This window comes from Mastigocladopsis repens PCC 10914, from assembly GCF_000315565.1.
In the GTDB taxonomy this organism is placed as follows: Bacteria; Cyanobacteriota; Cyanobacteriia; order Cyanobacteriales; family Nostocaceae; genus Mastigocladopsis; species Mastigocladopsis repens.
In genome coordinates this window covers 2,063,211-2,120,881 of sequence record NZ_JH992901.1, presented here as the reverse complement: position 1 = coordinate 2,120,881, position 57,671 = coordinate 2,063,211, and the positions used below count along the sequence as shown (strand labels likewise).

The 57,671-nt window shown below is 43.9% G+C and carries 49 protein-coding genes and 1 other RNA gene (1 of these 50 only partly in view); 18 read left to right on the top strand and 32 right to left on the bottom strand.

What is annotated here, in order from left to right; all coding sequences use genetic code 11:
- Both MAS10914_RS0111550 and ccsB read left to right on the top strand, forming a co-directional pair.
- A protein-coding gene (locus tag MAS10914_RS0111550) for a DUF3352 domain-containing protein (RefSeq protein ID WP_017316092.1) crosses the window boundary here: on the top strand, window positions 1–407 show its end. Its footprint begins 1,399 nt before the window's first position; 407 of the gene's 1,806 nt are visible here — the last part of the coding sequence; its start codon lies beyond the left edge, outside the window; the stop codon is at window positions 405–407.
- Between the two features lie 122 nt (window positions 408–529).
- Window positions 530–1,579 carry a c-type cytochrome biogenesis protein CcsB gene (gene ccsB / locus MAS10914_RS0111545; protein ID WP_017316091.1) on the top strand — a complete coding sequence of 350 codons (1,050 nt, stop codon included), beginning with the start codon at window positions 530–532 and terminating at the stop codon, window positions 1,577–1,579.
- A gap of 89 nt (window positions 1,580–1,668) precedes the next feature.
- Here the strand turns inward: ccsB and MAS10914_RS0111540 are convergent, their stop codons facing one another.
- The 3 genes from MAS10914_RS0111540 to pyrH all read right to left on the bottom strand — a co-directional run bounded on the left by MAS10914_RS0111540 (window position 1,669) and on the right by pyrH (window position 4,813).
- Window positions 1,669–2,793 (bottom strand): geranylgeranyl reductase family protein, encoded by a 1,125-nt coding sequence (locus MAS10914_RS0111540; RefSeq protein ID WP_017316090.1) that lies wholly within the window; start codon window positions 2,791–2,793, stop codon window positions 1,669–1,671.
- Between the two features lie 756 nt (window positions 2,794–3,549).
- Entirely contained in the window at window positions 3,550–4,098 is a 549-nt protein-coding gene (gene frr / locus MAS10914_RS0111535; RefSeq protein ID WP_017316089.1) for a ribosome recycling factor, read from the bottom strand.
- Window positions 4,085–4,813, bottom strand: a complete 729-nt coding sequence (pyrH, locus tag MAS10914_RS0111530; protein ID WP_017316088.1) for a UMP kinase — start codon at window positions 4,811–4,813, stop codon at window positions 4,085–4,087. Before pyrH ends, frr begins: the two co-directional genes overlap by 14 nt.
- Before the next feature lie 438 nt (window positions 4,814–5,251).
- Here pyrH and MAS10914_RS0111525 point away from each other — a divergent pair, with 438 nt between their 5' ends.
- On the top strand, window positions 5,252–6,151 hold the full coding sequence (locus MAS10914_RS0111525) for an alpha/beta fold hydrolase (protein WP_017316087.1): 900 nt from the start codon (window positions 5,252–5,254) through the stop codon (window positions 6,149–6,151).
- Between the two features lie 124 nt (window positions 6,152–6,275).
- On the opposite strand, the gene MAS10914_RS0111520 is transcribed toward MAS10914_RS0111525, so the two are convergent.
- Both MAS10914_RS0111520 and MAS10914_RS0111515 read right to left on the bottom strand, forming a co-directional pair.
- Window positions 6,276–7,694 (bottom strand): LCP family protein, encoded by a 1,419-nt coding sequence (locus MAS10914_RS0111520; protein WP_017316086.1) that lies wholly within the window; start codon window positions 7,692–7,694, stop codon window positions 6,276–6,278.
- 287 nt (window positions 7,695–7,981) lie between these two features.
- The gene (locus tag MAS10914_RS0111515) at window positions 7,982–8,374 is read right to left on the bottom strand and encodes a hypothetical protein (protein ID WP_017316085.1); all 393 of its coding nucleotides are present in this window, start codon (window positions 8,372–8,374) and stop codon (window positions 7,982–7,984) included.
- 100 nt (window positions 8,375–8,474) lie between these two features.
- Here MAS10914_RS0111515 and MAS10914_RS0111510 point away from each other — a divergent pair, with 100 nt between their 5' ends.
- Window positions 8,475–9,725 (top strand): AI-2E family transporter, encoded by a 1,251-nt coding sequence (locus MAS10914_RS0111510; protein ID WP_017316084.1) that lies wholly within the window; start codon window positions 8,475–8,477, stop codon window positions 9,723–9,725.
- Here MAS10914_RS0111510 and MAS10914_RS0111505 read toward each other — a convergent pair.
- Window positions 9,694–11,022 carry a serpin family protein gene (locus MAS10914_RS0111505; RefSeq protein ID WP_017316083.1) on the bottom strand — a complete coding sequence of 443 codons (1,329 nt, stop codon included), beginning with the start codon at window positions 11,020–11,022 and terminating at the stop codon, window positions 9,694–9,696. The two genes, MAS10914_RS0111510 and MAS10914_RS0111505, sit on opposite strands and share 32 nt — an antisense overlap.
- Window positions 11,023–11,247: 225 nt before the next feature.
- A complete protein-coding gene (locus MAS10914_RS0111500) occupies window positions 11,248–12,840 on the bottom strand; it encodes a S8 family serine peptidase (RefSeq protein WP_017316082.1) in 1,593 nt (530 codons plus the stop codon).
- 220 nt (window positions 12,841–13,060) lie between these two features.
- On the opposite strand from MAS10914_RS0111500, the gene rpe reads away from it, so the two are divergent.
- Window positions 13,061–13,768 carry a ribulose-phosphate 3-epimerase gene (rpe, locus tag MAS10914_RS0111495; protein WP_017316081.1) on the top strand — a complete coding sequence of 236 codons (708 nt, stop codon included), beginning with the start codon at window positions 13,061–13,063 and terminating at the stop codon, window positions 13,766–13,768.
- Between the two features lie 180 nt (window positions 13,769–13,948).
- Here the strand turns inward: rpe and hpsJ-A are convergent, their stop codons facing one another.
- The 8 genes from hpsJ-A to MAS10914_RS0111455 form a co-directional block, all read right to left on the bottom strand.
- Window positions 13,949–14,665 (bottom strand): HpsJ-like protein, cyanoexosortase A-associated, encoded by a 717-nt coding sequence (gene hpsJ-A, locus MAS10914_RS0111490; RefSeq protein WP_017316080.1) that lies wholly within the window; start codon window positions 14,663–14,665, stop codon window positions 13,949–13,951.
- Window positions 14,666–14,703: 38 nt separating this feature from the next.
- Window positions 14,704–15,357, bottom strand: a complete 654-nt coding sequence (locus tag MAS10914_RS0111485) for a cyanoexosortase A system-associated protein (protein WP_017316079.1) — start codon at window positions 15,355–15,357, stop codon at window positions 14,704–14,706.
- Entirely contained in the window at window positions 15,354–16,217 is an 864-nt protein-coding gene (crtA, locus tag MAS10914_RS0111480) for a cyanoexosortase A (protein ID WP_017316078.1), read from the bottom strand. Before crtA ends, MAS10914_RS0111485 begins: the two co-directional genes overlap by 4 nt.
- Window positions 16,218–16,305: 88 nt before the next feature.
- Window positions 16,306–17,052, bottom strand: a complete 747-nt coding sequence (locus tag MAS10914_RS0111475) for a PEP-CTERM sorting domain-containing protein (RefSeq protein ID WP_017316077.1) — start codon at window positions 17,050–17,052, stop codon at window positions 16,306–16,308.
- A 524-nt stretch (window positions 17,053–17,576) separates the two neighbouring features.
- Window positions 17,577–18,101, bottom strand: coding sequence for a hypothetical protein (locus MAS10914_RS0111470; RefSeq protein ID WP_026082498.1), 525 nt, complete (start codon window positions 18,099–18,101; stop codon window positions 17,577–17,579).
- 76 nt (window positions 18,102–18,177) lie between these two features.
- Complete coding sequence (locus MAS10914_RS0111465; protein WP_017316075.1) at window positions 18,178–18,615, bottom strand: hypothetical protein; 438 nt, start codon at window positions 18,613–18,615, stop codon at window positions 18,178–18,180.
- Window positions 18,616–18,920: 305 nt separating this feature from the next.
- Window positions 18,921–19,103, bottom strand: coding sequence for a CsbD family protein (locus tag MAS10914_RS0111460; RefSeq protein WP_017316074.1), 183 nt, complete (start codon window positions 19,101–19,103; stop codon window positions 18,921–18,923).
- A gap of 318 nt (window positions 19,104–19,421) precedes the next feature.
- Window positions 19,422–19,847 (bottom strand): hypothetical protein, encoded by a 426-nt coding sequence (locus MAS10914_RS0111455; RefSeq protein WP_017316073.1) that lies wholly within the window; start codon window positions 19,845–19,847, stop codon window positions 19,422–19,424.
- A gap of 276 nt (window positions 19,848–20,123) precedes the next feature.
- On the opposite strand from MAS10914_RS0111455, the gene uvrB reads away from it, so the two are divergent.
- The 4 genes from uvrB to MAS10914_RS0111435 all read left to right on the top strand — a co-directional run bounded on the left by uvrB (window position 20,124) and on the right by MAS10914_RS0111435 (window position 23,548).
- Entirely contained in the window at window positions 20,124–22,127 is a 2,004-nt protein-coding gene (gene uvrB / locus MAS10914_RS0111450) for an excinuclease ABC subunit UvrB (protein WP_017316072.1), read from the top strand.
- Window positions 22,128–22,330: 203 nt separating this feature from the next.
- A complete protein-coding gene (locus MAS10914_RS0111445; protein WP_017316071.1) occupies window positions 22,331–22,516 on the top strand; it encodes a hypothetical protein in 186 nt (61 codons plus the stop codon).
- A gap of 247 nt (window positions 22,517–22,763) precedes the next feature.
- Window positions 22,764–23,102, top strand: coding sequence for a hypothetical protein (locus MAS10914_RS0111440; protein ID WP_017316070.1), 339 nt, complete (start codon window positions 22,764–22,766; stop codon window positions 23,100–23,102).
- Entirely contained in the window at window positions 23,102–23,548 is a 447-nt protein-coding gene (locus MAS10914_RS0111435) for a type II toxin-antitoxin system VapC family toxin (protein WP_017316069.1), read from the top strand. The genes MAS10914_RS0111440 and MAS10914_RS0111435 overlap by 1 nt, the downstream gene beginning before the upstream one ends.
- 676 nt (window positions 23,549–24,224) lie before the next feature.
- On the opposite strand, the gene MAS10914_RS0111425 is transcribed toward MAS10914_RS0111435, so the two are convergent.
- Both MAS10914_RS0111425 and hslO read right to left on the bottom strand, forming a co-directional pair.
- Window positions 24,225–26,321 (bottom strand): hypothetical protein, encoded by a 2,097-nt coding sequence (locus MAS10914_RS0111425; RefSeq protein WP_017316067.1) that lies wholly within the window; start codon window positions 26,319–26,321, stop codon window positions 24,225–24,227.
- Window positions 26,322–26,478: 157 nt separating this feature from the next.
- Window positions 26,479–27,384, bottom strand: coding sequence for an Hsp33 family molecular chaperone HslO (hslO, locus tag MAS10914_RS0111420; protein WP_017316066.1), 906 nt, complete (start codon window positions 27,382–27,384; stop codon window positions 26,479–26,481).
- Window positions 27,385–27,507: 123 nt separating this feature from the next.
- Between hslO and MAS10914_RS0111415 the strand changes: the two genes are divergently transcribed.
- Window positions 27,508–28,731 carry an RNA-guided endonuclease TnpB family protein gene (locus MAS10914_RS0111415; RefSeq protein ID WP_017316065.1) on the top strand — a complete coding sequence of 408 codons (1,224 nt, stop codon included), beginning with the start codon at window positions 27,508–27,510 and terminating at the stop codon, window positions 28,729–28,731.
- 302 nt (window positions 28,732–29,033) lie between these two features.
- Entirely contained in the window at window positions 29,034–29,420 is a 387-nt protein-coding gene (locus tag MAS10914_RS0111410) for a hypothetical protein (protein WP_017316064.1), read from the top strand.
- Window positions 29,421–29,486: 66 nt separating this feature from the next.
- Here the strand turns inward: MAS10914_RS0111410 and MAS10914_RS0111405 are convergent, their stop codons facing one another.
- Window positions 29,487–30,698: an HhoA/HhoB/HtrA family serine endopeptidase gene (locus MAS10914_RS0111405; RefSeq protein WP_017316063.1), complete on the bottom strand. Its 1,212-nt coding sequence runs from the start codon at window positions 30,696–30,698 to the stop codon at window positions 29,487–29,489.
- A 286-nt stretch (window positions 30,699–30,984) separates the two neighbouring features.
- Here MAS10914_RS0111405 and MAS10914_RS0111400 point away from each other — a divergent pair, with 286 nt between their 5' ends.
- Together MAS10914_RS0111400 and menH are read left to right on the top strand one after the other, a co-directional pair.
- Window positions 30,985–31,386 (top strand): metal-sensing transcriptional repressor, encoded by a 402-nt coding sequence (locus MAS10914_RS0111400; protein ID WP_017316062.1) that lies wholly within the window; start codon window positions 30,985–30,987, stop codon window positions 31,384–31,386.
- 114 nt (window positions 31,387–31,500) lie between these two features.
- Window positions 31,501–32,310, top strand: coding sequence for a 2-succinyl-6-hydroxy-2,4-cyclohexadiene-1-carboxylate synthase (menH, locus tag MAS10914_RS0111395; protein ID WP_017316061.1), 810 nt, complete (start codon window positions 31,501–31,503; stop codon window positions 32,308–32,310).
- Between the two features lie 8 nt (window positions 32,311–32,318).
- Here menH and MAS10914_RS0111390 read toward each other — a convergent pair whose 3' ends face one another.
- Both MAS10914_RS0111390 and MAS10914_RS0111385 read right to left on the bottom strand, forming a co-directional pair.
- Complete coding sequence (locus MAS10914_RS0111390; protein ID WP_198015036.1) at window positions 32,319–32,948, bottom strand: glycoside hydrolase family 24 protein; 630 nt, start codon at window positions 32,946–32,948, stop codon at window positions 32,319–32,321.
- A gap of 186 nt (window positions 32,949–33,134) precedes the next feature.
- The gene (locus tag MAS10914_RS0111385; protein WP_017316059.1) at window positions 33,135–33,794 is read right to left on the bottom strand and encodes an NAD(P)H-binding protein; all 660 of its coding nucleotides are present in this window, start codon (window positions 33,792–33,794) and stop codon (window positions 33,135–33,137) included.
- Between the two features lie 189 nt (window positions 33,795–33,983).
- Between MAS10914_RS0111385 and MAS10914_RS0111380 the strand changes: the two genes are divergently transcribed.
- Entirely contained in the window at window positions 33,984–34,667 is a 684-nt protein-coding gene (locus tag MAS10914_RS0111380) for a DUF1997 domain-containing protein (RefSeq protein ID WP_017316058.1), read from the top strand.
- 43 nt (window positions 34,668–34,710) lie between these two features.
- Here the strand turns inward: MAS10914_RS0111380 and MAS10914_RS0111375 are convergent, their stop codons facing one another.
- On the bottom strand, window positions 34,711–35,181 hold the full coding sequence (locus tag MAS10914_RS0111375) for a DUF4079 domain-containing protein (RefSeq protein ID WP_017316057.1): 471 nt from the start codon (window positions 35,179–35,181) through the stop codon (window positions 34,711–34,713).
- Window positions 35,182–35,322: 141 nt separating this feature from the next.
- On the opposite strand from MAS10914_RS0111375, the gene MAS10914_RS0111370 reads away from it, so the two are divergent.
- The gene (locus MAS10914_RS0111370) at window positions 35,323–36,606 is read left to right on the top strand and encodes an ankyrin repeat domain-containing protein (protein WP_017316056.1); all 1,284 of its coding nucleotides are present in this window, start codon (window positions 35,323–35,325) and stop codon (window positions 36,604–36,606) included.
- A 188-nt stretch (window positions 36,607–36,794) separates the two neighbouring features.
- On the top strand, window positions 36,795–37,277 hold the full coding sequence (locus tag MAS10914_RS0111365; protein ID WP_017316055.1) for a cobalamin biosynthesis protein: 483 nt from the start codon (window positions 36,795–36,797) through the stop codon (window positions 37,275–37,277).
- Window positions 37,278–37,569: 292 nt separating this feature from the next.
- Here the strand turns inward: MAS10914_RS0111365 and MAS10914_RS0111360 are convergent, their stop codons facing one another.
- The 9 genes from MAS10914_RS0111360 to MAS10914_RS34135 form a co-directional block, all read right to left on the bottom strand.
- A complete protein-coding gene (locus MAS10914_RS0111360) occupies window positions 37,570–37,923 on the bottom strand; it encodes a phage holin family protein (RefSeq protein ID WP_017316054.1) in 354 nt (117 codons plus the stop codon).
- 300 nt (window positions 37,924–38,223) lie between these two features.
- Window positions 38,224–39,315, bottom strand: coding sequence for a peptidoglycan-binding domain-containing protein (locus MAS10914_RS0111355; RefSeq protein ID WP_071599819.1), 1,092 nt, complete (start codon window positions 39,313–39,315; stop codon window positions 38,224–38,226).
- Between the two features lie 100 nt (window positions 39,316–39,415).
- Entirely contained in the window at window positions 39,416–40,702 is a 1,287-nt protein-coding gene (locus tag MAS10914_RS0111350; RefSeq protein ID WP_026082493.1) for a M16 family metallopeptidase, read from the bottom strand.
- Between the two features lie 381 nt (window positions 40,703–41,083).
- Window positions 41,084–42,328, bottom strand: a complete 1,245-nt coding sequence (locus MAS10914_RS0111345; RefSeq protein WP_026082492.1) for a M16 family metallopeptidase — start codon at window positions 42,326–42,328, stop codon at window positions 41,084–41,086.
- A 310-nt stretch (window positions 42,329–42,638) separates the two neighbouring features.
- Window positions 42,639–42,823, bottom strand: a non-coding RNA gene (gene ssrS, locus MAS10914_RS32750) — 6S RNA.
- Window positions 42,824–42,883: 60 nt separating this feature from the next.
- Complete coding sequence (locus tag MAS10914_RS30025; protein WP_017316050.1) at window positions 42,884–44,167, bottom strand: 5-(carboxyamino)imidazole ribonucleotide synthase; 1,284 nt, start codon at window positions 44,165–44,167, stop codon at window positions 42,884–42,886.
- Window positions 44,164–44,652 carry a pentapeptide repeat-containing protein gene (locus tag MAS10914_RS0111335; RefSeq protein ID WP_026082491.1) on the bottom strand — a complete coding sequence of 163 codons (489 nt, stop codon included), beginning with the start codon at window positions 44,650–44,652 and terminating at the stop codon, window positions 44,164–44,166. The genes MAS10914_RS30025 and MAS10914_RS0111335 overlap by 4 nt, the downstream gene beginning before the upstream one ends.
- 63 nt (window positions 44,653–44,715) lie before the next feature.
- Window positions 44,716–45,705 (bottom strand): response regulator, encoded by a 990-nt coding sequence (locus tag MAS10914_RS0111330; protein WP_017316048.1) that lies wholly within the window; start codon window positions 45,703–45,705, stop codon window positions 44,716–44,718.
- Complete coding sequence (locus tag MAS10914_RS34135) at window positions 45,698–45,859, bottom strand: hypothetical protein (RefSeq protein ID WP_156818136.1); 162 nt, start codon at window positions 45,857–45,859, stop codon at window positions 45,698–45,700. The genes MAS10914_RS0111330 and MAS10914_RS34135 overlap by 8 nt, the downstream gene beginning before the upstream one ends.
- 617 nt (window positions 45,860–46,476) lie before the next feature.
- On the opposite strand from MAS10914_RS34135, the gene MAS10914_RS0111325 reads away from it, so the two are divergent.
- Complete coding sequence (locus MAS10914_RS0111325; RefSeq protein WP_026082490.1) at window positions 46,477–46,791, top strand: slr1957 family protein; 315 nt, start codon at window positions 46,477–46,479, stop codon at window positions 46,789–46,791.
- A 399-nt stretch (window positions 46,792–47,190) separates the two neighbouring features.
- On the opposite strand, the gene MAS10914_RS0111320 is transcribed toward MAS10914_RS0111325, so the two are convergent.
- Entirely contained in the window at window positions 47,191–53,835 is a 6,645-nt protein-coding gene (locus MAS10914_RS0111320; RefSeq protein ID WP_017316046.1) for a HAMP domain-containing protein, read from the bottom strand.
- Between the two features lie 438 nt (window positions 53,836–54,273).
- A complete protein-coding gene (locus MAS10914_RS34130) occupies window positions 54,274–56,394 on the bottom strand; it encodes a tetratricopeptide repeat protein (RefSeq protein ID WP_017316044.1) in 2,121 nt (706 codons plus the stop codon).
- A gap of 820 nt (window positions 56,395–57,214) precedes the next feature.
- On the opposite strand from MAS10914_RS34130, the gene MAS10914_RS30015 reads away from it, so the two are divergent.
- Window positions 57,215–57,469, top strand: a complete 255-nt coding sequence (locus MAS10914_RS30015) for a DUF4351 domain-containing protein (RefSeq protein ID WP_017316043.1) — start codon at window positions 57,215–57,217, stop codon at window positions 57,467–57,469.
- Window positions 57,470–57,671: the final 202 nt, after the last annotated feature.

Sequence of the window (57,671 nt, the reverse complement as noted above, 5' to 3'; positions counted from 1 at the left end):
CTTTCTTAGCGGTAGGAGCGCCTGTCACCGATAGAATAGTTCCTAGACCAAATCAGAATCTAGCTGGCGTTTCCGTATTCCAAACAACAGTCCCAAGGGAACCCAATCCTACAAATGGTCAGTTTTTCTTGAATGTGGAACGTACGGTTAAAAATTTTCCGTTGCCGACATTTGTGCCCAATCAACAAACCTTGTTACAAGCAACACGCTCAATTGGGGTGAGTGCTGCTGTCAGCGATAGCCGCAGTACTCGCTACGACATTTTTTTAGGACTTAAAAAAGCTGGAAAACCAGCGCCTTTGCCCAGTCCAGCAAGCAGCCCCGCATTCAGCGCTACTCCTGTCTCTCCTGCACCTGGTGTCTCTCCCACGCCAACGACGACGGCAACTTCATCTCCATTACCCTAACAATTAGGAGTTAGGGAATGAAAGCTTATAACTCCTCACTTTCCTATCACCCATCACCTCCTAAACAGATAGGATCAGAAAAATCAGAATCTATAAATAATTGATTGGAGAAAACATTAACTATGAATCTGGTTGTACTCCAGAACTGGTTGGACAATGCCTCGTTTGCAGCCCTATTCTTGACAATGCTGGTCTATTGGGGCGGGGCGGCTTTTCCGAATCTACCCGCAACGACAGCTATGGGGACGGCTGGAATGGCAATTGCTAATTTGTGCATTGCTACCTTATTAGGGGCAAGATGGCTGGAAGCTGGATATTTTCCTCTAAGTAATTTGTATGAATCTCTATTCTTCTTAACTTGGGGAATAACTACTATTCATCTCATTGCCGAAAATACTAGCCGTAGCCGCTTGGTAGGAGTAGTTACCGCACCTGTAGCTATGGGTATCACCGCTTTTGCTACCCTTACATTGCCATCACAAATGCAAGTTGCAGAACCCTTAGTTCCTGCACTTAAATCCAATTGGCTGATGATGCATGTCAGTGTGATGATGTTGAGTTATGCGGCGTTGATGGTGGGTTCACTACTGGCGATCGCCTTTCTCATTGTCACTCGTGCTCAAGAGATCCAATTACAAGGGAGTTCTGTCGGGACTGGTGGATATCGTAGCAACGGCTACCGCTTGCACAAAGCGGGCGAACCAGTTTCCCAACTTCCCGCAATCGGTGCTGAAAATAACGGAGTCGTTCGTTTTGAAAGCAATAGCAACGGCAAAACCGCTGTTTTGGATCTAGTCACCGCCACTCAGTCTCAAGCCATAGCAACAGCAGAACCCCTTTCACCTCAGCGTCTTAGCCTTGCCGAAACCCTTGATAATATCAGTTATCGCATTATCGGGTTAGGATTTCCCCTGCTGACTATAGGCATCATTGCTGGTGCTGTTTGGGCTAACGAAGCTTGGGGATCTTACTGGAGTTGGGACCCCAAGGAGACTTGGGCGCTGATTACCTGGTTAGTCTTTGCTGCTTATCTTCACGCCCGCATCACTCGCGGTTGGCAAGGGCGTCGTCCTGCAATTTTAGCCGCTAGTGGTTTTGTCGTTGTCTGGATTTGCTACTTGGGGGTTAATTTGTTGGGTAAGGGTTTGCACTCATATGGGTGGTTCTTGTAACTGCCTCACCCCCTACCTGCTCTCCGAAGCGCGGAGAGCAGGTTTTTTTCATACAAGAAGATAAAATACTTTATTGTAATGAGTAATAACTATCCACCCAAACCGGGGACAAGGCGCTTAAGGGCGCGACCTGCAACGTCGCCATAACGCAAATCACCACACAAAATCTTACCCATAATTTGGACAGCAGAGGGACGTTTGACACCAGCTTTGTAACCAATGCCAGGGAAGCGGTAAAATGCCCCAGCCAATTTCTGCGCCCAAGACATATCACTACCCCATTGTTCGGTAATGATCTCAGAGTATTTTTCCAAGGCGTTGATATCGCCACCCAAACCGTGGTCGATGGCAACTGCCGCTTTCATACCGCTAAAAATTGAGGGGCGAATACCTTCTGCTGTAAAGGGGTCAACGACACAAGCAGCTTCTCCAGCTAAAACCGCATTTTCAGTGTGCAGCTTTTGATTGCCGTTCCACAAGCACAAGGCATGACCATACTGCTTGCAGGTTTTTATCTCCAAGCCAAACAAGCTACCATACTCACTCAAAATACTTTTAAAGTCTTGGGCTTGACCGCCGCCAACAAATGTACCAATACCAATGGAATAACCATCCGCCTTGGGGAAGTTCCAGAGATAGCCGTTTTTAACCATGCCAAACTCAAAGTGAGCAATGTGACTATTTTCCACTTTAGCTGCTGCTTCTGCTTCCAAGGCTCCTGCTAAAAGGCGTTTCCGTTCTTTAAAGCCTAGCAATTTTGCCATTGGTCCTTTTGCACCATCAGCAGCGATTAAGTAACGACCTGTAAAAGGTTCGTTGGCTGTATTGACTTGCCAATAGTCACCTTTAAATTCAACGCCTGTCACTTCGGTATTGTCTTTCAGTTCAGCTCCTTGTTTTTGCGCTTGCTGAATGAGGAAATGGTCGAAAACATCGCGCCTAACCATCCAAACTGGTTCCGGAGTTGCTAGTTCTGCTTCCACTGGTTCGCCCATTTTCCAAGTACAGCGAATTGTGTCTGCTTTTGTGGAAATTGCTGGACTAAAGTCAAAGTCAAACCATTGGGCGATCGCTGGCGACACTCCACCCCCACAGGGTTTGTATCTTGGCAGGGATTCTTTTTCCAAAACTAATACTGAGCGCCCCCGCTTGGCTAAATGATATGCGGCTGTTCCACCAGCTGGTCCCGCGCCGACGATAATGCAGTCGTACATATGGCTCTTGTCTTTGCTCCTGAATTTGTTAGCTTTCGAGTTTTTCTTTTTACTCTCTCACTAGACAGTGTGACGACACTTGCATTGATTTTTGTAGTTTGCCATCTTGTTTAAATCTTAATTCTTAATCAACTCAGTTCATCTGTAAATATTAGTATATAAAAACACTGTTTTAATTTATTTTTATTGATTATATCTCTGGTATTACTATCTTTTCTGTTAAAACAATTTATACAATTTTTACTAACTTCAACCTATTTTTTAATGATACAGAACTTGTCTATGTTTTTGTAATTCATACTAAAATAGAACCCATGAGTTAACCGATTACCAATTTTTTCCCAAGGGTTTAGGATTGTTCATAAAGTGTTAGTAAACGTCTCAATGATTGATTTTTTCATTGCCAATTTTGAAGAACCTTATATAGTACTTCGATAATTGTACATTTACACAAGTCGTAAAAAAGAAGGTTTCTACCTCTACAATTTGAGGTAGTGTATGGGTCTTGATAAGCCTCAAAGACTATGAGATGAACTGACGCAATTTCCATTGGACGTAAAGAAGAGGAGACGTAGAACACTGCCAATGATGCTAATAATATGGAGATAAATAGACCCTGTAACGCGGAGAGCCTTTGGTTATGAAATTCTCCGTGTCTAGTGTGTCTCCTTGTCCTCGTGTCCTCTTCACCTTATCCTCATGTCCCCTGATCTTTAAGAACCGAGTCTCCCTGATGAGCTTTTTCCCGTGTTCTTTCTAGACAGTTGTGATGTCTTTTTCTTTTTCTGCCAACAATTCGTCTACTCTGGCAGTGTACTTGTTTGTCAATTTTTGCAATTTGTCTTGCTGATCGCGTGACTCATCCTCAGAGATTTCGGCTGTTTTTTCCAGTTTGCGAATTGTGTCTAAAGCATCGCGGCGGATATTGCGAATAGCAACGCGTCCTTCTTCGGCATACTTGGCGGCGATTTTGACTAATTCTTTACGGCGATCGCTCGTCAAGGGCGGAATGTTGAGCCGAATTAAGGAACCATCGTTACTCGGGGTTAAGCCCACATCCGACATAGAAATTGCCTTTTCAATCAGGTTTAAGCTATTGCGATCGTAAGGCTGAATCAGAATTGTTGTGGAATCTGGCGTACTGATGTTTGCCAGGGATTTTAAGGGCGTTGGCGAACCGTAGTAATCCACCGTGACCTTATCTAATAAACTCGCATTCGCGCGACCAGTGCGAATTGTGTTAAAAGCTCGTTGAGTGGATTCAACGGTCTTTTGCATCGTACTCTCAGCTTCAGCTAATTTCACAAGAACCTCCCACAAGCGTCCCGATGGATTCTCCCATGACTGCCCGGCGGATATTACCCCGCACAGTTAAGTCAAATATAAGGATAGGAATATTATTCTCCTTACACAAGGCTATCGCGGTACTGTCCATTACTCGCAAATCTTTTGCTAAAACGTGCCCGTATGTCAAGCTGTTGTAACGTTTGGCGTCAGGGTATATGTGGGGGTCAGCATCGTAAACGCCGTCTACCTTAGTGGCTTTAAAAATCACTTCAGCTTCAATTTCTGCGGCTCTCAATGCCGCAGTGGTATCAGTGGTGAAGAAGGGATTTCCCGAGCCAGCACCAAAAATAACCACCCGCCCTTTTTCTAAATGGCGGATGGCACGACGACGAATATAAGGTTCGGCGACTTCTTGCATAGAGATTGCGGTTTGTACCCGCGTCTGTACCCCTATTCGTTCCAGTGAATCTTGTAGTGTCATAGCATTCATTACCGTGGCAATCATCCCGATGTAGTCAGCGGTTGCTCGGTCCATCCCCGCCGACGCCGCCTTGACGCCACGAAAAATATTTCCGCCTCCAACGACAATGGCGATCTGAACACCAGTTGACACCACCTCTGCTACTTCTTCGGCTATTTCCTTGACCACTTGTGGATCAATTCCATAACCCATATTGCCCATGAGGGCTTCACCACTCAGTTTAAGTAAAACCCTTCGGTAATCTGTTCCCATGAAGTTACGTTTGAGCAAAAATTTGTTATTACCTCCAATTTAAGATAGCAATACAGTGGCATTCTGTCTCTATTTTCTCTTTACCAAACAAGTGCCAATTGATTCAGCCCCTTTGGGATGAATTCCTTGCCCTTTCTACAAATAGGCGATTGTACGCTTAAGATAATTCTCCCCCACGGCTTCTGAATTTTGCGGGTGATCAGCCCTCTTCCCTTTGTATTGCAATACACCAGTGCTATCTATCATTTTTAGCACCAAACATCACAGGAGTAGAAGATTGTACCAGCATGAGCGAAAACCCTGTTCACGTGACAACATATACGACTTGCTATCCTGGCATACTCTAGCTGATTATTATTAAGTGCGGCAAAAATAAAAACAGCAATGCCTGCGGTAAGCGGCTGTACATTTAATTCTTGTACTAATCATCAATCTCCCATGACCACCTCTGCTTCCACTCCAGCATTCACCTCAACAAAAACCTGGATTTGGCAAGACTTTCCCATTTGCTACCAAACCCTAGGAACGACTGGACCCGCTGTTATCCTAGTGCATGGCTTTGGAGCCTCATGGTGGCACTGGCGGAAAAATATACCCGTGCTGGCGGAAAACTGCCGTGTTTATGCCATTGATTTGATTGGCTTTGGCAGTTCAGCTAAACCAAAACCAGGTGAGGGGATTGCCTACACGATTGAAACTTGGGGACAGCAAGTGGCAGATTTTTGCCGTGAAGTTGTGGGTGAACCAGCTTTTTTAGTTGCTAACTCCATCGGCTGTATTGTGGTGATGCAGGCGGCGGTGAGTAACCCGGACATAGCTTTAGGAGTTGCGTTGCTCAATTGCTCCTTACGTCTGTTGCATGATCGCAAGCGGGCAACTTTACCCTGGCATCGGCGCTTTGGAGCGCCCCTACTCCAACGTTTGCTATCCGTAAAACCAATTGGCGATTTCTTTTTCAATCAAGTTGCCAAGCCTAAAACAGTGCGGAAAATTCTTCTGCAAGCCTATGCTGATTCTGAAGCAGTCACAGAAGAGTTAGTAGATATACTAACAGCACCAGCACGCGATCCAGGGGCTGTGGCTGTTTTCCTCGCCTTTACCGCTTATTCCCAAGGTCCTTTACCGGAAGACCTTTTACCTCAACTACCTTGTCCGGCGATTATCTTGTGGGGAACAGCAGACCCTTGGGAACCAGTTGAACTAGGTAGAGAGTTGGCAAGTTTTCCGCTAGTACAAAAGTTTATTCCTTTAGAAGGCGTGGGGCATTGTCCCCAAGATGAAGCCCCTGAGCTGGTAAATCCGATTATACAGGACTGGATTTGGGAGCGAACACAATAGAAGGCTGCTATGCAGACTCAACGAGCAAGGCTGAAAACAGCCGCTTAGGAGAACTTAGAACTCAGAAAAACTCCTCTCGATTCTGAGTTCTTTTTTTTATGCTTTTTACTCTTGATGTCTTTACCTATGGTTGAACGGGGTTCTCAAGGATTTCTCTTTGCTGTAACCAGTCCTTACCCACTTGGATACTAATATCAGAGCCAAGATTACCAGTGCTTTCTACCCGCACTTCCCCAAATCCTAAAATATTGCGAATAGATTCGGCACTGCTGCCATCTCCTTGTTGGGCGACAACGTGACTCACTTCTAAGGGTTCTCCCCAGCTCTTGGCGACATACACGTTGGTATAGCCAGATCTTTGTAAAGCTCTAATCAAAGGTCGAAGACTGACATTATCGCTGCCTGTACTGTCTTGAATTGCGATTCGCAAAGAAGCTGGATCTACTTCATGAGGTGTAGAATCTGTTTGCATCTCAAAGTGCTGAGCCATCATGCTATTGATGCGTTCGCTATCTGGTAACCAGTAACTAACATTAAACTCCCCTTTTTGACTAAATCGACCAGGCAGCATCAACATTTGCATATTGGAGCGATTTGTTCGCACTCCAAAACCTGCTAGTGCCAATAACTCTTCAACTGTCAAGTTAGTATCAATGTGTTCTTTAACTACGTTGAGAACTTTGGGCAATTGAGTGAGGGTAGTTGGGTTGAGAGATTGATCCATCAACGCTCGCATGACCATTTGCTGACGCTGGATTCGTCCAATATCCCCATTCTCATCATGTCGGAAGCGTAAAAGTTGCAGCGCCTGCTCACCATTGAGGTGCTGTTTTCCTTTCTTCAAATTAATGTAAAGGTGCTGAGAATCATCTTGGTATTTCATATCCTTGGGTACGTAAACTGTCACTCCACCCAAGGCATCAATGAGTTTACCGACTCCCAGAACGTTAATCCGGATATAGCGGTCAATTCCTACGCCGTCTAAGAGGTTACTAACAGTTTTGGCAGTTAAAGCTGGTCCACCAATAACATTTGCGGAATTAATTTTCTTGAGACCGTGTTCATCTATTTCTGTACGGGTATCTCTGGGAATAGAAAGCATGGCTAATCTTTTCTGCTCTGGAGAGAATCTCATCAAGAGCATGACATCAGCAAGACCATCAAAAGAATTGACTTGAGGTAGGTATCTGAGATTTCTGGCTTCAGTGGAAGAGTTTTTGACATCAGGCGGAAGTACGCTCATTCCCATTATTAAGATATTCACAGGGCGAGTTAATTCTGAGAATCGTAGTCCACTCCCGGAAATGCGATCGCTATCAAACACCGCCGCTTCATCTGCACTTAAAGAAGCTTGCATTAAAGGCGTACTTGTTAAAGAAACTGCCAACAGCGCCCCTGCGGTCGCTGACACCATTGCAATACCGCTCATACCTACCCAAAACCACAACCAACGTCCAGATTTATGGTTGTGCGAATTTTTATCACTTGAGTTGTTAACGTTTGCGGAATGGTTTTCTTGCGCCGAAGCTCTTTGAATGGTCACTGACTTCCTCACACTTAACTGAATAAAATCCGGAAAATCTTCTGCTATAGAAACAGATAAATCAACCTATAATAGCTAACTCCTAGATTATCAGTGGTAAATTTCCACTAAGAGTGTTTACCAAAACACTTATTGCAGTATTTCTCCTATTTTTTGGCAAATCCGGAGAGGTTTTATTGAAGTATGGCAACATGAAAAGAGATTTGGCTAGAGTTGTTAAGAAGAAAATGCGTATTTTTTTAGCAAATTAAGTAGAAACACTGGCAGTTGCATTGAGCCTTAGAGACTTAGGACAGGTATTTGCCAAGCACTTTTTCGGCAAAGCGACTAATCCCAGGTAATCGCTTTGATTTGCCTTTAGCGACACGAACAATTAACCAGATACTAACCAAAAAGTACCCAGAAGTGAGAAAGCTATTAAGAATGAGTAGACGCAGTGTGAAAAACTCTGAAGTTGCCGCCCCAGTTGCTAGCAAGAGATAACCCAAAAGCCACGCAAAGACTAAAGTTATTGACAGACGACTAACAGCGAGTTGTTCCCGACTTCCCTGACGGCGGTAGAGAGTCCACATAGAGGGGAAAAAGCCAACGACTGGAATCAGATAGAAAAGCAGCTGTGTAGGAGGAGTGGCTGGGTCTTCACGATGGTGAGAATTGTCAAGGGGTTCAAAATTTTTCATTTGGGTGAGTGCAATCTTAAACAAGAGAGATGAATCACAGTGATGTAGTCAGAGATAATAGGCTTTAAAGAATTCTATAGTTGTATCCGGCAATTGGCAGATGCAGACACGCAAGCTCTTAAACTGGTGGCAAACACTAACACCCCTAGCACGATTTTTGGCAATCGCTCTGTTCGCTCCACTGCTAGTACTCAACGGTTGGGCGATTTCAGCAATTTTTCATTACTTTCACTCGCTGATTGTCATTTTAGTCGGAGCATCAGTGTTAGCGTTTCTGCTTAACTACCCTGTAAGCTGGATGGTGCGTCAAGGTGCGAAGCGAGAGCAAGTTGCTATCTTAGTCTTTTTACTCGCTTTATCGATTTTGCTGGCATTGGGTGTCACCCTCATCCCGTTAGCTCTAACCCAGGCTCAGCAACTGGTGGCTCGCATACCGGATTTGATTGATTCTGGGCGATCGCAGCTGATGATGCTCAACGAGAAAGCGGAAAGCCTTGGCTTACCGATTAACCTTGATGCTCTGGTTGTACAAATTAACGACCGCGTTAAAGGACAATTGCAGGCGATCGCCGGACAAGTTTTGAATCTGGCTGTCGTCACATTCACCAGCCTGCTGGACTTTGTTTTGACAATGGTGTTGACTTTCTTTCTCTTACAGCATGGGGATGAACTTTGGCAGAGTTTGGTAGATTGGCTACCTGCTAAATTTCGCGAGCCTTTTACTCAAACAATACGCCTTAGCTTTCAAAATTTCTTTATCACCCAACTGATTTTAGCTACCTGTATGGCATCAGCTCTCATTCCCACCTTTTTGTGGCTGAAAGTCCCATTCGGTCTGCTATTTGGCTTAACTATTGGCATCATGGCTCTTGTTCCCTATGGAGGGACTGTGGGTATTGCCACAACGACCTTACTGGTGGCGCTGCAAGATGTTTGGATGGGGGCAAGGGTGTTAATTGCAGCCGTCATTGTGCAGCAAATTCTGGAAAACATTATTGGTCCCCGCATTTTAGGGACTTTTACGGGTTTAAATCCAGTTTGGGCACTCGTTTCGGTTTTGACAGGTGCTAGGATTGGTGGGCTTTTGGGTGTCATTGTGGCGGTACCCAGCGCTGTTGTCATTAAAACTGCTTTAAGTGCCTTGCGTCCTTCTGCTTCCAGTCATAACGTTGAAGTGGTTTCTGAAGGAAGTGGAGAATCTTCTTACAAGACCCAAACTGATGGCACTACTGAAGCCCATTCTGTTGAGGTAGCTGCACCGATTGTCTCAGAAACATCGCCTCCAAATACTCAAGCCAACCGTTCTGAGGTGAATCCTTCTAAGACAGTGGCTCCACAATTGAACCCATAAACAAAATGCTTCCGGTCTGATTATCTCGAATTGTACAGAAGAAAGGACGGTCAACAATCATCCGGAATGGCTCTTGTGGTGGTAGTTGAGCTGACACTGGCATTATTGCCACAGAAGTGGCAGCAGCAGCTTCTGTACCTTCTTCATTTACCTCAACAAAAGTTTTATGCTTGACCTCGCTCATTTTTAAATTTTTGCCCATGAGCGAAAAATTGGCTGTATTGCTAAAAGCTTCGCCCATACCTAAAGCTGTAAGGGCATCATTCAGCGTTACGTCATAGTCCATTTTAAAGCGAGGCAAGCGAACAAATCCTTCGTGTTTGCTGAACTGAGTCATCCAATTTTCCCAGTTCTGTGCATTCAAGTTTTGATAAAAGCTTTTTAGGCTAGAGTTCTGTTTGGGTAAGAAAATATAGAAGCTAATCTTATCACCTTGACCATAAGGTAAACTCACTGCCTGAAATTGTTTATTTTCATAGTATCTATAGTCACCTGATTGTGACATCATTGAGTGTTGTTTTTGCTTACCTGAGGTGAGGTAAAATGGATATTCTGCTGTTTGCTGTTTGTCGAATTCATTTGTCCAGCTACCTTTAAAATAGATGGCATTAATGAGAAATAAAACTTCGTTAGGTTCTATTTTTTCAACTATTTTATTAATTTTTCCGCTTGTATTTTCATTAACCCATTCATTGATGATGTTTAGCGCATCTGCATCTGTAAAGTTTAAATTGGTAACTCTAGCTGTATAAAAATCTCTATTTGTTTGCAAAAAATCTGGATTAAAGCTGGCGTCTTTATTTGCCCAAAGCGAATTAGCAATCGTGAGTTGCACTTTGGGGTCTGGGTTTTCTAATAGTTTTTTGAGCACCGCGTTAGAGGAGTTGATTTGTTGCAAATTCAACCCCTGTAACTCCAGAGCTTTAGTCATTGCTTCTTTTGTGCTGCCACTAGCACCGTTGTAGGTCATCGCAAGGGCAATTGCTACACTAGAAGGTGAAACAAAAATGTTCTTGCCATCGTCGTTTTTCAAAACTTCTGAAAACAGTTTAAAGCCAAACTTAGTGTTAGCAGCAACAAGTTTACTCTCAGGATTTGATACTTGTTTTGATATAGAAGATTCTGAGCGAGGTAGACGCGATTGGGCAAATGCACTCGTGCTAGTATTAACTTGAGAGCATCCTATAACACCCATAAGGACAACGCTAGCAGCAGCCAAAACGTAACGTCTTCCCAAACGAACACCGTAACGTCTTTGCAGGAAACTTTCCCGAGCATTGCTAAATTTCTGCTTCATGTTACCACCATTATCGCCAAAGTCTTTGTCTTGACTATGGCATCTCAAATGACATAATCACTGAGCGGTTACAGTTTTAGCAACAGTGATTGTACAGTTTTGGACTTTATTTTGGTAACTAGTCATCAGTATGATTAGTCAATAAGTATTAATTACAAAGATTAAGAATTGGTAACTGTCTTACGTTCTTCGTCTTTGCCCAGTTTCCCAACTCCCCATCTCCAATTACTTAGCGGGTGCAGTCCACCAAGCTAAAGCATAAGGCTGAGTTGCTTCATTTACCTTCTTTTGAAACTGAACACGGATTTTGTAATGACCACTAGCAGGAACGGGACAGAAAATATGTTCTACACTATCAACATCACTAATTGAGGAACATACAGCGTCAGCATTTCCATCTTGATCATCGGCTTTGACTAAATAAAGGTCGAGGTTGTTTAAGCCGCGATTGCGAAAATCTTCTCCTGCGTCAAACTGACCATTTTTATTCTTGTCGTTTAGCTCTACCAACCTATCCCAATTTAGGGTGATGGCAACAAAACTCCCCTGTTGTAAAGGTTTTGCTAACTCGTATTCTACAGATGCCTCTGCATTGACTGTGCGATAATCCCAACCAATGGCTGGTACAGTGCGGGCTGGATTCCATTGAAGGGCGCTAAATTGTTGATATGCGCGAAATGCGTTCAAATGACCAGATCCCATTTGGGCATCCAAGGGAATTTTTGGGTCTTTGTATGCATCAGAAGCTAGCCAGTCTTGACTTAGTTTATCAATGAGCGTGCGCGTCATTCCCAAGCGCAAACCCTCGCCATTATCTTGGATTTTATCTGCTGAATTCAGCAGTATTGCTTTCATCACTTCATGTCTGCGAGAATCTATGCTCCAGTTGGGTTGTTTTGTCCGCAGCTGTCTATCACCGAACTCCTGCAAAAGGGCTACAGTAGACGTTACTTGAGGTGCTGCAAAACTCGTACCTGTAACTTTGTTGTTTTTCCCATCTGGATTAAGCAAGGGAATGTTATTTCCGGGTGCAACTATACTAATAGCACGACGCGGACCAAGATTAATCTCCTTTCCGGCTAGCCGAGTCGCCATTCCTTCACTCACAGCAGCCAAATTAGAAACGTCAACTTTATTAAAAATTCCTCCTCGACGGGATGAAAAAGCCACGTTCATTCCATTAAAATTGTCTGTAGGTATGGGAATACCACCTTTTCCCTGGTTGCCTGCAATTATGTATAGAGTCTTGTGAACGCGACTAGACCAGTCAATACATAAAGTGAGTAAGGCATTGCCATCTAAAACAGGCTCTGGTCTTGGGTCACGGTTTAAAGGTTCGCCAAAGCTAAAGTTAATTGCGCGGACATCTCCCCCATTTTGTAGCGCTATATGCTGTGCGGACAAACACTCTTCTGGCTGACCTAAGCTTTTACCAGAACCCACAGCAGACGAGTACAATCGCGCTCTTGGGGCAATTCCTGGAAAAGCTTTATCTGTACTAATCATGATACTAGCTACATTGTAGGCGTGGGGGTCAACCCCGCTATTTGACTTAGCAGCTCTATTGCGAAGGAATACTCCTGCTATAGATACTGTGTGATTTTTAGAGACTGCTTTATCCAAGCCGAACTTACCTGGACGCCCAATCTCTACCTGACCAATGGCAATCTTACGACCGATTAAATTATATGGAGGTTGGTGTAGCCTAAGAGCATCAATACCATTAGTTCCAAAAGGAGATTCCATCGCAGCAAATACTGGCACACTCAAGCAGGAAGCACTTAATCCCCAAATGATCCAAGTTTGTTTGTTCGCCATAGTCAGTTATGAGTTGTCAGTTATTAGTAATTAGTAGTTAGTAGTTGGTTGTAGAAACGCTTTCATGAAAGCGTGTCTGTACATATGTTAGTTAATTGTCATAAAGTACTACTAACCACTAACCAATCCCACTTTCAAAAAGCGCTTATCAAACAGATGAGCGCTTGCTCAAGTTTTGTTACAATACTTACAGACCAGGACGCTTAAAAACCCACTAGCCATGACCCAAACGCTATCTAAAAAGCCCATTGTAGTAGCTCCATCCATCCTATCAGCAGATTTTAGTCGTCTAGGAGATGAAGTTCGTGCTGTAGACAAGGCAGGCGCAGATTGGATTCACGTAGATGTAATGGACGGTCGTTTTGTACCTAATATTACGATAGGTCCTTTGGTTGTGGAGGCTATTCGTCCAGTGACGGAAAAACCTCTGGATGTCCACTTGATGATTGTGGAGCCAGAAAAGTACGTAGAGGATTTTGCAAAGGCAGGAGCAGATCACATCTATGTTCATGCCGAACACAATGCTTCTCCCCACCTGCACCGCACATTAGGGCAAATCAAAGAGCTTGGTAAAAAAGCGGGAGTGGTACTTAACCCCGGTAGCCCTCTGGAGCTTATTGATTATGTCCTGGAACTGTGCGACCTAGTGTTGATTATGAGCGTCAACCCCGGTTTTGGTGGTCAAAGCTTTATTCCTGAAGTTGTGCCAAAAATCCGCAAGCTGCGTCAAATGTGCGATGAACGTGGTCTTGATCCTTGGATTGAAGTGGATGGGGGACTGAAGGCAAATAACACTTGGCAGGTTTTGGAAGTTGGGGCAAATGCGATTGTAGCTGGTTCAGCTGTGTTTAAGGCTAAGGATTATGCTGAAGCAATAGAGGGTATTCGTAACAGCAAGCGTCCTACTCCGCAACTGGCAACAGCGTAAACTCTTGTCTGTAGAGACGTTGTAGTGGAGACGTGCTATGGCGAGCCAGCGCTCTTGGTAGGGTTTCCCTGATGCCGATGGCGTCACGTCTCTACACCTATAGAATGGTCGATGGTATTAATTCTAACAGCTTAAAACACGCAAAGAGGGGAAAACATCCATTTGCGTTCCCCCATCATGTCAATTACGCGCCCAACGGGTTCCCTTCCAAATACTGATAAACAAAGTCCCTGCAACCAAAGCACCAAGATTCCATTTTGCAGAAGTTTTAATCAAATTAATACCTCTAAGAGATTGAGTTGCTTCTGCTTGATTCTTTATCTGTTCCTTAGCTTTCGAGACTTCTGATAATAATTGATTTTTTAATTCATCAGGATTTTTGCCATCAACTTGGCGACCTTGGCTCTTGAGAAAGTTCCCTATCTGTTCTGGTGAGGCTTTACTCACCTGCTGTTCCAATTGTTCAGCCTGAGAAACTTGTTGAGTAGATACAGTTTTAATCTGAGCTACACTTTGGTTATTTAATCGAACGGTGTTAGTCAGTCCTAAAGGTATCAGTAGAAAAAACAATATTCCAAATAATAAAGTCAGCCAAGATAAAAATTTTAAAATAGGGAGTTCCCATTGGGTTCGCGAATGTAGCTCTCCAAAAAATACTAGCACTAGACCAATTAAAGGCACTGGTACCCGTTCAACGAGCGCCCCTATTGTTTGAAATTCCCAAGCAGGGTTCATAAAGTTGGGTGGCACAAACAACTCAATGATGTCGAATAATGCCAATAACAACAGACCATAACCTAGCACTCGCATAATTGTAATCGAACTTTGCTGACTAAAGGCAAACTGCTGTAGTTCTTGAACCACGGGATTGAATCTATCGCCACTTGATTTAGTCATTTTGCTAATAAAATAGAATAGAAAGAGTGTACAAAAATTTAATGTTTTGGAAAGCGAGGTTGCCACCATTGATACCAAGAAAACCAAGCAGTTTCTAAAACTTGGTACGCAGCTTCAGGAGAAGAACTCTTTAAGGGAATTGATAAATGTGCCCAAAGGCAGCGCTTGTCTTTGAGACTTTCCTGACCCAATAACCAAGACAGTAGCCGTTGAGGGTGCAGGTCAGAAAAATACTGGTTTTGGTTAAACTGTTTTAGAGTAAATGTACTGCTACCTTGAGAGTTAATACAGGCACTTAAATAAGCTCGCTGCTTGCTAACTCCAAGACCGTAATAGCCTACTCCTTCTCGCTGACGCACATTAGCAGAGGATGAAATGGAAGTGTATTCTCTAAAAAGTCTCTCACCATCTCCATCTGTTAAATAACGCATTTCGATATCTAGAAATAAGTCGTTTCTAAGGTATCGATAATGCTTTTGGGCAAAGAGTTCAGTATGCTCTTTTGTTGGCTTTGCCAAAAGACGACTCATACTAAACTGCCACTGTGGTAACGATACTTTTTCAGGGAAAACAAACGGGGTATTTGTACGTTTGTCTTTTATAGGGAACAACACCACATTTCCCAATGCTAAAACGACGCTACTAAAAGTTAGAGCCAGAAGCGGTACACGGAATTGTTTCCAAATAGTCACCTTGACGACTCCGTAGCATCTTTACTTCTTAATTCAGTCTTTTCAACTAAAAACCAGCAGAAAAATCCAAAAAATAAGACAGCAATTAGCGAAAATATTAGTGAACCATCTCCTTCATGCCAGTATTTAAATGCTTCCATCTGTCCTTGTGCTACCAAGATAGCCATCAGAGCAACTCGTACCCCATTAACAATAAACCCCAAAGTAGCAGCTATTATCGGCACAATAATTTTTTGCTTCCCATTCTGAGGAAACATTAAGAGAAAAAGTAGAGATAAGCTCAACATTTGAAAAATAAGTTCTAACCCTGAACAGGCAGGATAAACTTCTACGCTCCCTGAAGGAAGAGAAATTATAACTCCATTTCGAGCAACTTCAGAACCTGTATACCAAAGAATCAAAGTGGAAAATTTAGCAGTAAAGAGGGATATATCAATGAGCGACAAGGGTAATACTTTAGGTAAGCTGATAGAAGACAGGACCAGTAATTCACCCCTATATTGCTTTAAGCCCTTAAAGCCAGACGCCAGCACCGCCAGCCCAAAGGCAAAAATCGCTGGTGAAAGATACAGAAAACCACCTAGACTTGTTAGAGATATACTCTTTATAAGTAACAGCGCAATAATTGATAGACCAAAAAAGCTGGAGAAAATACCACTTTCTAGATTTAAACTGTGGCGCTTTTCCCAGACTAGAGAAGATATAGCTGCCCAAAATAGAAAACTCATACCTAAAAGGCTGGTATTGTCCGCTTTCCAGGTTAGAGTCAAATGAATGGCAATGAAGCTTGCTCCTATTGCTAATAGCCAGAATTGGGGATATTTGAGTCGTGAGACTGAGGTGAGGTGGGAAGCTTTCATGAAATGATGTCTCTAGCTGCCATCCAGGGGTTTATAACCCCTGGCTAATAATGATATGGGGTAGGATTTAGATTCTACCTATGTAGTTTTAGGAGACTTTTGCAGTATCTTCTTGTTGCTTGTTGTACTTACGGCGCAAAGCTGCACCGACGCCACCAGCTGCTAATGAGCCTAATACGGTCAGGGGTTCTGGAACAGGATTAGGGTCAGGCTTAACTGGATCTGTCTTAGTACCACTGTCAGTATCGGCAACATATTCTAGGCTACCTGTAAATCCGTTGTTCCAGTTTAATGTCAGTTCACCAAACAGGTCACCCACTGAAATATCAATTGGTGTGGAGTAGTCGAAGGAATCAGGACTTTGTCCAGATATTACAGAAAAAGTTTTACCCAGAGCCGACCCAGATGTACCTTCATTATTATCAAAGGTTGTATCAAAGATTGTGTTCCCTGAAATGGCATTAATGGTCAAGGAGGTAATAGCTTGATTAGCGGTTAGTGTCCAAGATTGAGTAAATGTATCACCTGATTGACTTAAAGACCAGTTTGTACCGGTTGTTCCGCCTGCTCCCGATCCTGTAGCATTCCAAATCGCTGTCTGCGATCCTCCATCAAGGAAATTGGCTGTTACCTGCATACCAGCCATCTGGTTTCCAGAAGTTTGAAAGCCCGTTAGTGTAGTTGCTTGCGCTGGGGCTGCAGCTGTTCCCAAACCAAGTACAGCCACCCCCAGTATAGAGGTTGATAATTTGTTCCAAACAGAGGTAGTTACAGCAACATTCTTTGCCTTAGAACAAGCCTTGCGTACCTTTCTTCTAACCTGAAATCTAGTCATTGAACTCACTCCTATAAATAGGTAAAGGTTGCGGTAGATTTACCCTGGAGTGAGATTCGCTAGTACCTCAAAATATTTGTATGTAAAAAACACTACGGCAGGCTACAAAATAACCTGTCGCACCTCTCGTAAATAGAAACACCAATAAGAATGATGTCTACTCTTAAACTGCTCTCATTTTTGAGGCACTAGCAATGTTTTCAGTAAAGCTTCTGAGGAAGCATAGTGATAAGTGTTACTTTTTAGATAAGCAAAATCAACTACTTTTATTGGTCTTTATGCAAATTTTAAATTCATCTACTTTATAAGTATATATTCTCAAGTACCAAAAGTTAGATTTTATAATGCTTCCATATAGATTATCCGCATCGCTTAGTGTAAAAATTTCGTAAATTTATTGCTGAATAAAGATAATTTTTTAGTTATTTTTATTGCAAGTTTTGATACTTGTAGAAAGGAGTCATGAAAAAGGTGGGCGAATAGCCCACCCCAAAAATCTAAGAACCCAACACTCAACTCAACACTTATCGGTGGTGACTACCCAACCACTTAGCTGCTGCAACTCCTAAAACAGCTGCGACAACAGGATTGCTGAGAAACTTGATAATACCAGGTTGCTCTGCCAACACTTCACGGAAAATGTCGGGATGGTTGTGATAAGCAAAGGACGCAAGTTTGCTAACATCATCAGCGCTCATCCGACCTGGGACATGGGTGGAGAGACCAAGTTGTTGCTCTAGATGGCGATCGTCTAGTCCTCTTTGCTTGAAGTGCTTGAAGAAGGCGCGGGCGACATCATCCCGTTCATTAGGCTTAATTTGAGCGATCGCCTTTTGCAATTCTGGCTCCATTTGGTTAGCAGGAATATTGTCATGATGCAAAGACCGACCAAACAACTGACGACGTTCTTCGTGTGTTGAACGTTGAGCAAAATCGTCAAAATTGTCGTACTGTGTTGTTGAAGCGGCGGTTGTCTCATCTAGAGATTCAACATTTCCTTGAGCCAAATCATTCATAATTTGACGTCTGTATTGGTCGCTACTACTCACTTTTCTTATCTCCTTTTTCTCGTCAAAATTTTCAAATCAACTGGCTGCGCTCAAACTTTTGATGCAAATTCAGCTTTTAAGTGTACTGAACTTGTTTTGTTTGCACATCATACTGAGTTGTCAAAATCAGTTTTTTGTCTGGCGCATATACCAAAACTGTTAAGTCTTGATTGGGAAAATTCTTGTGAAAACCTTCTACCAGTGATTTTGCTAAGGCGCGAACATCGCTAGGAGGAACTTTCGAGGAAATGACAACGCCTAATTTATTGTTGTCACGCACAAATGCATCTGTAATTAATCCCTGGGATGCTTGCACAACCCAGTTACCAAAGCTTTGTCCTGCTTGGCTATTACCTCGCTGTAATTCTCCGGCGATATCTCGACTAATAACTGGTGGGTTGGTTGTGCGGTTAGCTTGTGTTGCGGTACCACCACTACAAGCAGTAGTTAATGTTAGGACTAAAATCAAGACACATGTTGCCAAGATCTTACGGCTCTGCTGAAGCAGACTCATGTTTATTACCTCCAAAAAATACTTTAAAAACCTACTTAAATAGAAGGTTTATTTAGGTTAATTAAGCCTATATTGTGTAAATGTTTAGGTAAGTGATTTAGTAAGGACATTCTTTACTTTAGCAATTTGCATTTAATTGTGAAGTCCTGTGTTAAAAAACAAAGTCCGCGTAAGCGGACTTGATTGAACCCGCGCTTTTATAATACGCGTTTACATTAGCTGCTAATTTTAACTAACCTTTAGGTATTTTTTTAAAGAAATTCCCCTGTAACAAATACCTAAAATTTCAGCAGCAAGACCCAATTCTAGTCAAGCTTTTTCTTGACGTTATCTTTTACGTCTTCAATACCGTGACGAACTTCGCTTTCAGCTTGCTTTGCTTGACCTTCAGTTTTATCTTCTGGATCGCCAGTGATATTTCCTGCTGCTTCTTGAGCTTTACCTTCAATGTTTTTAGCAGTAGCTTTTGCACGATCTTCTAAGCTCATTTTGACCTCCCTATTTCTCGGAATTTTCTTTCAAAGTCAATTTATAACTTTGAAATTCTTTGTTATCACTCATACAACTTAGCTTAATATTTTTGCTAGAGCCTTCCACCTCAAGGTATATTAGTCGCCTATGCTAAAAGAGTGAGAAGAAATCGCTCATAACGACTTCCTTCCCGCTATTTAATTATTTAAAAATGCTGAGTCGAAGCGCGATCGCTAATATGCATTACGGACAATTCATAACGCATCCTACTTTTTCATAAAAAAAACCGGTTGTAGATAACCGGGTTGATTAATGTTATTTGTAAAACTTTTTGTCTAATCAAGAAAACCCATCAGACCTTCAGAATCGTCGATAACATTGGATGCAACTGGGCGATTGCCCATGATAGAGTATGTTTCAGAAATGACGAGATCACTTGAAGCGATTGGACGATCTCCAGACACATGAATAGTGTCAACAACGTGGAATGTGTTTGCAGTAATGGGACGCATACCCATGACATTCTGAGTTTCTACAACTTGTAAATGACTGGAGGTGACTGGACGTATCCCAGCGATCGCTAGTGTATCACTGACTTCCAGTTTACTTGGCGATTCTAACGGCACGGGCTGTTCACCATTTTGCTCAACCTTATCGGTTTTCATTTTTTGACCCTGATTATTTTCCACTGTCTTTTCTCCCTTGTGCTTCAAACTCTTTTGCCGAGGACTCATTGCTTTACCAGAGCTGCTTACGCTCATATCCTCTTACCTCAAGGTATTGTTAATTAATTTTACAATATTCTGGTAAAGTTAAATTTTTCCTTAATATTCAAGTTGAATTTTCAATAAAGCTTATATAGAGTTGAGTATAATGGTCTTTGAAAGTTTTAGATATATAAAAAACTTTTGTAAAGTTTAATAAATAAATATTGCCAATGTAGATCAGGTGCAATGGGAATAAATCATTCCCAACTGTGTAGCACACCTAGTTATCGCATTCGCTACCATAAAATATGGTACTTCCAGTGAAATTGTATGACAAAATTTTGTCTTCAAGCTCCCTTTCAACCAACAGGTGATCAGCCACAAGCGATCGCCCAACTTGTTGCGAGTGTAAATATTGGTCATCAGTACCAAACTTTACTGGGAGCTACGGGAACCGGGAAGACTTTTACTATAGCATCAGTGATTGAAAAAGTAGGGAAACCGACTCTAGTCCTGGCTCATAACAAAACTCTCGCTGCACAACTTTGTAATGAGTTACGAGACTTCTTTCCTCATAATGCAGTTGAGTATTTCGTCAGCTACTACGATTACTATCAGCCGGAAGCATATATTCCTGTCACCGATACATATATAGAAAAAACCGCTTCGATTAACGATGAAATTGATATGTTGCGACACTCAGCGACGCGATCGCTCTTTGAACGGCGCGATGTTATCGTTGTTGCATCTATTAGTTGCATCTACGGTTTGGGTATTCCCTCAGAATACCTTAAAGCTGCCATTCCCTTTCAAGTAGGGATGGAGGTAAACCAACGGGAAATACTGAAAGATTTGGTATCAGTTCAGTATGGTCGCAATGATGTAGAATTGGGTCGTGGACGTTTTCGCGTCCGGGGTGATGTGTTGGAAATTGGTCCAGCGTATGAAGACCGAATTATCCGCGTGGAGTTTTTTGGTGATGAAATTGACGCGATTCGCTACGTTGACCCTGTGACAGGTGAAATCATCAAGAGTGTGGAAGCGGTGAATGTTTACCCCGCACGTCACTTCGTCACTCCAGAAGAAAGGCTAGAGGTGGCTTGTGATGATATAGCAGCAGAACTCAAAGAGCGAAAAGCACAATTAGAAGAAGCTGGGAAATTACTTGAAGCACAACGCATAGACCAACGGACACGCTATGATTTGGAAATGTTACGCGAGGTGGGTTATTGCAACGGCGTGGAAAACTATTCTCGCCACCTCGCAGGACGCTATGCAGGCGAACCACCGGAGTGTTTGATTGATTATTTTCCCAAAGATTGGCTGTTGGTCATAGACGAATCTCACGTGACCGTACCGCAAATACGCGGGATGTATAACGGCGACCAAGCACGGAAAAAAGTGTTAATTGAGCATGGATTTCGTCTTCCCAGTGCGGCTGATAACCGTCCATTGAAGGCAGAGGAATTTTGGACAAAGGCAAATCAGTGTATTTTCGTTTCCGCAACCCCAGGAAATTGGGAACTCGAAGTTTCTGAAGGTCATGTGGCGGAACAAATCATTAGACCAACTGGAGTCATTGACCCAGAAATCATTGTACGTCCTACAGAAGGGCAAATTGATGATTTGTTAGGCGAAATTAAAGACCGAGTTGACCGCCAAGAGCGTGTGCTTATTACAACACTCACCAAGCGCATGGCAGAAGATTTAACCGAATATCTGCAAGACAATAGTATTCGGGTGAGATATCTGCATTCCGAGATTAATTCGATTGAGCGAATCGAGATTTTACAGGATTTGCGCGATGGGAACTTTGATGTGTTAGTTGGCGTGAACTTGCTGCGCGAAGGGTTAGATTTACCGGAAGTTTCTCTCGTGGCGATTTTGGATGCTGATAAAGAAGGCTTTTTGCGTGCAGAACGTTCTCTGATTCAAACGATTGGGAGAGCAGCGCGTCATGTGCGGGGACAAGCAATTATGTATGCTGATAACCTAACAAATAGTATGATTAAAGCCATGGAAGAAACCGAGAGGCGTCGCAACATTCAAACGGCTTACAACCGGATGCACGGAATTACACCGCAACCGATTGTGAAGAAGAAATCGAGTAATGCGATTTTGTCTTTCTTAGAAGTGTCGCGGCGATTAAATGCAACTGAGTTAGATACAGTTGACCAACACATAGATGAATTGCCTTTGGAAGAGATTCCAGGGTTGATTACCCAACTGGAAGCGCAGATGAAAGAAGCAGCGAAAAAACTGGAGTTTGAGGAGGCGGCGAAATTGCGCGATCGCATTAAGCATCTGCGGGATAAATTGGTGGGACGCTCATAAGCTTTTCCATAATATGTGCGTTATATTCGTCCGGTTTTGTCCCAAGTTTGTCACGCTTTGTTGACTAAGTATAAGAGGATGTTTTAAAAGTGTTAGGCGACTAGAAGTCGCTCAGGTGAGTAAGAAATTAAACTTTACAAACATCCTCTAAGGAACCAGGGTTAAACACCCTGTATAAACTAGATACTTCAAGGAGAAAACTCATGAATACGACTCCTGACAAGAAAGATTTGCAACTCGGCGTGAAGACCGAGACCACCACAACATGGCTTGATTGTATTGTGGAAGAACTCGACGAGGCTGCCCAAGCTGCTGTCGTTGGTGGAGGAGGTTCATGGAAAAAATCTGACTACTACTACCCCGGCGATGAGCCTCAAACTTTCGGCTAACCTTCTATCCAGAAACACTCCTGTTGACTTAAGTGTCAACTTGTGAAGCGCTCGTGTCTAGTGATAGGCGCGACGCTTTTTGTCAGAAGGTATTTTCACAGAGTGATCGCGTGTTTGTTTCACAATTCCCCCATCTATAAACTGACCTTTCTAAAAGGATTTACTTAATTAAAATGATATATTTCAAAATGAAGGTCTTGAAACTATTAATAATAAAGAGAGAAAACGTAAATTATTATGAAACACTATGAGTACAGATACCTCTTTTAACAGCAGCGAAGAACCCCACATCTCTCAGCACATACAGAGCTTACAAGAACTGCACCGAGAAGAAATGGAAAGCGTCATTGGGGCGCTGGCACATATTACCAACCTTTCGCCTGAGCAGATTAAACCTCATGTGGACAGTATGCTCAAGCAACTGGTAAAAGAAAATGTTGAACAACGCCCCTTCCATGAAACGGCAACAGCGTCCGAATGGGTAAAAGCTTTCCGTGAATGGGCAGCAAATCACCATCATAACGCACCACCGCTTTCGGAATATGCGCTGAGTCGGGAAAGTATATATGAGGATGACCTACTGTAGTGGCGTATCTTGTAGATACTAATGTGCTCCTGTGTAGCGCAGATCCCCATCATCCCATGTATGGCGCTGCCGTCAATGCGGTTTCTCTGTTGCGAGATCGGGGAGAAAAGCTCTGTGTCGTCCCCCAGAATTTCATTGAGTTTTGGAACGTGTATACCCGTCCTGCACAGAAGAATGGATTGGGGCATACTACAAATGAAGCACAAGAAGAAATCGAACGGTTAAAAGCTTTTTTCTCCCTGCATCTGGATACTGAAAGCATTTATGAGCAGTGGGAGCGGCTTGTCGTGGAGTATCAGGTTAAAGGCGTTAATGTCCACGATACGCGGCTGGTTGCCGCCATGCTGGTTCATGGACTAACCCACATCCTCACATTTAATACAAAAGACTTCAACCGTTACACACCTGTAATCACCTCTGTACACCCGGACTCTGTAACAGCTTAACAGCAAAGCTGGTCAATCCCGGCGCTCTAGCAGTTTCCTGCTTGAGTTGTATACCAGTCGCCAAAGCCGTTAGGACAAGTCGGCGGTAGACGCCTTCAAAGCGCGTATATTGTAAATTGATCAAATTCCTGCGAATTGTCCCAAGTTCGTCACTTTTTTGTCACGCTTTGTTGACTAAGGTGAAAGCTAGGGAGAAACACCCATAAGAAACTAGATACTTCAAGGAGAAAACTCATGAATACGACTCCTGATAAGAAAGATTTGCAACCCACCGTGAAGACTGAGACCACCACAACCTTGTGGAAGAACTGGGTGATAAGGAAGACCAAAAGAACGTTGTCAATAACGATATGTACGCAGTTATGAGAAACTGCATACATAGAGTGAAAGCGAAAATGGTCAACGGTCATCAGGAAGGGACAATGGGGAATTGATATTGCTTCCTGCCTGACTTTACTTGCATGAAGTCAGATAAGATAATTATCCGCCTCAAATTCAGACGATACAATTCTCTCTGAAAAAAGACAATAGAGAATTCGATTCATGCATATTCTCTAAACAGAGAATATGCTCACCGATAAATCAGTCCTAGGGTTTGCAGATTTTGTAAAAAATTAAGAAGCAGTACGCCCGGGTAACAAAAGTTCAAGGGAAACTAGCCCAAACGTACCCAACTTTACTGCCCTTCGATAATCGTCGATGGCACAGTATAAGATTCTTGTGGAGATTCTTGTGGAGATTCTTGTGGAGATTCTTGTGGAGATTCTTGTGGCTGAGGATTGAGGTACTCCTCCCACGCTCTAATTTGTTCTTGTGCAGCACTGTACACAGCAGATGTTCGTGGAATCAGCCTGGCTATCTCAATACCTTTAACCATATCAGACTCTCCCTGAGCACGGGCTATATCCAACAATTGCTGACCCCATTGGTCTATAGCGACATTAGCATCATTGCGTAAGAGGCTACCATCTGGTACTCTATTAGCTAACCTAATTGCCTCTACCAAAGCTTGTGGAGTTCCAGTTATTGCGACTTCCTGCGCTCTCTTCCAGTTTTCTCTAGCACGAATTTGCCCTTGCCATTCATTTATATCGGCTTGCGCTTCACCCGAAAGTGCTCGTCCTGATGCAATTTGCCCAGCTGTTGCAATAGCAGAAGGTAAATCGCCACTGTTTGCCAGTTCCCTTGCCCGATCCAAGTAGGGTTGGTCTTCAATGCGTTGAATCTTTGCCGTCCAATTTCCAATTTTTCTTCGTGCTTCTTGATACAACGCACGACCCCGTCGAATTTGACCTGCCTCTGCGATCGCCGCTTGGAGAGTGTTAACGTCATTAAACATTGCTATCTGGTCAGCACGATCCAAATAAGGACGGTCTTCTATTGTCTGCACTTGAGCAACCCAGTTACCAATTTCTTGTCTTGCTTCTTGTGCGCGCGGGTTATTCTTAGGAATGAGTTGTGCTTCAGCGATCGCTGCTGCTAAATCGTTAATTGAACCCAGGCTTGCTAGCGATCGCGCTTTTTCTAGATGGGCGACATCTTGAATTTCCAGTTGCCAGCTAGCAATAAGTTTTTGTGCTTTTGCATACACTGGTCTTGTTGCCTCTATTTGTTGAGCTTGGGCAATTGCCGCCTCTAAACCGGAAGTTGACCCTAACCATGCGTTCCTTTGGGCTTCAGCTAAGACAATAAAGTCCTCTATTTCCATCTGGTGCCCAGTGCTAGGAGGAATTTTTTGGGCTATGGAAATGGCTTCGTCCGCATCCTTTCCGTCCAGCTTTGCCTGTGCCAACTCCAGCATTTCGCGTCCAAATTTTGGCAGAACTTCCTGAGCTTTTGGATAAACGTAACTGTCTCGCTGAACCGACTCTGCCAGTTGGATGGCTTTGAGGAGATTATTGACTGACCTACTTTCGGCTAAAGTTTTAGCTTTTACTAGCTTATCACCATCTTCTCGCGCACTCACAATCAGACGGTTCAATTGGTCGTATTTAGTCGTTGCCCAATAATTATTATCTATACGCAATAATTTCGCAGCAAGCATAAACGCTTGATGCCATTTCTGTTCACGCATTTGAGCTTCTGCTTTTTTGTAAATGCCTTCGGCGTCCCACCAGGTGGATTGCCATTTGGTAATTTGCGTTTCTACCAATTTATAAGCAGATTCATCTTGAGGAACTTGGCGAGCAGTTGCAATCGCTTCGTCTAGGCTACCAGCCTGGAAACTCTGATCGGCTAATTGCAGAATATCTCGTGACCACTGTTCTATCAAACGGTCAATTTCTTCATGGAGTGGGTGACTTTCTGGCAGTTCCTTCACGAGGGCGATCGCTTGCACAAGGTCTTTCACCGTCTGCTTAGAAGCTGCCAGCTGAGCGCAATGCAACCGCACCGACGCACTAGCCAAGGGCCAGAAAATCGATGGACAGTTTGGCGCAGATGGCAGCTTGAGTAACATTGCTGTTGAAACGAAGGCTATTGCGCCAGGCACCAACGCCAACAATAACGTCCACAACACCCAGCTTTTTGTCCATTTGGGCAATTTCCAAGAACTTGTACTGAGTGATACTGTTTCTTTTGGCTGGTTATCTATAGATATTTCTTCAGAATCAGTTGGTTTTGAGCGTTTCACAGACTTGAAAGTAGAACCACTCGCTTGGACACCAGACGCATGAGTTTCACTAACTTGTTGCTCTCGGGATGTTCTAGTCATATTATCTGGCTCTTTTGGGCTACTTGGTAACCAACTTTCTGGTATGTCCCGCTCTGTCATTTCTCACACCAAAATAATAGAATAGCGATCTGTTATAGCTCCAAACTTTTGTCCTTGCCATAGTAACTTTCTCATAATTGAAAAAGCTACTTCTTACACAATCATATTTCCTCCACAGATACCATGTATTCCCAAAATTAAAATTCTTTTTTTTACTTTAGACCCTTGCCGAAGCCTCTGCTTGCAAATCGACAATAAGTTGAGACAAATCATCTCTGCTTGCCTGATATACTGTACCGCAAAAATCGCACGTTGCCTCAGCGCCATTATCTTTGACAATCATGTCTTCCAGTTCTGCTTCACCTAACATTTTGAGTGCTCCTAGTACCCGGTCAAAGGAACATCGACAGTGGAAACGTAGGATTTGGGTTTCGGGAAACACAACAAGCCCCATATCTCCCAGCAAGTCTTGAAAGATGTCTGTCAAGCATTTACCCGCTTGCAACAAAGGTGTAAACCCTGATAATGCGGCGACCCGTGATTCCAAAGTTTCTACTAGAGCTTCGTCTCTCGCGGCTTTAGGCATCACTTGCACTAGTAACCCTCCTGCAGCCGTTACCCCGCTTGCTCCGACAAACACGCCTAAAACCACAGCCGAAGGAGTTTGTTCGGAAGTGATCAGGTAATGCGCCACATCATCGCCAATTTCACCAGAAACGAGTTCTACCGTACTGGAGTAAGGGTAGCCGTACCCAACATCGCGTACAACGTAAAGAAACCCTTCCCCAACTGCACCACCAACGTCTAGCTTACCTATGTTATTGGGAGGCAGTTCCACAGATGGATTTTCTACGTAGCCGCGTACTGTCCCATCTAGCCCTGCATCTATCAATAGACCACCCAAAGGTCCATCGCCTTTCACCCGGATGTTGACTCTAGACCCAGATCGCTTCATACTAGAAGCCATCAATAAGCCTGCTGTCATAGTTCGACCTAAGGCAGCCGTTGCCACGTAGGAAAGCTTATGTCTAGCCCTTGCTTCTTCTGTTAAGCGTGTGGTAATTGCACCGACTGCACGAATTCCGCCTTCAGCTGCTGTGGCGCGAATTAATTGATCCGCCATGAAAAACCCTTATCAATAATGTCTTACTGAGATTCCCTGCTTTTATGCCTGGGAATGATAGTTATCCTAGTATAACAAAACTTAACTTAAACAGGTGTGTAATGATTGAGTTAGAATGATGCCATGAAGCAAGTGAAGCTAACAATTAAGCTGAAGTTTGTCAACTTAAATAGGGTGAAAGCAGAGATGTTTGCCCAGATGGAACAAGAAAATATCTGTCTGGCAAACAAATTGCTATCTCTTCCCTATATGGAACGGCGTAAAATAACAACAGCAAAGATCAGTAGCACGCTTGCCTCTGCACTCAGCAATCAAACTATTCGGCATACCATTTCTGCTACTGGTAGAGAAGTTAAAAATTACACAAAGCTACCTATTGAAATCAACAAGCAGAATTGGAGCCTACACAAAGTAGGCGATACATACAGTCTGAGTTTTCCTACCATTAAAGGTGTTAAGCGAGTTCCCGTAGAAGTTGCTTCCCCACACTGGCAAACTGTACTAGAGAAAGTACTAGCTAATCAGTGTGACAAAGGTTGCATCAGGCTACTCTACAAGCGCAATGCCTGGTATGCCTATATGAGCGTTACTTTGGAAGTTCCAGAAGTACAATCACAAAACAGAATAGGTGTTGATAGAGGGCAGAATAATTTAGCAGTCGCAGCATCATCTAGAGGTTTTGCCATCTTTTTCTCTGGGCTTTGTGCCAAGCATCGTAGAAGATACTACCAACAGCGTAGGAAGTCTCTACTGCAAGCAAAGAAGTTTAGAGCATTGAAGAAACAAGAAACAAAAGAGCATAGATGGCTTGAGGCGGTTAACCACACTATCAGTCGTAGAATCGTTAGATTCACCCAATTTCTAGATGCGGATGTTGTTTTAGAAGACCTGAAAGGATGTCTCAAGACTACCAACCTATCTGGAAAGACTATGACTGATCTAGGTGATTGGGATAGCCATTGCTTCTGTTCTCTAGAGCAGAAGTTGATATACAAAATTGAGATGGTAGGACGCAAAGTCATTAAAGTTCCTGCTGCCTACACATCAAAAACTTGTTCAACTTGTGGAACCCTAGGTGATAGAAAGAAGCATGATTTTAACTGTCCAAATGGACATTATCATCATGCAGACCATAATGCTGCTGTGAATTTAGCTCGCTGGGTAGGTTTTACTTGTGACCTGAATTTAAAAGAACCACTATCTGCAATGGAAAGTGTCGATTCAGGTTATGCGGTGCTTGGCACTCCGCAGAGTAGGGGAACAGTATACTGTACACCTACTCTCCGTGAATCAGAAATGAGTAGCGGTCACTTAGTGAATACATATCCCTTACGGGATATTGGCTAGAACTAAGAATCCCTTGTGTAAAATGCATGGGAGTGTCAAATATTTAATATTTGTTATTTGTCATTTGTTAGTGGGTAGTGGTTAGTAGTAAATGGCAAGTGGAACAACTAAGTAAGTAGGGGAGAAAAAATTCAACTTTGTAAAGAAAAGTAAAGGGTGGAAACTCGCTGGTAGTAAGCGCTTACTACATACCTTTAATTATTTACACCGACTTACTTATCAACTACCAACTATCAACTACCAACTATCAACTACCAACTATCAACTACCAACTATCAACTACCAACTACCAACTATCAAAAATGCTAGGTAATTTTCAACAAAGCCAACTACGCATAGAAGTGGATGCATCCCTCACTGCAATTCATGACAGTCTGCTGCGTCCTAGAGAACTAGAAAAATGGCTCCCCACAGGTCGCTTTGCTACCGGAATGCCAGAAGAACTGCATCATGGATTCGAGTTTACTACCCGGATCGGACCAGTCTCGATTCATCATCAAGTAGATGTGGCGCGTCCCAACTGCTTACGCTTGTTATTGAGTCAAGGAATAGACGGCTTTCACGAATGGTATTGGGGAGAAGGTTGGGTGCAGTCTCGTCTAGAGGGAGTGTCACTTTTACCCCTGTCGCTGGGACAAACTCTAAATTTGCTGAGTTTGCGTCAGTTTCTGACCACAAAAAGACATTAACCAAAAACAAACCCGGCTTTTTGAAGAAGCCGGGTTTTTATCAAAATTTATCAAAATTTAAGATTGTTACGAGGCATTTTGCATTTGCGCTGTGCGTACCGATAGCTGTTGTGTCCGGTTCCCTCTTTGCACTTTCAACTGCAATTCCTGACCGACACGACTATTTTCTACGATATCAAGCAACTGTGCGCCCTTAGTAATCGATTGTCCATCAACTTGAACAATCACATCTCCCGGACGTATTCCCGCAGCAGCAGCAGGTGAGTTGGGAACCACTTGCCTAACCAAAATGCCATTCATTTCTGGCAACTGAATAGGAGAATTAGGGTTAGAGTTAAACTGCCTTGCCATTTCGGGCGTTAACTCTTCCATTTGCACACCTATGAATGGGTGAGCAATTGTTTCTCCTCGTTCTAGTTTGACTGCGACTGTTTTGGCTTTATCGATGGGAATAGCAAACCCAATACCCATTGCGTCACCACGAATGGCTGTGTTAATCCCAATCACTTCGCCTTGAGCATTCAAGAGTGGTCCACCAGAGTTACCAGGGTTGATAGCGGCGTCAGTTTGAATGAAGTCCAAGCGCTTGTCGGGAATACGAACTTCGGCGCTGGAACGTCTGAGGGTGCTGACAATCCCCAAAGTCACGGTGTTATCCAATCCTAAGGGGTTCCCGACTGCGATCGCCCAGTCACCCACCTGTACACTCGTTGAAGAACCTAAGGGTGCGACTGGTAAATCCCCACCAGCGTTAATTTTGACGACTGCTAAATCAGTGACTTCATCAACGCCTTGTACCTTGCCTTCAAAGCTACGTCCATCCTTGAGGCGAACTGTTACCTTATCAGCCTTATCAACCACATGGGCATTAGTCAGAATTAACCCACTCTTGTCAATAATGAAGCCAGAACCAAGACCGCGTAATTGTTCAGGAGGCAACTGCTGGGAATAACCGTTACCAAAAAACTGCCGGAAAAAGGGGTCATCAAAGAAAGGATCGGCAGCACGTCTGGTAATTGTGCGTTCAGTGTCAATCCTAACGACTGCTGGTCCAACGCGATTCACCGCTGCGGTGACAAAGCTGGTACTACCAATAGCAGCAGTAGCTGGTGATTGCCTCTGGGCAACAAGTTGTGGTGAATCAGCAGTGACAGATGGCGCTGGTTCTGCTTGAGAGGGTGACACTCGCAAGGTGCTAACAGTGAGCACAACTCCTAGAATCACGGCTAGCACATGAGTACTTAGTTGGCGTATTGACCGGGGTAGTTTGGATCGCATAACCACAACCTAATGTTTCAGCCTAATTGTTGCTTAATCGTGAATCTCTCTATAGCTATTTTTGCAGATTTGAGGAGAATCACTGTCCAGTGACGTTCGCTTATTGCTCCAGGTTTCACTCTCTCGCCCTCATCCTCCAAATCAGGTATTACGTAAGTTATTTATCATTTTATTTACTAAATTATCAGAAATATTAGTGTTCTTCCCATCTCCCCACCTCCCCTCACCCCCTCCTCTCTCCTCTAGGCTAGGATCTTATTTACTGGCAGCACCTATATAAAAACCTATGAATGGCTCGAACCGATTAACAAAACAGTCCTTACCTACTTCTAAACACAATCAGGATTTACTCTTTGAGGATACAGACAAAGACAATACACAGCATATTCATAACAATGAAGAGTCGGTTCATCCTCATGTTCATAGCGAAGAATCTTTGCGGCGAATAGTCAATCGGCTTTCGCGTATAGAAGGACACGTTCGTGGCATTAAAACAATGGTGCAGCAAAGTAGCCCTTGTCCTGATGTGTTACTACAAATTGCCGCAGTGCGGGGAGCACTTGATCGGGTGGCAAGAATTGTTCTGGATGAACATTTAACAGAGTGTGTTGCCAGAGCCGCAAAAGAGGGCAATATTGAAGTTGAAATTGAACAACTTAAAGCGGCTTTGGATAGGTTTTTACCTTAGATGCCTTGACGATTGGAAATCGCAACTACACAAACTAAACCCGCCTACGCGGGTTTCAATGAAATTCTTGTTTTGGCTTGTATAACTGGGAATTCCATTTGCTATGGCTAAAATATGATAATTGCCAATTATCAATTTAACTATTCTTTCAATGGTAATCCAACAAAACCACTCATTCTTTTTTTGCACGGATTTATGGGAAACAGCCATGAATTTGATGAAGCAATATCATTACTATCTGATGACTTTTACTGTCTGACAATTGACCTGCCTGGACATGGAGAAACCAAAATTTTGGGTGGTGATGAGTGTTATACAATGTCAAAGGCTGCCCATGCCTTAATCGATTTCCTAAATAATTTAAAAATTGCCAAATGCTTTTTGCTTGGTTATTCAATGGGAGGGAGATTAGCTTTATACCTCGCCTTACATTTTCCGCACCGTTTTTCTAAAATTGTTTTGGAATCAGCGTCTCCTGGTTTATTAACAGAAGCAGAACGAATAGAACGAGTTAAACGTGATGAGCAAATAGCCAGGAAACTAGAAAGAAGTGTTGATAGAAATGATTTTGCTAATTTTCTCGCTAACTGGTATAGTCAAGCGATTTTTGGCTCTATCAAAAATCATCCCCAATTTCAGCGCCTGATAGAAGTTCGTTTGCAAAATAATCCGATTGAGTTGGCAAAGTCTCTGCGATTAATGGGAACTGGATGTCAACCTTCTTTGTGGGAAAAACTGAAAGTGAATACAAATACTTTGCTTTTACTAGTTGGTGAAGATGATGAAAAATTTATAGTAATCAATACAAAAATTGCTCAAATGTGTGAATTGTGTCAGCTAAAAGTCATTAGTCATTCAGGACATAATATTCATTTTGAAAAGGTCAAGGCATTTGTTGAAAATGCCAGATTATTTTTGATTTAGGTAGATCCTTACACTGATTTTCCAGCTGTCTTTAATTCCTCTAGCAAAATTTTCTGATAAATTTGAGGTAAAGAACGACTCACAGAATTTGTTTCTATACCATATCCCAAACTTGTCCACGTAGGAGACAAGCGCCGCAAAACTTCTTGTAACTTTCCTTGACGCAGCAGTTGAGAAATATCAGTTCCCCAAAATTGAGAATCATTTAGCCAACGGTAAACCACTGCATCTTGATACTCTGGTTCAAAACTATAAGAAACCCAAAACATAAATCGTTCTGGGTTTGGGTGATAGCGACGAGTTAGAGTATACCAAGTAGTATTAATAATTTGATATCTACCAGCGGCTGTTGAACAATTTCCCTTGTTGGGACCTGTGACAATGGTGATGCATATCTCAGGATGGCGGCTAAAGTTGTCAAAGTGCCGTCCGCCATACAAAACTGAATAAGGACGGTTACTACTCGCTTCACTCGCTGAGATAGTCCGCATTAAAGCACGGATATAAGGGTCTCCCCCTTTCATGACCAAGGGTGGCTGATTGTTGCGAAAGATAGGATCGCTATAAAATCTGAAATTGCCAAATATATACCACTGCAACAGACATACGAAGCCAAGAAGCGCGGCTATTGGCCCTATGAGTTGTTCAACGCCGCCTTTGCGTTCTAAGCCTTTCTTCAGAGTCCGACTCCTTACAGTTACCTGCTATTGTCATCAAAATATAACAACAGTCTTCGACGCACTCATTCAGGAAATTTCACAAAATTAGTCGTGAGTCAAAAGTCATGAGTTATTTGACTCTTGACTTTTGACTTAGGGCTTAACTTAAGCCACGTTAGCAAAGAGTTGTCCAAAGCTTTTTGCGGGAGCGTTTTCCTTAGCAACAATCTCTACTATTTTATTTTTTGCCGCTGGCTCAAACAGCGCCTCAACACAAACTTGGGCGACTTTTTGCCGGGGGATGCTGCCCTCAAACAATGTATCAGCACTTTGCATCACAATTGAGTTGGAGTTATCTTCATTTTTTAAACCACCAGGTCGCACAATCGTATAGTTCAGACCGCTTTTCTGGATGTACTCCTCAGCTTGCTTTTTCCAATACAAAATCAGCCAGAACAAGTTTAGGGGATGGAAAAACTGAGAAGTCGCCAAAGAAGAAACTAAGACAAAATGCTCTATTCCTTTAGCCTTTGCCGCATCGACCAAATTTTTAGTCCCTTCATAATCTACTTTATATGGTCCGGTCGGGTCAAAACTTGGTTTTGCGCCAGTGGCACACAGTAAAACTGTGCTATCACCCAAAGCAGCAGATAGGCTTTCTGATTTTAACACATCCCCTGTGACCAATTCGACATCAGCCCCCAGAATACTCCTTGCTTGCTCTATATCCCTGACCAAAGCACGAACGGGAATATTGCGCGCTCTCAGTTCTTGCACTATCCTGCGACCTGTTTCACCTGTTGCCCCTGCTACTAATGCTTTCATGATTAACGCTATCCTGGAAAATTAGTATCTGTTTTTTAGTTTTCTATTTTAGAGATTATGTACAGATTAGATGAACTGCATGACAGATGATTGAGATTTCCGTCAAAATGAAGATTTAGTACGAAACTTAGTACCTCCGAAGGGAATTATTAATTTAGATAAACGTTTTCACTATAGAAGAACGCTTTTATGATTTCAAAAAACCCAGATTATCAGTCTTTTGACACAACTGAAGCACTCTTGTCCGTGACATCGACGCTAGAAGAAGCTGGGGAAATAACCCAAGAAGCAACTGTAGGCACAGCAACAAGGTTTTACGGTCGTTATAGCGACTATATGGAAATGTATGCTGCAGCCCGAAGCGTTGCAGAATATCTCAATAATCACGCCTCATGGTTTTCGCGCTGTGCTGATCCCATGAAGGTGGAACCGTTGGGGAACAATGGCTATGCCTTAGTCATCGGTCGTTTCGGTTCTTTTGGTTACGAAGTCGAACCAAAAATTGGTTTAGAACTATTACCGCCAGAGGAAGGAGTCTATCGCATCCGCACTATCCCGATTCCTGACTATCACGCTCCTGGTTATGATGTGGATTATCGGGCTTCAATGCAATTGTCAGAAAATGCGGTAAACGGTTCTGCCATCTGCTTGGGTGAAATGACACGGGTGGAGTGGGAATTGGATTTGACTGTTTCGATTCACTTTCCCAGGTTTATTCAACGATTACCCAAGTCTCTGGTTCACTCTACAGGCGATCGCCTACTTAACCAAATTGTCCGCCAAGTTTCCCGCCGCTTGACCTGCAAAGTCCAGGAAGATTTTCATCAATCTTTTGGCATACCTTTTCCAGTCAATTCTAAGAAAAAGCGCTGAGTCATGAGTCATGAGTCATTAGCTAATGACTCATGACTATTAACTATGCTTGACTAAGAATTTTTTGAACAATTTGCACGCCACTAAGAGCTTGCAAAACAAAAAGACCTACAAGCACGAAATTCAACACAATATGAGTTATGCGCGCCCAATTTGCCCCTTTTTGCATAAAAGGCGACAGGGAAGCAGAAAAGGCAATCAGACTTGTCATACCAAGTCCTCCTAGTAAGTGAGGCCCAACAAACAACTTACCATTATTGATATAGGTGACTGCCATACCACCAATAGCACCTGCCACCATGAAAGCCAAGAGTATAGAGCCGATTTGGTGATGTTTGACGTTGTATCTACCTTTTATTAATTCTTTCTTTTCCTCACCCTGAGCATTTCTGGTACGTTGGACTTGCAGCCCTAGATACCCAGCATATAAGGAAAGTAGTAATAGCGCCCACATCATGGTTGGGTGAAAAAAGTTTAACCAATATTTAACTGATGGTGAAAGTTCCAGACTCATAGCTGTTGCCCCTATTCTTAAGTCTTCATAAAAATTAGCATAACGCTTATTGGGAATGGGGAGATGGGAAGATGGGGAGATGAGGAAATGAGACGATGCGCAGACGCTCTGACGCAAAGAATCACTAGTGACGAATGACAAATGACTAAAAATAACGATGTCTTGCTGCTGTCGGCTGCAAAAAATGGTGATATCAAGCTGGTGCAAGCACTGCTTAATGCGGGTGCTAAGGTAGATACTGGGGAGCGCGATGGCACTACGCCGTTAATGTTTGCTGCTCATTTAGGCTACACGGAAATTGCGCGATCGCTTCTTGATGCAGGTGCCAACATCGATTTGAAAAGAAAGCGCTATGGATTGACGGCTTTGATGTTAGCAGCCAGTGCCAATCGTCTTGACATTGTAAAGCTTTTAGTTTCCAGAGGTGCAGATGTCAATGCCACTAATGAAGATGGCAGCACTGCCTTGATGGTAGCAGCCTTGAAAGGACACGTTGATGTGGTGCAAGTCTTACTTGCTGCTGGTGCCAAGGTAGATGTCAAAGATAATGATCAGGACACGGCTTTTGAACTGGCAGTACGCGCTGGACATAGCACAATTTTACAAGCAATACTACAAATTAATGCAGATGTCAATGCCCAAGATGAAGAGGGAGAAACCGCACTGATGATTGCGGCAGATTTGGGACATCTGGCAGTTGTGCAAGCACTGTTAGCAGCAGGGGCTGACGTAAAGGTACGAAACCTGGATGGTGGTACGGCTTTATCAGCAGCAGCAGCAGCGGGACATAGTGCGATCGCAGCAGCGCTACTTGCTAACGGCGCTGATGTCAATGTCCAAGATAAAGATGGTGAAACAGCTTTACACCTTGCCGTGGTAGAAGGTTACGCCGATGTGGTAGAAGTCTTACTCAGCCAAGGTGCAAATGTGCAAATGAGGAATCATTTGGGAGATACACCACTACTCCTGGCAGCTTTGCAGGGACACAGCCAAATTGCCGAAGCACTGCTGAGTCAAGGAGCAGATTGGAAAGAGAAAAACTTGGGTGAGCTACCGTTGACGCTAGCCGCAATGCAAGGACACATTGAAATAGTGAAGGTTTTATTAAACCACGGTGCTGATGTCAATACTCAAGGTGATGATGGGAAAACTGCTTTGATTAAAGCAGCGGAACGCAATCATACAGGCGTGATACAGCATCTTGTGGCAAAGGGCGCAGACGTGAATCTCCAAGACTCAGCGGGGGGGACAGCGTTGATGTGGGCAGCTTCGCGGGGTTATGGCGAGGCGGTGCAATTGTTGCTTAAAGCTGGAGCAGACGTGAATGTAAAAAACCAAGGTGGTTATACAGCTTTGATGCTTGCAGAGTTTAATAACTATCCTACTGTAGTACGGAGTCTGCGCTTGACAGGGGCACAGGAATAAGGGCTGTATTTTTTCTAGAAAAAATCTCTAAAAAACTAGACTACTTAGAAAAGTTATGTGAATATTAACCCTGCTATCTCAAGTGCTACAGGTTTTTAGGAAAAAAGCTCCCGATAAAGTTAGTCAATTTGGACACATTAAGGGCTTAAGCAAGTTAAGTATATAATTCAATTGGATTTGAAGAAGTAGTGGAGTTTATACCTGCGGAAGTTTACTGGCATCCACGAGTTTTGTGGGTGGGAATTGGATGTACAGGCGGAACTTCACGCCAGCTGATAGAAAGGGCAATTCAGCAAGTTTTTCGAGAACATCAACTGGCGGAAAGTGCGATCGCAGGTATTGCTACCATTGATATCAAATCTCATGAAGTTGGTTTAGTGGAACTTTGCAAAGAGCGCAATTTGCCTTTAAAAACCTTTTCCTGTGATGTCCTGAGCAAAGTTTGTGTCCCCAACCCATCGAAAGTTGTCACAAAACAAGTGGGAACCCGTAGTGTTGCGGAGGCGGCTGCTGTATGTGCAGCCTCTGACCTCATCCCTCTAGAATGTCCTCAGAACGGACAGACTACAGAGGGTTTAGGGGTTAAGTTACTAGTTTCCAAACAAATTTTCCGTTTAGAGGGGCAACCGGGAGTGGTAACGGTAGCTGTTGCCCAAGCAGAAAAAGAATAGACTTCTGGCAAAAATAGATTTCTCGTAGGGATAAGAACTCAACACTCAAGAATTATTCTGCTTTGGTGCGTTCTGGAGGCTGCGGTGTAGTAGGGTTTCCCATGCCCTGAGGAGTGCGAACACGAAAGGTGGTCAACAATAGCGTAGCGGGTCTATAAGCGCAAGTGCAAGCTCCGCGTTCGCGGAGTGTCGCCGCAGGCGTTATCCCCAACGAAAGTGCATTCTGGGTTCTTCTTCAATTTAAGTTTATATATGTATACTTTATAACTAATAGTTAGCACAATGATATCTTTCAATCAATTTTTCTAAGAAAATAGTTAATTGTACTAGAAACGAGTGCTAGCACAATTGATCCTAATAAAGCTGCCCCAACACCACTAATATCAAAAAGCTCACGGGGAGTCAGAGCAGTTGCTATCCTTAGAGCGAGAGCATTGATAACAAATGTAAATAACCAAAAAGTCAGCAAGGTAATAGGAAACGTCAAAACGCTTAAAATAAGTCTAATTATTGCATTGACTAAGCCGATAATTATGGCAGCCACCAGGGCTGCTACAAAATTCTTTACGGAGAATCCAGGAACAATATTAGCTGTAATCAGCAACGCCACTGCAGTGCCTATCCAAGTTAATAACAAGGGTCTCATAAGTTTTTTTATTAATTGTAGATTCTACCCTTCTTTTTGAGAGTATTCTTTGTTCTTCTCGTGTTTCTCAAAAATAATATAGTTTTTAGGAATTGCATTTAACGATACCTGTTTATTCGGGTATCTTTATCGTATTACAGGGGTTGGTTTTAATTCAACTTTGAAAGAGCCTAAATAAAGTATAGAGCCGATTTTCCCTCTGCCAAAATTGAGCTACTGAAAATCGACTCCTGATTTAATAAACAATGGTCTTGCTATCTTGAAACATGGCTAATAATTCCCATTTGAATTTTGAATTGTTTAGCCTCCCCGTCGTCGCATCAGAATATCCCAAGTTGCAGCACCAACGACACCGTCAGCATTCAAACCATAGCGCTTCTGTAAAGCGATAACCGCCGTCTCAGTTGTGGCGCCAAAATCGCCATCAATATCGCCCTTATTTAAGAAACCGAGTCTTCGCAGTCGTTGTTGTAACTTCACAACCTCAGAACCACGCATCCCTACACGTAAAATCGGTAATCCTTCTGAGGTGTATTGAATTGCAGAGATTTGCTCAGAACGAGTAGTTGACCTGGGACGACGGGTGGTTTGCCCAGAGCGATCGCTTTGCTGAATCCGAGTTGTTTGCTCAGAACGTGTCGAACCAGAACGAGTAGATGTTGACTGTCGTACGTAGGTCCTTTGTGAACTAGCAGTTGCATTCCGTGTTGCAGGTCTGGGTTCAGGTTTGGAATTAACTCCTCTGTTGTTGGTAGTTGTCGTTGATGTTCTAGCTCTGGCTTGAGGTTTGGAAGTAGCAACTGTGGTGTTGGTAGTTGTAGGTCTGGGTTCAGGTCTAGAATTGACAACTCTAGGACTGCTAGTTGTAGCTCTTGAATTAGAAGTAGGAACAACAACCTGATTGGTGTTAGAAGTCTCAGATGGAACAGGAAACCGACTTGTACTAGGTGACGAGCCAGAAGACGCTACCATTGGTTCGTTAGGAAAGAGTTGTTGCCAAGTCGTTGCGTTAACAACGCCATCTGCTTTTAAGCCCGCTGCTTGCTGAAAGCCTGAAACAGCTAGGGCAGTACTTTCGTTATAAACCCCATCTACTGTGCCTGTGTAGAAGCCCAAAAGTTTTAAAGCAGCTTGAAGTTCCGTGACACGCTCTCCTTTGCTACCAACTTGCAAAGTAGGACGATTGATGACTTCAGGCGAATTTGCCTGTGCAATTTGTTGTGGTGGAGCTGCAACCGATACTGTAGCAGAGAAGCCAAGGAGCAGAGACACACAACAGTACAGCAGTATTTCCATCCTTGATAAGGATTTATACCTCTGCTCTCTTTTTATTCCACAGCCACTTACGGACGGGTTGAGAAACCGTAAGTAACTTAAAATACTTGTTTTCATGCTGTCTTTCATGGAAATCGCCCCTGGGTCATCTCATGCTAATACACATATCGGTAATTGGTGTATAATGCAACTAGAGGAGAGGTATTCTTAATCCCTATTAGGGATTGAAATACGCAGTCGCACTATTAACTGCTTCCTCTTGACCAACCAGAGACACGTAAGGTTCCCGTAAATATCGGCAAGCAGATGCCATTGCATCCGCAGCACTTACAGATGCTATAGTCTCCTGAAAGTCCCTATCAAAATCAATTCCTAGTCCTAAAATTTCATACCAGCCATACACCTGGGCGATTTGCGCGTTAGTTTGTTTGCCCAAGGCATACTGCCCTAGTATTTTGTTTTTAGCTGCTTGCAGTGCCTCTTCCTCAAGTTGCATGATGGATAGTAAATCAACTTCTTTTCGCAGACTAGAAAGAGCTATCTGGGTATTTTCCGGTGCTGTCCCCATATAAACAACAAATGATGCTCTTAAAAGTCGTGTTGGGTAAAATGCGGATACCTCGTAAGCTAAACCGAGCTTTTCGCGCAATTCCACAAATAAGCGACTGGAAAGACCATTTCCCAAGTAGGTAGACAGCAACTTCAAGGCAGCGTAGTCATCAGAGAGCACAGATGGTCCCAAATAACCCAGCATGACGATGGATTGCTGCGTTTGTTGGGGCTTAATCTTGATTTGAGGTTCAACAGTGAGTTCTGGTAAATCTAGTCTGAGCAACGGCTCAGTAGGGGGTGATTGCCAATCACCAAAAACTTCTTCCACAAGAGCGATCGCATTTTCTGGTGTGATTCGTCCAGCAATACTAATAACAATATTATCTGGACGGAAATGAGTCTGATGAAACCGCACTAAATCTGCACGAGTTAAGCGGCTCATAGTGGCTTCATTTCCCAATGCCGACCTTGCATAAGGATGGTTTTGGTACATTATATCCCTGAGTTGGTCAAAGGCAATGGTAAACGGCTGCTCTTGCTGCGAGCGAATATCTTGGAGGGCAATACGACGTTCTAGTTCCACCTCTGCTTCTGGAAATGTTGGCGATCGCAAAATCCGCCCTGCCAAAGTAAAAATTTCTGAAAAATCTAACGTGACTGTCTTTAATGAAAGCAAAAAATAATCAGCAGTGGTATCTGCACTTACACTCGCTCCCACAGACTCCACTTGTTCGGCAATTTCCAAACTCGAAAGTCCGTCACAGCCTTTGGTGAGTACTGCTGATAGTAAATGTGTTAACCCAGCTTGCTCCTGGCTTTCATAAGAACTACCAGCGCGGACAAAAATCCGCGCTGCAATAATATCGGCGGTCTGATTTTCTGCCACCAGCACCACAATGCCATTATTAAGTACAATGCGATGAAGATGCGATTTTTGCACAGATGTTGTCATTTGATAGTTGGTAGTTGGTAGTTGATAGTTGGTAATTGTTGGTAGATTGCCTAATAACCTAACCATACGGGTATTTCCTGCCCAGAGGCTGCGCCTATGCCTTCGGCACACTTTGCGCTTACGCGCTTACGCCAGGGTGCGGGAACACCGCCGGAGAGATCTGGCTCACCACTAACCCTATGCCTGACGCCACGCCATACGGCGTAAGCCCTGCGGACAGGCTGCGCCAACACGTAGTGTGCGTGCGCTTACGGGTCTGCCTGCGGCACGTCTGCGACGTTAGCGGAAGCTCCTCCGCAGGAGGCACATCAGTTACCTGTGGCAGCGTTACCCTCCCGCAGTACTGGTTCACCACTAACTACTAAAGACTAACCTCAAACACTAACAGGGTTTAACTACTGTTACCGCGTAATGATTGGGTGAAAGATACTCTTGTACTAATTCTTGCAGTTGTTTGGCACTATAGGATTGAATTTGCGAGGGATAGGTCACTGCTAATTCCGCTTGGGCGATAGTGTTGTAGTATCCATAAAGCCCTGCAAGTTGATTTGGTGTCTCGGTAGAAAATGCAAAGTCGTTACAAAGCAGCCGTTGACAGCGGATAAGTTCCTGCTTGCTAATTCCATTAAATATCAAGTTATTCAAGTGCAGGCAAATTAAGGATTCAACCCGTTCCACATTTGCTGGGTCTAACCAAGCTGTTATTGTAAATAAACTTGAGTCTCCTTGTAAGGAAAAATGACTACAAATGCCCTGCACCAATTGCTGTTCTTCCCGCAAATCGCGCACTAAACGAGAAGTCCGCCCTTCCGCCAGTAACACAGAAAGCAAATCCAATCCATAGCAACTGTTGAGTTGTTCCACTCCAGGGCCAATCCACGCCATTAACAACCGCGCCTGTTCTAAACGGGGCAAATCAAGTTCTTGACGGCGAATTCCGGCGATGACTGGCTTTGCTACCTCTTTTGTTTGCGGACAGTCACAGCAGCGTTCTGCAAAATCAACAAATGTCCTGCTCACCAATTTCAAAGCAGATTCTTCAGCTATTCCGCCTACAATCACCACTGTCATGTTTTCTGGTTGGTAGTGAGTGCGGTGAAAACAGCGCATAATTTCTGGAGATTGCTGCATCAATTCTTGCTCACTACCCAACACAGAACGTCCATAAGGGTAATGCTGGTAGACACTGGCGATAAGAGCGTGAAATCCTATCCAATCTGGATTATCATGTGCTTGACGAATTTCCTCTAGCACAACATCCCGTTCGCGGATAAATTCATCGTCTGGTATTGCCGCATTTAGCAGCAACTCTCCCAAATAGGGCAGTGTATCTTCCAGATGGAGGGCAGCTGTGGTGAGAGAGTAATGGGCATAATCGTGACTTGTCGCCGCATTAGTGACCCCACCCCAATTTTCAATCTTTTGATCAAATAACCCTGCTGGTAGCGTTGCAGTCCCTTTAAAAATCATATGTTCCAAAAAGTGAGCCATACCGAACCAGGGTTCTGGCTCCAACTTCGCACCTGCACGCACCCAAACATCTGCCACAACTACAGGGGTTGTGGGAATTTCTTGATGAATCAAGGTTAAACCGTTGTTTAGTTTGAAAACCGAGGCTGGAAACACGACATTAATCAGTTTTGGTAACAAATTTTTACAGCTTCAACCACAATTTAGCTCAATTCTTGCGATTTTAACTCTTATTGGTACCTTAATTAGAATTAATTTACACCGATTTTTCCGCCTAAAATGGGAACACTTTTTATCAATTATGAGTCCTAGAATAAGCTTCCTAATGTGTAGCGTTGCACAAATGCATATCAAGCCTGTCTGTGTATCATATTTTTTATTTTTAATTTTTTAATAAGTTGCTCACTGAACTAATTTTAATAATTAAAGCTCCCAAGTCTTAATTGACTAAGGGAGCTAAATGTTTTAGGGCACCGCGACGCCGTTTTACCTAAGTTTATGACCTGGATAAACCAGGTGGGTACCGATCTTCCTCGTTTAAAGTTTCCGGGTACTTAGCCCGGTTTACTGCCACGAGAATTATTTGGTTCCCTTATTTTTTCAGACATAGATCAAAAAACTTTATGGCAGTCACCAACGTTGCAGTGCAACAAACCCATTATAACTTTCAAAAAGATATTGTGTGTTCCCAATTGAAAATTTCTTACAGCTTTAATTGGGATACCAGATAGATTCTATATTTCGGGCGATTTCCTGAGCGAGGTTGGCTGTATCCGCATCGCCGGACACAGCCGCACCGAAGGTACCAGGGGGAAAATCTCCGATTCTCCTGCCCTCGTCGGGCGCGCCGAAGGCACTCGCCATTGCCTGATCCCGGTTTTGAGTACCCAGCAAAACAGTGACGTGTCCTAGTTTGCGCCCAGGACGCGATTCGGTTTTCCCGTACCAGTGGAGGTGGGCATGGGGAATCTGCTCTATTTGCTGGCGCTTGGTTATATAATCACTCTGGGAAATTTCATACCCCAACAGGTTAACCATCACAGCAGTGGGGCAAATCATAGCGGTGTTACCTAAGTGCATACCACAAACTGCTCGCAGGTGCTGCTCGAATTGAGAGGTCTCGCTAGCATCTATAGAGAAATGCCCTGAATTGTGGGTGCGGGGTGCTACTTCATTGACTAGCACCTTGCCATCAGCCTTAAGAAATAACTCTATACCAAAAACTCCCACTGCTTGGAGACTATCCAGTAAAGTGCGGGCAATATTCTCGATTTCAAGACTCACCTCCGGCGAAATCTTGGCTGGCGCAAAGACCCGCCGACACACCTGTTCTTCCTGCTGGGTTTCTACAACTGGGAAGGTACAAACCTCACCACTTACAGAACGCGCAGCAATGATCGCTAATTCTCGTTCAAAGGGAATAAATTCTTCTAATAGAAAAACACAGTTGTTTCCAACACCTTTTATGTTTTGTGATTTTAATGTTTGCTTGAAAGTTTCTATGTTTTTAATTATAAAAGTCCCTTGACCGTCGTAACCGTGGCGGCGAGTTTTCAAAACTGCTGGAAAACCAACTTGAGAGGCGAAGATTTCTTCAGTATTTGCCACGCCCGCACCGTCCCACTCTTCTAGGGCGACAAACTGAGGAACGGGTAAACCCAAGTCCCGTAGATAGCAGCGTTGGTGATATTTATCTAAAAGGGGAGCCAAAGCTTCTAGTCTAGGGCGGAAGCAAACGCCTTGTTGTGCCAACTTTGATAAAGCTTCTATGTCAACAAACTCGTTTTCAAAGGTGATGACATCGCATTTTTTAGCTAATTCAGCCGTAGCGTTGGCATCATCAACTGGGGCGAAAACGTTGTCGTCAGCTGATATGGGAACAGCTGGGTCGTTGATGTTAGGAGTTTGCACTACCAATTCTACTCCTAACTTCTTGGCGGCATCTCCCATCATCCATGCCAATTGCCCACCACCAATAACACCAACACGTTTCATCGACATCCTACAGAACCACGAGTTTCCACGTTAGTTTTAGAGTTTACGCCACTTGCTTTTTGGCACAATTCCTTCATTTGCGCTCCATCCAAAGTTGCATCAGTAAAGTCTGCACCAGTAATATCCACATCATTAAATATAGCGCGGAGCAAAAGGGCTTCTTTTAAAACAGCATCACTCAAGTCAGCACCTGTTAAGTTTACCTGATCGACCATAGCATTGGTTAAATCTGCTTTATGTAGATTAGATTTTGTCATCACAGAAGCACTTAAAACGGCTCCTCGTAAGTCAGCGCCTCTGAAGTTAGTCAGTTCCATATTAGCGTTAGAAAACTCTGCTGCTTGCAAGTTTTGACCAGAAAAATCGTGACCTGTGAACTCTGCATTGCTAAATGACATCGGATGAGTCCAGTCTGCCAGTACGGGGGAGGCACAAAAGAAGACACTCATAGCTAAAAGTAACGCCGTCAGTCGCCGCCAAAACATATTCGGTAGTCAGTTTGGTGTTTAAATGCTGCCTTTAGCTTACCACCACTGCAATGGAAGGCTTTAGACTGACAGAATCACAACGCTATCGCGTCCTTCCTGCTTTGCCTGATGAAGAGACGAGTCTGCTATTGTGATGAGATGGGATACAGAGAATTTGGGACAAGGAATGAGACTTGCAACTCCTAAGCTAAGAGTGACAAATTCACTGACTTTTGAAGCAGCATGAAGTATATGTAAAGCTTTTACAGAAGCTCGAATTGTTTGAGCCACTTCAAAAGCTCCTTCAGCATCAGTTTTTGGCAAAACGATAGCGAATTCTTCAGCACCATAACGGGCTATGATATCCGTTGAGCGCCGCTTGCATTTGTTAATTGTATTAGCAACTTGGCATAGACATTCATCTCCAGCTTGATGCCCATAGGAGTCGTTGTAAGTCTGGAAAAAATCAATCTCACACAAAATCAAAGAAAGAGGTAATTGCACTTTTTCCAATCGTTTCCATTCGCGCTGTAAGTATTCATCAAAGTAACGACGGTTGGCGAGCTTTGTGAGACTATCAAAAGAAGCAAGGCGTTGCAAGTCCCGGTTCGACGCCTCCATTTGCACTGTAAGTTGGCACTCCCGTTGAATTTTGTGTTGAAGTTCTTTTTGTGCCCCCTTATATGCCAGCAAGCGATGGATCCGCTGACGCAAGACTTCCCAATCAATTGGTTTTGTAATGTAATCTGTTGCGCCTATCTCAAAAGCTCGTTGAATTGACTCCTTGTCATTAAGAGAAGTAATCATCAAAACCGGAGGACAATCATCACCCAAAGTCGCTCGCATCTTAGCGCAACAAGCAAAGCCATCCATCGCTGGCATCATGGCATCTAATAAAACTATATCTGGCGGTTGCTGCTGACAAATCTCCAAGCAGTGTTTTCCGTCGTACGCCTCCGCAACCCGATATCCTTCCTTCTCCATAGCCCGTTGTACCACCAAGCGAAACGTCTTTTCATCATCTACAACAAGAATCAGTGGTGGATTATTCTGAAAGTCGGGATTAGACATACTGTCTCCTGGGATGTTGTACTTGCAACGCAGCTTCTACCTGTTGATACTCTTTTATTAGCTGCCAGACGACCGTAGAAGTACTGAGTGTTGAACCAGTGTGCTTTATCTGTTCTACTTCTTCCCGTGGTTGAGCAAAAAATAGATTTCTCATACCGAGAGAACTCAGAACTCAACAATCCCAACTACAGTTTATAAGAGTTTATTTAAAAAAATGAATTTTCAGGTATGCGGTGCGTTAAAGCAATGTAACTTCACTTTGTAACTTAACTTTACATATTCCTATGACTAAAGGTTGATACCTTATGTGTTTTTAGAGCAATGACTTACTACGAAAAAACTCAGAACTCAGGAGCGCACGATATATTCTACCTCCAGTTATAACTTAGCATCGATTCTCTACGACCGCCGGGGGAGTAGGGTTTAGAGCAAACGGATAAATGCCAATACTAAACTGAATCCGCTGGATTTATCCATGGGTAGATTCTGAGTTCTATGTTCTTCTCAATAATTTGTTTAGAATTATTGACTTGCCAACTTTCAAGTAAAGTTTATTTTCGTTTCAGGCAAGAATAGGGTAGATACTGTTAGTCTGTGAATTAAGGAAAGCATCGATTGAACTCTATATACAGATGTTTTATGTTCTTAACAAAGCTTGACAATTAGTGAATAATCTTTGGTTCTATACCAATTGGTAGACTTGTCACAAATAATCATCAAGTTTATATTCAGGTTCTAAACATTATGCCCATTCGATTTCCCAGCCGCAATATGAAACATTATCGTAATGAATGGATTGAGATATGGTGCCAAGAAAATGGCTGGACAGATTTATTTGAGGAGCGGTGTAACAACTACTGGGCATTTCCTCCAGGGGCAGTTATGCCTGAACCAATTCCGACTCACACCCTGAGATTGATTAAATCTCAAAACGGACTAACATATGAGGAAAAATTCTGGTCGATATCAGCAGTCATTGGCACATTTATAGCCGTCATTTCTACGTACTTATTAAAATGTCCAATGCCTCTGGTTTTGGCTTTTGCTTTTGATGCAGTTACAGCAGCTCAACTTGAGGTAGAGTGAGTTAGAGGTTGAGTCTTTGTGAATAGGGCACTAGGGCGTGTTTAAGGTTGGTTGACTTTTGGAAGTGGCTAGCTGTGGATACGTCCTATTTAATATTTGGGCAAACTGTTCTGCTGTAAAAGATTAGACTTCTTGCAAAAAATTACGATTTATGAATTTTTGAACCACACATGGACACAGATAAATACAGATAAATCTGTCAAATGAGAAGTGGTAAGTAAGTAGGCGAGAAAAAATCAAACTATGTAAACAAAAGTAAAGCTTCGAAACTAGCTCGTAGTAAGCGCTTACGACATACCTTTAATTATTTACACCGACCTACTTATATCAAGTGAGAAGAAACCCAGCTTCTTTAGGAAACCGGGTTTCTAGGTGTTGAACTTATTGAGATCTATCGATTCACCGATACAACCAAACGCGCAACAGTGAAAGCAACTGTTCAATATCTACAGGTTTAGTGATGTAGTCTGATGCACCTGCTTCAATACACTTTTCTCTGTCGCCTTGCATTGCCTTTGCGGTTAATGCAATGATCGGTAGGGATTTAAATGGCTCGTTCTGCCGGATTAAGCGCGTTGTTTCGTAACCATCCATTTCTGGCATCATCACATCCATCAAAATTACATCAATATCTGGTGTTTTTTGCAAAACTTCAATGCCATCTCTCCCATTTTCGGCATATAAGACTTGCATCTGATAACGCTCTAGCATACTTGTGAGGGCAAAGATATTACGCACATCGTCATCTACAATGAGAACTTTTTTGCCCACAAATGTTGGGTCAGAAGAATGCAACTGTTCCAGAATTTGTCGCTTGGGTGCAGGCAAATCTGCCTGAACCCTATGCAGGAATAAGGCTGTTTCGTCGAGGAGACGTTCTGGAGAGCGTACATCCTTAATAATGATCGTCTCTGCTAAACGCCTCAGTTGAGTGTCTTCTGAGCGACTCAACTCCCTTGCTGTGTAGACAATAATTGGCAGTGCTTCACCATTGGGCTGTTGTTTGATTTTTTCGATGAGTTCAAACCCGCTCATATCAGGCAAACCCAAGTCGAGAACGACACAATCAAAATTCCCGTTACGTATGGCTTCTAGCGCCTCAGCACCAGTTCTCACCGCAGTGGTTGCAACATCGGTGTTGCCAATCAATTCCACAATACTCAGCCGTTGATTCTCGTCGTCTTCCACGACTAGCAGATTCTTCACAGAGCGTTCAACAAAACCTTTGATTTTACTCAATGCTTGATGCAACGCCTCACTATTAATTGGCTTTTGCAGATAAGCAATTGCACCTAGTTGCAATCCCCGCTGTCGCCCCTCCTCAACTGTCATAATATGCACCGGGATATGACGGGTGCGTGGGTCATGCTTGAGACGATCCATGACCGTCCAACCATCCATTCCAGGTAAGCGGATATCCAAGATGATAGCTGAAGGCTGAAATTGTTGTGCCAGCGCCAAACCCGTACTGCCACTGTGGGCGACAATGCCCTTAAATTCTTGTTGCCGCGCCATGTCTAAAAGGATACGGGAAAAATTAACGTCATCTTCAACGATGAGAAGTACGCGATCGCCCTCTTCGATATTGCCTCTGTCATCAATGAGGGGAGTGGTGAGTGGGGTATGGGGAGTGGAAGACGCGGAGACTTGGACAGGGGGAGTAGGGGAAAAAGAGGAGTGAGAGAAAGGAAAAGCGGGAGATTGTGAAAGAATTTCCCGTGTCCCCGTGTCTCGATTTCTTGCCTCATCGGGTAAGTAAAGTGTAAAAGTACTCCCTTCCCCAACGCGGCTCGTTAGTTTAATTTCTCCATTTAGAAGACGGGTGATTTCGCGGCTAATTGATAAGCCTAACCCCGTACCGCCATATTTGCGACTGGTGGTGCCATCAGCTTGCTGAAATGCCTCGAAAATGATCCTTTGCTTCTCCGGCGCAATGCCAATACCCGTATCGCTGACTGCAAAGGCGATCACAGTCTGAGCGCGATTCAAAATTTCGTTGCCATAACTCCACCCTTGGGTTGCCACAAAAACGTGAAAGCGGACTTCTCCACGCTCTGTAAATTTAAAAGCATTGGCAAGCAGATTTTTCAAGACTTGATGTAAGCGCTTGGCATCAGTGTGGATGCTTCTCGGCAGTTCGGCAGCAAAATCAAGGGTGAAATTGAGTCCTTTGTCAACAGCGACTTGCCGAAAGGTACGCTCAATGTGTTCATGCAATTCTGTAAACAGCATCTGGTCTATGTCAATTGACATCGTTCCAGATTCAATTTTTGCTAAATCCAAAATGTCATTAATCAGCGTCAAAAGGTCGTTACCTGCCGAGTAAATCGTGCGGCTATACTCGACTTGTTTAGCGCTGAGGTTCCTCTCGACGTTATCTGTTAGCAGTTTCGCCAAAATCAACAAGCTATTGAGCGGTGTCCGCAATTCATGGGACATATTTGCCAGAAACTCAGACTTGTATCTTGACGAGAGCGCCAGTTGTTCCGCTTTTTCTTCTAAAGACTGCCTTGCTTGTTCAATTTCTTGATTTTTGCGCTCAACTTCTTTGTTTTGCACAGCTAACAACTCCGACCTTTCTTCTAGTTCGGCGTTGGTTTCTTGTAACTCTTCTTGCTGTTTTTTCAGTAAATCCTCTGAGGCTTTGAGCGATTGGGCTTGTTGTTCTAGGCGCTTGTTGGTTTCCCTGAGTTCGTTTTGCTGACTTTGCAACTCGTGTGCCAAAGACTGCGACTGTTTGAGTAACTCTTCAGTACGCATACTGGCGGCGATCGTGTTCAATACAATCGCTATACTTTCGGTAAGTTGGTCGAAGAATGACAAATGAATCTCGTTAAAGCGTCGGAATGAAGCGAGTTCAATGACTGCTGTGACTTGTCCTTCAAACAGCACGGGTAACACAACGATATTGAGTGGCGTCGCTTCGCCTAAGCCAGAAGCAATCCTGATGTAGTCTTGTGGGACTTCTGTCAGCAGAATGCGTTCTTTTTCCAAAGCGGATTGTCCTACCAAACCTTCACCCAAGTAGAAGCGGTTAGCAAGATGCCTGCGTTCGCGGTAGGCGTAGCTGCTGAGTAACTTCAAATACTGAAGTTCTTCCGTAATATCCATGATATAGAAGACGCCGTGGGAAGCTCCCACCAACGGTGCTAACTCGGAGAGAATCAGTTTAGAGACTGTTTCTAGATCACGCTGACCTTGAAGCATTCGGGTGAACTTGGCTAAGTTCGTTTTCAACCAGTCTTGCTCAGTGTTTTTCTGCGTTGTCTCCCGCAGGTTGGCAATCATCTGGTTGATGTTGTCTTTGAGGATGGCGACCTCACCTTCCGCCTCCACGGCAATTGACCGCGTTAAGTCACCCTTAGTCACGGCAGTTGCCACTTCGGCGATCGCCCTTAACTGAGTGGTCAGTGTGGCAGCGAGTTCGTTGACGTTGTCGGTCAAATCTTTCCAAGTCCCAGCCGCGCCGGGCACTTTGGCTTGTCCGCCCAACTTACCTTCTATACCTACCTCACGCGCCACGGTTGTCACCTGGTTGGCAAATGTTGCTAGAGTGTCAATCATTTCGTTGATTGTTTCTGCCAAAGTTTCAATTTCTCCCTTGGCATCCAGCATCAATTTCCGCTTCAAGTCACCGTTAGCAACCGCTGTCACCACTCTGGCAATGCCGCGCACTTGTGCCGTCAAGTTACTTGCCATCGAGTTCACGTTGTCGGTCAAGTCTTTCCAGGTGCCAGCCACACCTTTCACGTCAGCTTGACCGCCCAGTTTACCTTCGGTTCCCACTTCCCGCGCTACTCGCGTCACCTCACTTGCAAAGGAACTGAGTTGATCCACCATCGTGTTGATGGTGTTCTTGAGTTCCAATATCTCCCCTTTGACATCAACAGTAATTTTCTTGGAAAGGTCCCCGTTTGCCACCGCCTTCGTCACTTCGGCAATATTTCGCAGCTGCGCTGTCAAGTTCCCAGCCATCAAGTTGAAGTTGTCGGTCAAATCTTTCCAAGTTCCCGCCACTCCCCTGACATAAGCTTGTACACCCAGCTTACCTTCGGTTCCCACCTCACGGGCAACCCGCGTCACTTCCGAAGCAAAGGAGTTGAGCTGATCCACCATCGTGTTGATGGTGTTCTTAAGTTCCAGAATTTCCCCTTTAACATCAACAGTAATTTTCTTAGAAAGGTCACCGTTTGCCACCGCCGTGGTGACTTCAGCAATATTCCGCACCTGTGACGTTAAGCTTCCCGCCATCGAATTCACGCTGTCGGTCAAGTCCTTCCAAGTACCTGCCACTCCCCGCACTTCGGCTTGCACACCCAGCTTACCTTCGGTTCCCACCTCACGGGCAACCCGTGTCACTTCCGAAGCAAAGGAGTTGAGCTGATCCACCATCGTGTTGATGGTGTTCTTGAGTTCCAAGATTTCGCCTTTGACATCAACAGTAATTTTCTTAGAAAGGTCGCCAGTCGCAACCGCTGTGGTGACTGTGGCAATATTACGAACTTGTGCGGTTAAGCTTCCTGCCATGAAGTTAACCGAGTCAGTCAAATCTTTCCAAGTGCCTGCGACACCCCGTACATCCGCTTGCACACCCAGCTTACCTTCACTGCCCACCTCCCGGGCAACCCGTGTCACCTCCGAAGCGAAGGAGTTGAGCTGATCCACCATGATGTTGATAGTATTTTTCAACTCCAGAATTTCGCCTTTGACCTGCACAGTGATTTTCTTAGAAAGGTCACCGTTGGCGATCGCGGTGGTAACATCGGCAATATTCCGCACTTGCGCCGTCAAGGAACCCGCCATGAAGTTGACGCTGTCGGTCAAGTCTTTCCAAGTCCCGGCAACACCTTTCACATCTGCTTGTACGCCCAGCTTACCTTCGGTTCCCACCTCACGGGCGACTCGCGTCACTTCACTTGCAAAGGAACTGAGTTGATCCACCATCGTGTTGATGGTGTTCTTGAGTTCCAATATTTCCCCTTTGACATCAACAGTGATTTTCTTGGAGAGATCACCGTTTGCCACGGCGGTGGTGACTTCGGCAATGTTCCGCACCTGCGCCGTCAAGGAACCCGCCATGAAGTTGACGCTATCGGTCAAGTCTTTCCAAGTACCTGCAACGCCTCGCACTTCTGCTTGTACACCCAGCTTACCTTCTGCACCCACCTCACGGGCAACCCGTGTGACTTCACCTGCAAAGGAGTTGAGCTGATCCACCATCGTGTTAATAGTGTTTTTCAACTCCAGAATTTCACCTTTAACATCGGCGGTGATTTTCTTGGAGAGGTCACCGTTTGCCACGGCGGTGGTGACTTCCGCAATATTCCGCACCTGCGCCGTCAAGGAACCCGCCATAAAGTTGACGCTGTCGGTCAAGTCTTTCCAAGTCCCTGCAACGCCTTTCACATCTGCTTGTACGCCCAGCTTACCTTCACTACCCACCTCACGGGCGACCCGGGTGACTTCCGATACAAAGGAACTGAGTTGATCCACCATGATGTTGATGGTGTTCTTCAATTCCAGAATCTCACCTCTGACATCTACAGTAATTTTCTTGGAGAGGTCACCGTTGGCGATCGCTGTGGTCACATCGGCAATGTTCCGCACCTGTGAGGTTAAGGAACCCGCCATCAAGTTCACGTTGTCGGTCAAGTCTTTCCATGTGCCTGCAACGCCTCTCACTTCTGCTTGCACACCCAACTTACCTTCGGTTCCCACTTCCCTGGCAACCCGCGTCACTTCAGAGGCGAAGGAATTGAGTTGATCCACCATCGTGTTGATCGTGTTTTTCAACTCCAAAATTTCCCCTTTGACATCTACGGTGATTTTTTTGGAGAGGTCACCGTTTGCCACGGCGGTGGTCACTTCGGCGATGTTCCGCACCTGCGCCGTCAAGGAACCCGCCATGAAGTTCACGCTGTCGGTCAAGTCTTTCCAAGTCCCAGCCACACCCCGTACTTGGGCTTGACCGCCTAGTTTACCATCTGCACCCACCTCACGAGCCACCCGCGTGACTTCCGAAGCAAAGGAGTTGAGTTGATCCACCATGATGTTAACGGTGTTCTTCAACTCCAGAATTTCGCCTTTGACATCAACAGTAATCTTTTTAGAAAGGTCGCCGTTTGCCACTGCGGTTGTCACTTCGGCAATATTACGCAGTTGTGCCGTTAAGTTCCCCGCCATCAAGTTCACGCTGTCGGTCAAGTCCTTCCAAGTCCCAGCCACACCTGAAACTTCCGCTTGTACGCCTAGCTTACCTTCAGTGCCTACCCCACGGGCAACTCGTGTCACCTCTGAGGCAAAGGAATTGAGTTGATCCACCATCGTGTTGATCGTGTTTTTCAACTCGAGAATTTCGCCATTAACATCAACAGTAATCTTTTTAGAAAGGTCGCCGTTTGCCACTGCGGTTGTCACTTCGGCAATATTACGTAGTTGTGCCGTCAAGTTCCCCGCCATGAAGTTCACACTGTCAGTCAAGTCCTTCCATGTCCCAGCTACACCCCGCACTTCGGCTTGCACGCCTAGTTTGCCTTCAGTTCCCACCTCCAGGGCAACTCGTGTCACTTCCGAGGCAAACGAGTTCAACTGACCCACCATAGTATTGACCATTTGGGCAGTTTGCAGAAATTCCCCTTTCAGGGGCCTACCTTCAATTTCTGGGGCGATCGTTTGCGATAAGTCACCATTCGCTACAGCCCGAATAACACGCGCTGTTTCCGCTGTCGGCTGGACTAAATCTGTCACCAGGGTGTTGACAGAATCAACGCAGGTTGCCCAAGAACCGCGAACATTACCTAAAGAAGCGCGTTCGCTGATTTTGCCATCTTTACCAACAACATTGCTAATCCGCTGTAGTTCTTGTGTCAGCTGTTCATTTTGTTCAATAATATCATTGAGCGCATCAGAGATTTTTCCTGCCATGCCTGTTTGGTCTATTGGCATACGGGCAGAAAAGTCACCTTTTTTGACAGCCACCAGGGTTTTCAGGAGCTGTTTTAAATCTAGATTATCGGTTTCTCTCGTTAACTGTTCAGTGGACATGGTATCGGCTAGGCGTTAAAACTTAATATAAATTATCTTTACGAATGCTTGCTGTCAGTTCACATGGCTTGCGTTTTTTATATTGAACACATATCAAATTCACGCAAAAAGAAACTTTGCCATTCGACAGCTTACTAAAAACAGGTGTAGTGTAAAATATAACGAATTTAAAACACCTTTACAAAGACAGATTATAGAAATCTATCCCAGGTGTGAAAAATATTTATTCTTGTTTTTAGAACACTAGCAATGCTTGCAAAAGTTATGATTTGGAGATTTAGAACCGCAAATGCACGCAGATAAATTATCTGTGTCCATCTGTACGCCAGTCGCCACAACGGGGGGAACCCCCGCAAGGCGCTGGCTCGTCCATCTGTGGTTTTTTTCACAAAATTGACTTTTGCACCAGACACCATGAACTACTCACCATTACCAAACCTAATTCTTGAATTTAGTCCAAAGCCAAGCTAAAGCGCCAAAAAACAAGCTCGCTGCGACACTCCAAAACAACGATATCATTATGGGATGGGGCGGGTTATTGAAAGATATGGGCGCAAATGGTTTGTCGATGTGTTGTGTAACAACCCCTGATACTATCGCACCTGCACCTAACCCGACACCGACGATTTGGATAGTGTTTTCCAAAGAGCGATCGCGTTCGGCTTGTTCTATTTCTACTATGCCGCGAATTGAGGATATGGCTTGATCTAACAATGTAGAACCGTGGCGGAAATATCCCAAATCCGCTTGAATTTGTTTTTGGAAGAAAGGAGAATTATCTCTGTTGAAAGTTTTTAGGAACAGCAAATCATCATCTTGTATAATACCACTTATTTGTTGCAATTTTTCAGAATAATTATGTTCATTGATGGCGATCGTATTGTGATTGTCTTCTAAATTTCGCAGTTGGCGAGTGTATTCTAAGGCTAATTGCGGTAATTCTTTCAACTTGTTTTTTAATTCTCTTAATTCGTCTGTTGTCACCTCATTGTTCTCACCTTTTTTAGGCAACTTATCAATTTTGTTTTCTATGTCTTGATAGGCTGAAGCAACATTTTTATAGGTTGTCCGACTGTCTTGACAAGCCTTGACAATCTTGGCACGAAAACAATTATCAAAGATATAGAACTGAATAATGGCAGTTTCGTTATCTAGTAGATTGTGAATCTCGTCATAGGGGATGGGGTTTAAGCTGATAATTCTTGTGATCCGTTGTTCTCGCTGTTGACGCAACTCATTGAGTTGGGTGCGATCGCTATCATGGAGATTAGATTTTTCTGCTTGTTCTATACGGCGCTTTTCTGCTTCGATGTCTTGCTGTAGCTGTTGCAGTTGATTTTTGGATTCTTCAGATATGGCGAGTTTGGGGTACAAGTCAGGGGTGAACAACAGTTCCACCAAGTTACGGGTTTTGCTACGCTCAATATATTCAATTGCTTCGGTAGATTTTTGCAACTCCAGACAAACTTCTACCATGCGGCGGTAAATTCGATTAAAGTATTCTGCTTGCTTGCGTTTGATTTCATCGCCAGAAACAATTTCCCCCCGCAACAACTCTGCTGTTTCAATAGCAGATTTAAAAGTCGTGTAAGCTTCAGTGAAGCGTTGTACGTCTTGGTAAGCAATACCCAGGTTGAATAATGTCTCAGCATGGTTTTGGGGAAATGCTTTGCGGGTTGTTACTTCCAAAGCATTGGTGTAGGAAGCGATCGCCATTTCTATATTCTGTGCTTTGTCCCCCAATATTCTGTCCCAGTAAGCATTCCCCAGATTATTTTGCGTCATCGCCCAATCTTGGGGCAAGGCGTCTTTGGTTCTAACAGACAAAGCCTGGGTGTAGGAAGCGATCGCATTTTCTATATTCTGTGCTTTCTCCCCCAATATTCTGTCCCAGTAAGCAAGCCCCAGATTATTTTGCGTCATCGCCCAATCTTGCGGGAAGGCGTCGCGGGTGAACACGGTTGACACGGTTTCATAACCTGCGATCACAATTTCCATGTTGCTGGCTTTGTCACCCAAGGGGAATTGCTGAATGAGATTACTAAAATTGCCAATACCTACGGCGATGAATTGTGCGACATCTGTCTCAACTTCTGCCAGCTTACTTGTCGCCCAACGCCGCAAGAGTTCTGCTAAATTCAGATCGAGATATTGTGTGTTGTTTACCAGCAACGGGTAAATTACCTGCGCGTCACCTCTACTTTCTGCTGTTGCTTGCAGTATCTTCATCAAGAATTGCAGATGCGCTTGGAAGTCTTCTTCTGAAATTTTCGCAGCAGTTGGTAAGGATAAATTCAACGCTTCCCTCAACTGAATCGCCAGATTTCTCAACCAATTCGCTGCATTTTCATCCCCCTGCTGTGATGTATACTCCGCCACAGCTTCCAGCATCTGCAAGAAGTCAGCATCAAGTAAATCTTGGTTAGCCTGTAAAATCTCTGGTTCTTCACCACTCGGACAATTCAGCAGTCTTTCAATCAAGTCGAGATAGGCTTGCTGGCGCTGTTCGTTCATGGGTAGGCGCAGGTGTGAGATATCAATATTATGATGCTTCAACATTATGATGCTTCAACACTCTTGCCCGCAATTACGGAAAGGCGCGTTGCATTCATGAGTTACACCTCACCCCGCCCTTACAGCAATTTTCTGTAAGGTGGGCAGTACAATATCTCAAGTGTCTATCACATGAGTTTTTAGGGACAATGCCCATCCTATGATTTGTTGGCTGAGTCTCAAACACTCGTCGGCGAGATGTTAATACTCGTGGCTGAGTGTTCAACACTCGTCGGTGAGGTTCTGATACTCGTGGCTGAGTGTTCAACACTCGTCGGTGAGGTTCTGATACTTGTGGTTGAGTCCTCAACACTCGTCGGTGAGGTTCTGATACTCGTGGTTGAGTCCTCAACACTCGTCGCTGAATCTTAAACACTCGTCAGCGGGATGTTGATACTTGTCGTTGAGATTTTATAGCGCTTCTCGGTTGCGTGCAATACACGGTTGTAGAGACGTAGCATACTACGTCTCTACATTATTATTTGTGGTGATGTAACTAAATATTTTCGGCGACCAATTGCGCTGTTATGAAGCTGAGTTTATCTGCGCGCAACTTCTCCATTATTTATAGAATAGCATAAAATCCACATTTGCAGTTACCAGTTACCAGTTTTTAGCCCTTCGACGCCGCTCAGGGCTAGCGGGAGGTAGACCCCAATCAAAGATGGTACGTTTGACTTGGGGATTTAAACCCTAGGTGAAACCTGGTCACTGTTCACTGTTCACTGTTCACTGGTCACTGTAGAATATATCAGCTTGCGTACAGGTTTTAGCTGGTTTGAGGTTTCCAAAAAATTTGATTACACAGCTATTTAGAGAGGAAGTTATGCAAGAATCTGTGATTTACCAAGACATTTTGCAAAAGGGAGAACAAAGAGGTCTCCAAAAAGGAGAGGTAGCGGTCATACTGCGTCAGATGAGACGTCGGTGTGGTGCAATTGAACCGGAGATAGAACAGCAGATTCGCGCCTTATCCATCACTCAGTTAGACGAGTTAGCTGAGGCGTTGTTGGATTTCTCTAGCCAAAGTGATTTAGTCAATTACCTCGCCAATATCTCCCCAGCGCAATCTAACCAATAAGATAAAGCGAGTCGTACCCCAATACGCTTGGTGATAAGACCAGAATCCTTATCAGGAACACAATGTAGAGACGCGCCATGGCGCGTCTCTACACAAATGATTTTTTACACATCAACCTTAACTGAACCGTATTGAGTCGTACCCAGGCGAATCGCCCTTTAAGACGCTGCGTTACGAGTGCGCTCGCCACCCCTAACAGCAC

Coding starts and splice junctions, on each gene's coding strand:
- MAS10914_RS0111320 (WP_017316046.1), bottom strand. CDS start 53,835: ATGTCCACTGAACAGTTAACGAGAGAAACCGATAATCTAGATTTAAAA.
- MAS10914_RS34135 (WP_156818136.1), bottom strand. CDS start 45,859: ATGAGAAATCTATTTTTTGCTCAACCACGGGAAGAAGTAGAACAGATA.
- MAS10914_RS0111350 (WP_026082493.1), bottom strand. CDS start 40,702: ATGACAACATCTGTGCAAAAATCGCATCTTCATCGCATTGTACTTAAT.
- ccsB (WP_017316091.1), top strand. CDS start 530: ATGAATCTGGTTGTACTCCAGAACTGGTTGGACAATGCCTCGTTTGCA.
- MAS10914_RS0111455 (WP_017316073.1), bottom strand. CDS start 19,847: ATGAGCGTAAGCAGCTCTGGTAAAGCAATGAGTCCTCGGCAAAAGAGT.
- MAS10914_RS0111410 (WP_017316064.1), top strand. CDS start 29,034: ATGCTAGGTAATTTTCAACAAAGCCAACTACGCATAGAAGTGGATGCA.
- MAS10914_RS0111510 (WP_017316084.1), top strand. CDS start 8,475: ATGCAGACACGCAAGCTCTTAAACTGGTGGCAAACACTAACACCCCTA.
- hpsJ-A (WP_017316080.1), bottom strand. CDS start 14,665: ATGACTAAATCAAGTGGCGATAGATTCAATCCCGTGGTTCAAGAACTA.
- MAS10914_RS0111355 (WP_071599819.1), bottom strand. CDS start 39,315: ATGAAAACAAGTATTTTAAGTTACTTACGGTTTCTCAACCCGTCCGTA.
- MAS10914_RS34130 (WP_017316044.1), bottom strand. CDS start 56,394: ATGTTGAAGCATCATAATATTGATATCTCACACCTGCGCCTACCCATG.
- MAS10914_RS0111400 (WP_017316062.1), top strand. CDS start 30,985: ATGAATGGCTCGAACCGATTAACAAAACAGTCCTTACCTACTTCTAAA.
- MAS10914_RS0111540 (WP_017316090.1), bottom strand. CDS start 2,793: ATGTACGACTGCATTATCGTCGGCGCGGGACCAGCTGGTGGAACAGCC.
- uvrB (WP_017316072.1), top strand. CDS start 20,124: ATGACAAAATTTTGTCTTCAAGCTCCCTTTCAACCAACAGGTGATCAG.
- MAS10914_RS0111335 (WP_026082491.1), bottom strand. CDS start 44,652: ATGTTTTGGCGGCGACTGACGGCGTTACTTTTAGCTATGAGTGTCTTC.
- MAS10914_RS0111325 (WP_026082490.1), top strand. CDS start 46,477: ATGAAACATTATCGTAATGAATGGATTGAGATATGGTGCCAAGAAAAT.
- MAS10914_RS0111360 (WP_017316054.1), bottom strand. CDS start 37,923: ATGAGACCCTTGTTATTAACTTGGATAGGCACTGCAGTGGCGTTGCTG.
- MAS10914_RS0111445 (WP_017316071.1), top strand. CDS start 22,331: ATGAATACGACTCCTGACAAGAAAGATTTGCAACTCGGCGTGAAGACC.
- MAS10914_RS0111475 (WP_017316077.1), bottom strand. CDS start 17,052: ATGACTAGATTTCAGGTTAGAAGAAAGGTACGCAAGGCTTGTTCTAAG.
- MAS10914_RS0111505 (WP_017316083.1), bottom strand. CDS start 11,022: ATGAAGCAGAAATTTAGCAATGCTCGGGAAAGTTTCCTGCAAAGACGT.
- MAS10914_RS0111425 (WP_017316067.1), bottom strand. CDS start 26,321: ATGACAGAGCGGGACATACCAGAAAGTTGGTTACCAAGTAGCCCAAAA.
- MAS10914_RS30015 (WP_017316043.1), top strand. CDS start 57,215: ATGCAAGAATCTGTGATTTACCAAGACATTTTGCAAAAGGGAGAACAA.
- MAS10914_RS0111500 (WP_017316082.1), bottom strand. CDS start 12,840: ATGGCGAACAAACAAACTTGGATCATTTGGGGATTAAGTGCTTCCTGC.
- MAS10914_RS0111460 (WP_017316074.1), bottom strand. CDS start 19,103: ATGAGCTTAGAAGATCGTGCAAAAGCTACTGCTAAAAACATTGAAGGT.
- MAS10914_RS0111465 (WP_017316075.1), bottom strand. CDS start 18,615: ATGAGTCTGCTTCAGCAGAGCCGTAAGATCTTGGCAACATGTGTCTTG.
- MAS10914_RS0111370 (WP_017316056.1), top strand. CDS start 35,323: ATGACTAAAAATAACGATGTCTTGCTGCTGTCGGCTGCAAAAAATGGT.
- MAS10914_RS0111525 (WP_017316087.1), top strand. CDS start 5,252: ATGACCACCTCTGCTTCCACTCCAGCATTCACCTCAACAAAAACCTGG.
- MAS10914_RS0111385 (WP_017316059.1), bottom strand. CDS start 33,794: ATGAAAGCATTAGTAGCAGGGGCAACAGGTGAAACAGGTCGCAGGATA.
- MAS10914_RS30025 (WP_017316050.1), bottom strand. CDS start 44,167: ATGAAACGTGTTGGTGTTATTGGTGGTGGGCAATTGGCATGGATGATG.
- menH (WP_017316061.1), top strand. CDS start 31,501: ATGATAATTGCCAATTATCAATTTAACTATTCTTTCAATGGTAATCCA.
- hslO (WP_017316066.1), bottom strand. CDS start 27,384: ATGGCGGATCAATTAATTCGCGCCACAGCAGCTGAAGGCGGAATTCGT.
- MAS10914_RS0111375 (WP_017316057.1), bottom strand. CDS start 35,181: ATGAGTCTGGAACTTTCACCATCAGTTAAATATTGGTTAAACTTTTTT.
- crtA (WP_017316078.1), bottom strand. CDS start 16,217: ATGAAAGCTTCCCACCTCACCTCAGTCTCACGACTCAAATATCCCCAA.
- MAS10914_RS0111330 (WP_017316048.1), bottom strand. CDS start 45,705: ATGTCTAATCCCGACTTTCAGAATAATCCACCACTGATTCTTGTTGTA.
- MAS10914_RS0111415 (WP_017316065.1), top strand. CDS start 27,508: ATGAAGCAAGTGAAGCTAACAATTAAGCTGAAGTTTGTCAACTTAAAT.
- pyrH (WP_017316088.1), bottom strand. CDS start 4,813: ATGGGAACAGATTACCGAAGGGTTTTACTTAAACTGAGTGGTGAAGCC.
- MAS10914_RS0111440 (WP_017316070.1), top strand. CDS start 22,764: ATGAGTACAGATACCTCTTTTAACAGCAGCGAAGAACCCCACATCTCT.
- MAS10914_RS0111405 (WP_017316063.1), bottom strand. CDS start 30,698: ATGCGATCCAAACTACCCCGGTCAATACGCCAACTAAGTACTCATGTG.
- rpe (WP_017316081.1), top strand. CDS start 13,061: ATGACCCAAACGCTATCTAAAAAGCCCATTGTAGTAGCTCCATCCATC.
- MAS10914_RS0111515 (WP_017316085.1), bottom strand. CDS start 8,374: ATGAAAAATTTTGAACCCCTTGACAATTCTCACCATCGTGAAGACCCA.
- MAS10914_RS0111380 (WP_017316058.1), top strand. CDS start 33,984: ATGATTTCAAAAAACCCAGATTATCAGTCTTTTGACACAACTGAAGCA.